The organism is Halosegnis rubeus (assembly GCF_009184545.1).
Taxonomy (GTDB): Archaea; Halobacteriota; Halobacteria; order Halobacteriales; family Haloarculaceae; genus Halosegnis; species Halosegnis rubeus.
Window position 1 is genome coordinate 1 of record NZ_QJOW01000008.1, and the last position, 53,450, is coordinate 53,450.

61 protein-coding genes (1 of these 61 running past the window's edge) are annotated in these 53,450 nt (G+C 66.1%); 27 read left to right on the top strand and 34 right to left on the bottom strand.

The annotated features are described in order from the left end of the window. A partial coding sequence (locus DMP03_RS13075) for a TFIIB-type zinc ribbon-containing protein (RefSeq protein WP_328593032.1) occupies positions 1–215 on the bottom strand: 215 nt, incomplete at its 3' end. A gap of 148 nt (positions 216–363) precedes the next feature. On the opposite strand from DMP03_RS13075, the gene gatC reads away from it, so the two are divergent. Beyond that, the gene (gatC, locus tag DMP03_RS13080) at positions 364–630 is read left to right on the top strand and encodes an Asp-tRNA(Asn)/Glu-tRNA(Gln) amidotransferase subunit GatC (protein ID WP_152120992.1); all 267 of its coding nucleotides are present in this window, start codon (positions 364–366) and stop codon (positions 628–630) included. Next, positions 627–1,892 (top strand): Asp-tRNA(Asn)/Glu-tRNA(Gln) amidotransferase subunit GatA, encoded by a 1,266-nt coding sequence (gene gatA / locus DMP03_RS13085; protein WP_152120993.1) that lies wholly within the window; start codon positions 627–629, stop codon positions 1,890–1,892. The genes gatC and gatA overlap by 4 nt, the downstream gene beginning before the upstream one ends. Before the next feature lie 13 nt (positions 1,893–1,905). On the opposite strand, the gene DMP03_RS13090 is transcribed toward gatA, so the two are convergent. From DMP03_RS13090 to DMP03_RS13125, 8 genes are all read right to left on the bottom strand, one after another. Beyond that, on the bottom strand, positions 1,906–2,133 hold the full coding sequence (locus DMP03_RS13090; protein ID WP_152120994.1) for a hypothetical protein: 228 nt from the start codon (positions 2,131–2,133) through the stop codon (positions 1,906–1,908). A gap of 39 nt (positions 2,134–2,172) precedes the next feature. Next, a complete protein-coding gene (locus tag DMP03_RS13095; protein WP_152120995.1) occupies positions 2,173–2,688 on the bottom strand; it encodes a winged helix-turn-helix domain-containing protein in 516 nt (171 codons plus the stop codon). A gap of 37 nt (positions 2,689–2,725) precedes the next feature. Further along, positions 2,726–3,568: an alpha/beta fold hydrolase gene (locus DMP03_RS13100; RefSeq protein WP_152120996.1), complete on the bottom strand. Its 843-nt coding sequence runs from the start codon at positions 3,566–3,568 to the stop codon at positions 2,726–2,728. Between the two features lie 109 nt (positions 3,569–3,677). Then, positions 3,678–4,847, bottom strand: a complete 1,170-nt coding sequence (locus DMP03_RS13105; protein WP_235908797.1) for an acyl-CoA dehydrogenase family protein — start codon at positions 4,845–4,847, stop codon at positions 3,678–3,680. A gap of 61 nt (positions 4,848–4,908) precedes the next feature. Next, positions 4,909–5,697 carry an enoyl-CoA hydratase/isomerase family protein gene (locus DMP03_RS13110; protein WP_152120997.1) on the bottom strand — a complete coding sequence of 263 codons (789 nt, stop codon included), beginning with the start codon at positions 5,695–5,697 and terminating at the stop codon, positions 4,909–4,911. Between the two features lie 152 nt (positions 5,698–5,849). Further along, a complete protein-coding gene (gene fen / locus DMP03_RS13115) occupies positions 5,850–6,833 on the bottom strand; it encodes a flap endonuclease-1 (protein ID WP_152120998.1) in 984 nt (327 codons plus the stop codon). A gap of 51 nt (positions 6,834–6,884) precedes the next feature. Continuing rightward, the gene (locus DMP03_RS13120; protein WP_152120999.1) at positions 6,885–7,754 is read right to left on the bottom strand and encodes a DUF7260 family protein; all 870 of its coding nucleotides are present in this window, start codon (positions 7,752–7,754) and stop codon (positions 6,885–6,887) included. A 39-nt stretch (positions 7,755–7,793) separates the two neighbouring features. Continuing rightward, positions 7,794–8,324, bottom strand: a complete 531-nt coding sequence (locus DMP03_RS13125; protein ID WP_152121000.1) for a GNAT family N-acetyltransferase — start codon at positions 8,322–8,324, stop codon at positions 7,794–7,796. 65 nt (positions 8,325–8,389) lie between these two features. On the opposite strand from DMP03_RS13125, the gene DMP03_RS13130 reads away from it, so the two are divergent. Both DMP03_RS13130 and DMP03_RS13135 read left to right on the top strand, forming a co-directional pair. Then, positions 8,390–8,785 carry a DUF3054 domain-containing protein gene (locus DMP03_RS13130; protein WP_152121001.1) on the top strand — a complete coding sequence of 132 codons (396 nt, stop codon included), beginning with the start codon at positions 8,390–8,392 and terminating at the stop codon, positions 8,783–8,785. A 47-nt stretch (positions 8,786–8,832) separates the two neighbouring features. After that, positions 8,833–9,822 (top strand): ornithine cyclodeaminase family protein, encoded by a 990-nt coding sequence (locus DMP03_RS13135; RefSeq protein ID WP_152121002.1) that lies wholly within the window; start codon positions 8,833–8,835, stop codon positions 9,820–9,822. Between the two features lie 398 nt (positions 9,823–10,220). On the opposite strand, the gene DMP03_RS13140 is transcribed toward DMP03_RS13135, so the two are convergent. Then, the gene (locus tag DMP03_RS13140) at positions 10,221–11,204 is read right to left on the bottom strand and encodes a presenilin family intramembrane aspartyl protease PSH (RefSeq protein WP_152121003.1); all 984 of its coding nucleotides are present in this window, start codon (positions 11,202–11,204) and stop codon (positions 10,221–10,223) included. An 81-nt stretch (positions 11,205–11,285) separates the two neighbouring features. On the opposite strand from DMP03_RS13140, the gene DMP03_RS13145 reads away from it, so the two are divergent. After that, positions 11,286–12,185, top strand: coding sequence for a DMT family transporter (locus tag DMP03_RS13145; RefSeq protein ID WP_152121004.1), 900 nt, complete (start codon positions 11,286–11,288; stop codon positions 12,183–12,185). 30 nt (positions 12,186–12,215) lie between these two features. Next, positions 12,216–12,800, top strand: a complete 585-nt coding sequence (locus tag DMP03_RS13150) for an MBL fold metallo-hydrolase (RefSeq protein ID WP_152121005.1) — start codon at positions 12,216–12,218, stop codon at positions 12,798–12,800. On the opposite strand, the gene DMP03_RS13155 is transcribed toward DMP03_RS13150, so the two are convergent. From DMP03_RS13155 to DMP03_RS13175, 5 genes are all read right to left on the bottom strand, one after another. Continuing rightward, positions 12,797–13,063 carry a DUF5827 family protein gene (locus tag DMP03_RS13155; RefSeq protein WP_152121006.1) on the bottom strand — a complete coding sequence of 89 codons (267 nt, stop codon included), beginning with the start codon at positions 13,061–13,063 and terminating at the stop codon, positions 12,797–12,799. The genes DMP03_RS13150 and DMP03_RS13155 overlap by 4 nt on opposite strands. Positions 13,064–13,254: 191 nt before the next feature. Then, a complete protein-coding gene (locus DMP03_RS13160) occupies positions 13,255–13,596 on the bottom strand; it encodes a type II toxin-antitoxin system PemK/MazF family toxin (RefSeq protein ID WP_152121007.1) in 342 nt (113 codons plus the stop codon). Then, positions 13,593–13,952, bottom strand: coding sequence for a MarR family transcriptional regulator (locus tag DMP03_RS13165; RefSeq protein ID WP_152121008.1), 360 nt, complete (start codon positions 13,950–13,952; stop codon positions 13,593–13,595). Before DMP03_RS13165 ends, DMP03_RS13160 begins: the two co-directional genes overlap by 4 nt. Positions 13,953–14,051: 99 nt before the next feature. Beyond that, positions 14,052–14,663 carry a superoxide dismutase gene (sod, locus tag DMP03_RS13170; RefSeq protein WP_152121009.1) on the bottom strand — a complete coding sequence of 204 codons (612 nt, stop codon included), beginning with the start codon at positions 14,661–14,663 and terminating at the stop codon, positions 14,052–14,054. Between the two features lie 103 nt (positions 14,664–14,766). Beyond that, positions 14,767–16,170, bottom strand: a complete 1,404-nt coding sequence (locus DMP03_RS13175) for a cryptochrome/photolyase family protein (protein WP_152121010.1) — start codon at positions 16,168–16,170, stop codon at positions 14,767–14,769. Between the two features lie 78 nt (positions 16,171–16,248). Here DMP03_RS13175 and DMP03_RS13180 point away from each other — a divergent pair, with 78 nt between their 5' ends. Then, positions 16,249–16,479, top strand: coding sequence for a BolA/IbaG family iron-sulfur metabolism protein (locus tag DMP03_RS13180; RefSeq protein WP_152121011.1), 231 nt, complete (start codon positions 16,249–16,251; stop codon positions 16,477–16,479). Here DMP03_RS13180 and glpK read toward each other — a convergent pair. Next, complete coding sequence (gene glpK, locus DMP03_RS13185; protein ID WP_152121012.1) at positions 16,476–17,960, bottom strand: glycerol kinase GlpK; 1,485 nt, start codon at positions 17,958–17,960, stop codon at positions 16,476–16,478. The genes DMP03_RS13180 and glpK overlap by 4 nt on opposite strands. Before the next feature lie 81 nt (positions 17,961–18,041). Here glpK and DMP03_RS13190 point away from each other — a divergent pair, with 81 nt between their 5' ends. Beyond that, entirely contained in the window at positions 18,042–19,226 is a 1,185-nt protein-coding gene (locus DMP03_RS13190) for an FAD-dependent oxidoreductase (RefSeq protein ID WP_152121013.1), read from the top strand. Here DMP03_RS13190 and DMP03_RS13195 read toward each other — a convergent pair. Further along, on the bottom strand, positions 19,207–19,662 hold the full coding sequence (locus DMP03_RS13195; RefSeq protein WP_152121014.1) for a universal stress protein: 456 nt from the start codon (positions 19,660–19,662) through the stop codon (positions 19,207–19,209). The genes DMP03_RS13190 and DMP03_RS13195 overlap by 20 nt on opposite strands. A gap of 104 nt (positions 19,663–19,766) precedes the next feature. On the opposite strand from DMP03_RS13195, the gene DMP03_RS13200 reads away from it, so the two are divergent. Next, positions 19,767–21,173: a class II fumarate hydratase gene (locus DMP03_RS13200; protein WP_152121015.1), complete on the top strand. Its 1,407-nt coding sequence runs from the start codon at positions 19,767–19,769 to the stop codon at positions 21,171–21,173. 45 nt (positions 21,174–21,218) lie between these two features. Beyond that, a complete protein-coding gene (gatE, locus tag DMP03_RS13205) occupies positions 21,219–23,081 on the top strand; it encodes a Glu-tRNA(Gln) amidotransferase subunit GatE (RefSeq protein ID WP_152121016.1) in 1,863 nt (620 codons plus the stop codon). On the opposite strand, the gene DMP03_RS13210 is transcribed toward gatE, so the two are convergent. Then, positions 23,078–23,815, bottom strand: coding sequence for an RNA methyltransferase (locus tag DMP03_RS13210; protein WP_152121017.1), 738 nt, complete (start codon positions 23,813–23,815; stop codon positions 23,078–23,080). The genes gatE and DMP03_RS13210 overlap by 4 nt on opposite strands. Then, on the bottom strand, positions 23,812–24,396 hold the full coding sequence (locus DMP03_RS13215) for a hypothetical protein (RefSeq protein WP_152121018.1): 585 nt from the start codon (positions 24,394–24,396) through the stop codon (positions 23,812–23,814). The genes DMP03_RS13210 and DMP03_RS13215 overlap by 4 nt, the downstream gene beginning before the upstream one ends. A gap of 193 nt (positions 24,397–24,589) precedes the next feature. On the opposite strand from DMP03_RS13215, the gene folP reads away from it, so the two are divergent. From folP to DMP03_RS13230, 3 genes are all read left to right on the top strand, one after another. Next, positions 24,590–25,717, top strand: coding sequence for a dihydropteroate synthase (gene folP / locus DMP03_RS13220; protein ID WP_152121019.1), 1,128 nt, complete (start codon positions 24,590–24,592; stop codon positions 25,715–25,717). Positions 25,718–25,844: 127 nt separating this feature from the next. Then, a complete protein-coding gene (locus DMP03_RS13225) occupies positions 25,845–26,534 on the top strand; it encodes a 6-hydroxymethylpterin diphosphokinase MptE-like protein (protein WP_152121020.1) in 690 nt (229 codons plus the stop codon). Between the two features lie 39 nt (positions 26,535–26,573). Beyond that, positions 26,574–27,824, top strand: a complete 1,251-nt coding sequence (locus tag DMP03_RS13230; protein ID WP_152121021.1) for an MFS transporter — start codon at positions 26,574–26,576, stop codon at positions 27,822–27,824. Between the two features lie 14 nt (positions 27,825–27,838). On the opposite strand, the gene DMP03_RS13235 is transcribed toward DMP03_RS13230, so the two are convergent. Then, positions 27,839–29,386, bottom strand: a complete 1,548-nt coding sequence (locus DMP03_RS13235; protein ID WP_152121022.1) for a long-chain-fatty-acid--CoA ligase — start codon at positions 29,384–29,386, stop codon at positions 27,839–27,841. 183 nt (positions 29,387–29,569) lie between these two features. Between DMP03_RS13235 and DMP03_RS13240 the strand changes: the two genes are divergently transcribed. Then, entirely contained in the window at positions 29,570–31,000 is a 1,431-nt protein-coding gene (locus tag DMP03_RS13240) for an FAD-binding oxidoreductase (protein ID WP_152121023.1), read from the top strand. Positions 31,001–31,039: 39 nt separating this feature from the next. Then, positions 31,040–31,786: an HpcH/HpaI aldolase family protein gene (locus tag DMP03_RS13245; RefSeq protein ID WP_152121024.1), complete on the top strand. Its 747-nt coding sequence runs from the start codon at positions 31,040–31,042 to the stop codon at positions 31,784–31,786. Between the two features lie 18 nt (positions 31,787–31,804). On the opposite strand, the gene DMP03_RS13250 is transcribed toward DMP03_RS13245, so the two are convergent. Then, positions 31,805–33,499 (bottom strand): thiamine pyrophosphate-binding protein, encoded by a 1,695-nt coding sequence (locus DMP03_RS13250; RefSeq protein ID WP_152121025.1) that lies wholly within the window; start codon positions 33,497–33,499, stop codon positions 31,805–31,807. A gap of 45 nt (positions 33,500–33,544) precedes the next feature. After that, positions 33,545–34,966, bottom strand: a complete 1,422-nt coding sequence (locus DMP03_RS13255) for an MATE family efflux transporter (RefSeq protein WP_152121026.1) — start codon at positions 34,964–34,966, stop codon at positions 33,545–33,547. A gap of 69 nt (positions 34,967–35,035) precedes the next feature. Here DMP03_RS13255 and msrA point away from each other — a divergent pair, with 69 nt between their 5' ends. Further along, positions 35,036–35,590 (top strand): peptide-methionine (S)-S-oxide reductase MsrA, encoded by a 555-nt coding sequence (gene msrA, locus DMP03_RS13260; protein WP_152121027.1) that lies wholly within the window; start codon positions 35,036–35,038, stop codon positions 35,588–35,590. Here msrA and DMP03_RS13265 read toward each other — a convergent pair. Both DMP03_RS13265 and DMP03_RS13270 read right to left on the bottom strand, forming a co-directional pair. After that, positions 35,587–36,582 (bottom strand): TIGR04024 family LLM class F420-dependent oxidoreductase, encoded by a 996-nt coding sequence (locus DMP03_RS13265; protein WP_152121028.1) that lies wholly within the window; start codon positions 36,580–36,582, stop codon positions 35,587–35,589. The genes msrA and DMP03_RS13265 overlap by 4 nt on opposite strands. After that, complete coding sequence (locus DMP03_RS13270; RefSeq protein WP_152121029.1) at positions 36,579–37,364, bottom strand: SDR family NAD(P)-dependent oxidoreductase; 786 nt, start codon at positions 37,362–37,364, stop codon at positions 36,579–36,581. Before DMP03_RS13270 ends, DMP03_RS13265 begins: the two co-directional genes overlap by 4 nt. Positions 37,365–37,496: 132 nt before the next feature. On the opposite strand from DMP03_RS13270, the gene DMP03_RS13275 reads away from it, so the two are divergent. Together DMP03_RS13275 and DMP03_RS13280 are read left to right on the top strand one after the other, a co-directional pair. After that, positions 37,497–38,471 (top strand): MBL fold metallo-hydrolase, encoded by a 975-nt coding sequence (locus DMP03_RS13275; RefSeq protein ID WP_152121030.1) that lies wholly within the window; start codon positions 37,497–37,499, stop codon positions 38,469–38,471. Then, positions 38,468–39,151, top strand: coding sequence for an HAD family hydrolase (locus DMP03_RS13280; RefSeq protein ID WP_152121031.1), 684 nt, complete (start codon positions 38,468–38,470; stop codon positions 39,149–39,151). The genes DMP03_RS13275 and DMP03_RS13280 overlap by 4 nt, the downstream gene beginning before the upstream one ends. Positions 39,152–39,260: 109 nt before the next feature. On the opposite strand, the gene DMP03_RS13285 is transcribed toward DMP03_RS13280, so the two are convergent. Next, entirely contained in the window at positions 39,261–39,734 is a 474-nt protein-coding gene (locus DMP03_RS13285; RefSeq protein ID WP_152121032.1) for a redoxin domain-containing protein, read from the bottom strand. A gap of 78 nt (positions 39,735–39,812) precedes the next feature. On the opposite strand from DMP03_RS13285, the gene DMP03_RS13290 reads away from it, so the two are divergent. After that, positions 39,813–40,091, top strand: a complete 279-nt coding sequence (locus tag DMP03_RS13290; RefSeq protein WP_152121033.1) for a glutathione S-transferase N-terminal domain-containing protein — start codon at positions 39,813–39,815, stop codon at positions 40,089–40,091. On the opposite strand, the gene DMP03_RS13295 is transcribed toward DMP03_RS13290, so the two are convergent. The 6 genes from DMP03_RS13295 to DMP03_RS13315 all read right to left on the bottom strand — a co-directional run bounded on the left by DMP03_RS13295 (position 40,088) and on the right by DMP03_RS13315 (position 43,412). Continuing rightward, complete coding sequence (locus DMP03_RS13295) at positions 40,088–40,489, bottom strand: cupin domain-containing protein (protein WP_152121034.1); 402 nt, start codon at positions 40,487–40,489, stop codon at positions 40,088–40,090. The genes DMP03_RS13290 and DMP03_RS13295 overlap by 4 nt on opposite strands. 33 nt (positions 40,490–40,522) lie before the next feature. After that, positions 40,523–40,810, bottom strand: a complete 288-nt coding sequence (locus DMP03_RS13300; RefSeq protein WP_152121035.1) for a hypothetical protein — start codon at positions 40,808–40,810, stop codon at positions 40,523–40,525. Between the two features lie 170 nt (positions 40,811–40,980). Next, positions 40,981–41,211 carry a hypothetical protein gene (locus DMP03_RS13305; protein WP_152121036.1) on the bottom strand — a complete coding sequence of 77 codons (231 nt, stop codon included), beginning with the start codon at positions 41,209–41,211 and terminating at the stop codon, positions 40,981–40,983. A gap of 61 nt (positions 41,212–41,272) precedes the next feature. Next, on the bottom strand, positions 41,273–41,428 hold the full coding sequence (locus DMP03_RS14425) for a hypothetical protein (RefSeq protein WP_172967162.1): 156 nt from the start codon (positions 41,426–41,428) through the stop codon (positions 41,273–41,275). Next, a complete protein-coding gene (locus tag DMP03_RS13310; RefSeq protein WP_152121037.1) occupies positions 41,425–42,189 on the bottom strand; it encodes an SIR2 family NAD-dependent protein deacylase in 765 nt (254 codons plus the stop codon). The genes DMP03_RS14425 and DMP03_RS13310 overlap by 4 nt, the downstream gene beginning before the upstream one ends. A gap of 29 nt (positions 42,190–42,218) precedes the next feature. Continuing rightward, positions 42,219–43,412 carry an MFS transporter gene (locus tag DMP03_RS13315; RefSeq protein WP_152121038.1) on the bottom strand — a complete coding sequence of 398 codons (1,194 nt, stop codon included), beginning with the start codon at positions 43,410–43,412 and terminating at the stop codon, positions 42,219–42,221. Between the two features lie 151 nt (positions 43,413–43,563). On the opposite strand from DMP03_RS13315, the gene DMP03_RS13320 reads away from it, so the two are divergent. Genes DMP03_RS13320 through DMP03_RS13340 form a run of 5 tightly spaced genes read left to right on the top strand, consistent with a single transcriptional unit; the run spans position 43,564 to position 48,808 of the window. Next, on the top strand, positions 43,564–44,637 hold the full coding sequence (locus DMP03_RS13320; RefSeq protein ID WP_152121039.1) for a phosphotransferase family protein: 1,074 nt from the start codon (positions 43,564–43,566) through the stop codon (positions 44,635–44,637). A gap of 42 nt (positions 44,638–44,679) precedes the next feature. Then, the gene (locus DMP03_RS13325; RefSeq protein WP_152121040.1) at positions 44,680–44,880 is read left to right on the top strand and encodes a hypothetical protein; all 201 of its coding nucleotides are present in this window, start codon (positions 44,680–44,682) and stop codon (positions 44,878–44,880) included. Between the two features lie 41 nt (positions 44,881–44,921). Further along, the gene (locus DMP03_RS13330; protein WP_152121041.1) at positions 44,922–46,118 is read left to right on the top strand and encodes an MFS transporter; all 1,197 of its coding nucleotides are present in this window, start codon (positions 44,922–44,924) and stop codon (positions 46,116–46,118) included. 28 nt (positions 46,119–46,146) lie between these two features. Further along, entirely contained in the window at positions 46,147–47,151 is a 1,005-nt protein-coding gene (locus DMP03_RS13335; RefSeq protein ID WP_152121042.1) for an alcohol dehydrogenase catalytic domain-containing protein, read from the top strand. A 28-nt stretch (positions 47,152–47,179) separates the two neighbouring features. Beyond that, complete coding sequence (locus DMP03_RS13340; protein WP_152121043.1) at positions 47,180–48,808, top strand: rhomboid family intramembrane serine protease; 1,629 nt, start codon at positions 47,180–47,182, stop codon at positions 48,806–48,808. Here the strand turns inward: DMP03_RS13340 and DMP03_RS13345 are convergent. Next, entirely contained in the window at positions 48,805–49,425 is a 621-nt protein-coding gene (locus DMP03_RS13345) for an METTL5 family protein (RefSeq protein WP_152121044.1), read from the bottom strand. The genes DMP03_RS13340 and DMP03_RS13345 overlap by 4 nt on opposite strands. Before the next feature lie 6 nt (positions 49,426–49,431). Continuing rightward, the gene (gene dph2 / locus DMP03_RS13350; protein WP_152121045.1) at positions 49,432–50,478 is read right to left on the bottom strand and encodes a diphthamide biosynthesis enzyme Dph2; all 1,047 of its coding nucleotides are present in this window, start codon (positions 50,476–50,478) and stop codon (positions 49,432–49,434) included. 85 nt (positions 50,479–50,563) lie between these two features. Between dph2 and DMP03_RS13355 the strand changes: the two genes are divergently transcribed. The 3 genes from DMP03_RS13355 to DMP03_RS13360 all read left to right on the top strand — a co-directional run bounded on the left by DMP03_RS13355 (position 50,564) and on the right by DMP03_RS13360 (position 52,328). After that, entirely contained in the window at positions 50,564–50,986 is a 423-nt protein-coding gene (locus tag DMP03_RS13355; protein ID WP_152121046.1) for a YlbF family regulator, read from the top strand. 337 nt (positions 50,987–51,323) lie between these two features. Further along, positions 51,324–51,449 (top strand): hypothetical protein, encoded by a 126-nt coding sequence (locus DMP03_RS14800; protein WP_268900773.1) that lies wholly within the window; start codon positions 51,324–51,326, stop codon positions 51,447–51,449. 39 nt (positions 51,450–51,488) lie between these two features. Then, on the top strand, positions 51,489–52,328 hold the full coding sequence (locus tag DMP03_RS13360; protein ID WP_152121047.1) for an MBL fold metallo-hydrolase: 840 nt from the start codon (positions 51,489–51,491) through the stop codon (positions 52,326–52,328). Positions 52,329–52,506: 178 nt separating this feature from the next. Here DMP03_RS13360 and DMP03_RS13365 read toward each other — a convergent pair whose 3' ends face one another. Next, positions 52,507–53,450 carry the 3' portion of a tyrosine-type recombinase/integrase gene (locus tag DMP03_RS13365; RefSeq protein WP_152121048.1) on the bottom strand. Its footprint extends 82 nt past the window's final position, so 944 of the gene's 1,026 nt are visible here — the last part of the coding sequence; its start codon lies off the right edge, out of view; its stop codon occupies positions 52,507–52,509.

The following is a 53,450-nucleotide window of genomic DNA, read 5'->3' on the forward strand; positions in this document are numbered from 1 at the left end:
TCGAACGCGCGCCACTCCGGCCCGCGATCTATGCTGTCTTCCTCGATGACGAGACCACAGTCCTCACAGACGGTCTCGCCGTGCTCGGTGTCGGTCGCGAGCGAACCGCCACACTCCGGGCAGGTCACCTCGTCGACGGACTCCGCGTCGGATTCCTCTTCGGTCGTTTCGTCGTCCGTGCGAGCGCGCTGGAGTCTGCGTATATTATCTGACATGATTGTGGGAAACAGCCGCGCTGGTAGAACGTGTCTACTCAACGTTTATGTTCGTGCGACAGCCACATAAGTGTCTCCCCGAACGGAGTCATTTTCCGGTTCTCTGCCGCTCCGAAACGCTTACTGCCGGTCGTCGGAACCTTCGCACATGGTCGACCACGATGCGGTCACACACGTCGCGTCGCTCGCGCGTGTGAACCTCGACGACGAGGAAGTCGAGCAGTTCGCCGCCCAGTTCGACGACATTCTCTCCTACTTCGAGACGCTGGATTCGGTCCCGGAGGTCGAGAGCGACGAGGAACTGGAGAACGTCTTCCGTCCCGACGAGGTGTGCGATGGTCTCACGCAGGAGGAGGCGCTCCAGAACGCCCCCGAGACCGAGGACGGCTACTTCGAGGGGCCGACCGTCTCATGAGCGAGACGAACGCCTTCATCACCCGTACGGACATCGAGAGCGACGACTCCGGCCCGCTCGACGGGCAAACCGTCGCGGTCAAGGACAACATCTCGACGAAAGGCGTCCGAACCACCTGTGGGTCCGCGATGCTCGAGGAGTACGTTCCGCCGTACGACGCGACCGTCGTCTCCAAGCTCAAGGACGCCGGCGCGACCATCGTCGGCAAGACGAATATGGACGAGTTCGGCATGGGCACCACGACCGAGACCTCGGCCTTCGGCGCGACCGAGAATCCCGCTGCGCCGGGGCGCGTCCCCGGTGGCTCCTCCGGTGGCTCTGCTGCGGCTGTCGCCGCCGGCGAGGCCGACCTCGCGCTCGGCTCCGACACCGGTGGCTCCGTGCGCTGTCCCGCCGCCTTCTGTGGCGTTGTCGGAATCAAGCCCACCTACGGGCTGGTCTCTCGCTACGGGCTCGTCGCCTACGCCAACTCCCTCGAACAGATCGGTCCCATCGCGCCGACCGTCGAGTCGGCCGCACAACTGCTCGAGGTGATTGCGGGCGATGATTCCCACGACGCGACAACCCGCGAGACCGACGCGACGTACGCCGACGCCGCCGACGGCGACGTGGACGGACTCACCGTCGGCGTCCCGACCGAACTTGTCGACGGAGCGGACGACGCCGTCGTCGAGCAGTTCGAGGCGACGCTCGACTCGCTGTGCGAGCAGGGTGCAGAGACCGTCGAGGTGTCGCTGCCCTCGGTCGAGACCGCCGTGCAGGCGTACTACGTCATCGCGATGAGCGAGGCGTCCTCGAATCTCGCACGCTTTGACGGCGTGCGCTACGGTCCCGACACCGAAGCCGAGGGGAACTGGAACGATTCCTTTGCTGCCGTCCGCGAGGAGGGCTTCGGCGAGGAGGTCAAGCGTCGCATCCTACTCGGAACGTACGCCCTCTCGGCGGGCTACCACGACAAGTACTACAAGAAGGCACAGGACGCTCGCGCGTGGGTCCGACAGGACTTCGCCGAGGCGTTCGAGTCGGCCGATGTCATCGCGTCGCCGACGATGCCCGTCGCGCCGTTCGAGCGCGGCGAGAGCTTAGACGACCCGCTGCAGATGTACCTCGCCGACGCGAACACCGTCCCGGCGAATCTCGCGAACCTTCCCGCCATCTCCGTGCCGGCCGGCGAGACCGAGGAGGGACCAGTCGGCCTCCAGCTCGTCGGCGAGGCGTTCGACGAGCGGACGATTATCCGGACCGCCAGCGCCGCCGAGTGACCCCCGTCCTCGATTACTCAGTCCTCACGTCGTCCGTCGATTCGGTGTCGGCCTGCTCGTGGGTGTGGTGATAAAACCGGATAATCGGGGTGGCTCCCCGGGTCGCAGGCTCGAAACAGACCCGTCGGTAGCGCTCGTTGTCCAGTAGATTCACCATCAGTCCCGACTCGTGGACGGACACGGAGTCGTACATCGTCTCACAGACCGGACACCTCGCCGGTGGCTCCTCACGCGCGGCCATACAGGAAGGAGGGGCTGCGTCCGTATTGCTTCTCTGCCCTCACTCTCCCTCGTGGAGGGTTGCCAGAATCTCGGGGTCCGTACGGAACTTCAAGACGTTGTGGATGACGCTGTTTCTGATGTTCGCAATCACGTCGCCGTGGCGCTTGTAACACTCGTGAATCCAGTAGGACTCGTCCGGCCGCGTCGGAAACATCATCACCGACTTCCACTGGTACTCCCCGTCGGAGAGGAAATAAAAGAGCGTGTTCGGCGAGTCGCGGATATACTCCATCGCCTCGCGCCACCCCTCATCGAAGTTCTCCGTGTTGAACTTGAACTCGAACAGCCCGAAGACGAAGTACTCCTCGTTGGGGATGACGGCCTCGCGGAAGACGCCCTGTTCGCGCATCCCGCGAATCGACTCCGAGACGGTGACGTGGCTCACCTCGATACCGTGTTTCTCATCGAGTATACGCGCCAAGTCGCGTGAACTCAACTGGGTGTCGCGCGACAGCTCACGCAGGATGAGCACGTCGCGCTCTTTGAACCCCCACTCCGGTGGCTCGTCGCTCATACCCACCCCTCGACGCGGGAGCGTCTATCCGTTTCGGTCACGGCTCGAGGAACCCGTCGAGTTCACTCGCGAACGTCTCCGCGCGGTCTTCCGGCACCCAGTGGAACGCCTCGTCGAGCCGAATCATCTCGCCGCCGATGTCCTCGACGAGTCGCTCTCCGTACTCCACCTGTTGCATCTGGTCGGCCTCCGCCCACAGACACAGCAGGTCGGCCGTGATATCCTCGTAGGTGATCTCCGTCGTGTGGTTCGTGTTCGTCGCGACCGCGGCCCGAGCGAGCGCGCGCTTGCCGCCCTCTCGCTCCAGCCACGGGTACTTCATACCGGCGACGAAGTCGGGGTCGGCCTCGCCGTAGGCTCCGTCGGCGAAGGCGAAATCCAGCTTTGCGTCGAGTTCCTCGTCGCCCATGCCGGCGGTCTTCGGAAGACCAATCGTCGAGACGAACTCGACGGGCCAGGAGTCATAACAGACGACGTTCGAACAGACCAACTGCTCGACGCGGTGTGGCTGGTGGGCGGCAAGCCGGAGTGCGGCCCCGCCACCGATGTCGTGGGCGACGAGGTGGAACGTTTCGATGTCGAGTGCCTCAAGCAGCCCGTCGAGCGCCTGCTCCTGTGCGCGAATCGAGCGGTCGAACCCCTCGCCGTTCTCGCTGTTGCCGTAGCCGACCATGTCAGGGACGATGACGCGGAACTCTCCTGCGAGTTCGGGGGCGACCTTCGCCCACAGGTAGCCCCACGTCGGAACGCCGTGCACGAACACGACCGGCGTCGCGTCGGCCGGGCCGTCCTCGTAGTAGGCCATCTCCACGTCGTGTCCGTCCACGTCGACCGTGGCCGACGACTGGGCGTCGGTCCACTCGGTGTGTGTCTGTGTCATACCCGGGCGTTCCGGCGGGGAGTACAAATATGCGACGCTCACCGCGACGGAAATCGAGCGATGGCGGTCGCTCGCGGCGGGTGAAAGAACGGAGAAGTCGGTGGCCGGATTAGAGGAGCCGGTCGGAGATGATGTTCTTTTGAATCTCCGAGGTGCCCTCGTAAATCTTCGTGATGCGGGCGTCGCGGTAGTAGCGCTCGACTGGGTGGTCGGTCACGTAGCCCGCGCCACCGTGGACCTGAATCGCGTCGTCTGCGACCTCGACGGCGTTCTCGGAGGCGAAGTACTTCGCCATGGACGCCAGCTTGACGGCCTCGTCGTCCTTGCCGGCGGCGACCTGACTCGCCGCGCGGTAGGTGAGCGAGCGTGCGGCCTCGACCTTCGTCGCCATGTCGGCGATCTTGTGGCTGACGGCCTGGAACTCGCTGATCTTCTGGCCGAACTGCTCGCGCTCGCCGGCGTAGTCGATGGACGCGTCGAGGGCGGCCTGCGCCGCGCCGACGGCCTGTGCCGCGACGCTCGCGCGACCGGAGGCGAAGAAGTCCATCAGCTGGTAGAAGCCCTCGTCAACTTCACCGATGATGTTCTCTTCGGGGACGCGCACGTCGTTGAGCTGGAGTTCCGCGAGGTCAGAGGCGCGGATACCGAGCTTGTTGTCGATCTTCGTCGACGAGAAGCCGTCGCGGTCGCTCTCGACGAGAATCGCGGAGATACCTCGGTGACCTTCCTCGGGGGAGGTCTTCGCCATCAGGACGCCCACGTCGGCGATGGTGCCGTTCGTGATCCACGTCTTGTTCCCGTTGATGACGTACTCGTCGCCGTCCTTCTCGGCGACCGTCTCGATGCCCGCGACGTTCGAGCCGTGTGCCGGCTCCGAAATCGCAGAGAAGGAAGCGGCCTCACCGGCCGTAATCTGTGGCAGCCACTCGTCTTTCATCCACTCGTCGCCGTACTCCAGAATCATCGACGTACCGAAGCCGGCCGAGCCAATCGCGCTGCCGATACCGGGGTCGGCTCGCCACAGCTCCTCCGTCACGATGGTCCGCGAGATGGGGTCCATCCCAGCGCCACCGTACTCCTCGGGGATTGAGGGTGCGACGAAGTCGTAGTCGGCTGCGAGCTTGCGCAGTTCCAGTGGATACTCGTGGCTTTCGTCGTGCTCCTGTGCGACCGGCTCGATCTCCTCCTCGCCGAATTCACGCACGGCACGGCGCACGGCCTCGTGTGCACCGTCGAGCAGGAATTGCTCCTGACCGCTTTCCGCCATCTGTGATGCCATACCAATGTTATAGGATTACGATGTAAAAGATGTTCCGGGCGAAGCCGAACGTTGTTAGCTCCTATCGCCCCTCGAACTCCGGTTCGCGCGACTCCATGAATGCCGTCGCCCCCTCTGCGTGGTCGTGGGTCTCGAAGACCGCCGCCTGATTCGTCGCCTCGTTGTCCTGTGCGGCCTTCAGGTCCAGGGAGAACCCCTGTACGATGGACTGCTTCGACGTTTCGAGCGCGACGGTCGGTCCCTCCGCGATGGTCTGGATGAACTCGCTCGCCTGTTCTTCGAACGACTCGTACACGTGGTTGAACAGCCCGAGGTCGCTCGCGCGCTCGGCGTCGACCAACTCCCCAGTGAAGACGAGTTCCTTCGCGACGTTCTCGCCGACGATGCGCGGGAGCAGATACGACGTGCCGGTGTCGACCGCGAGTCCGACCTGCTTGAATCCGAAGCTGATGCGCGCTCGCTCGCTCGCGACCACACAGTCACATGCGATAGCGAGATTCGCCCCGGCACCGAACGCGACGCCGTCGAGCTTCGCGACCGTCGGCTTCCGGAACTCGTACACCCGTCGAATCACGCGCGAGGTCTCGTCCTGGATGTGGCGAACCACGTCGTGAAGCTGCTGGTCGTCGTCGGACGCCGCCATAGAGCTTACGTCGCCGCCGGCACAGAAAGTCCCCTCCGCGCCGGTCAAGACGAGACACCGCACGTCGTCGCGGCCTTCGAGCTCGTCGATGGCACTGATGATTCCGTTCGATACCTCGTCGCTCAAGGCGTTGCGCCGCTCCGGGCGGTTCAGGGTCACTGTTGCGACGCCGTCCGTCACGTCCACGAGGACTGCTTTGTCACTCATACTCGCAGATGCGAGCCTGCCGTTGTAAAGTTATCCCGATGAGGAGTTTCCACTGTTAGCGCTCACCGAATCCGGCGACGCCAGTCACCTGTCCCCGGTAGGCCTGAATCCGAGCTACCTCCACTGTGCTAGCCCGGTCTGTTCGAGCCGGGCTACCCCCACTGGTCCAGTCCGGTTTGGACGAGGGACTCCTCGATGCGTTCGAAGCCACGTGCCACCTCGTCGGCCGGCACCTCCCACTCCTCGGTGACGTACGTCCGGGCCGCGTCCATGTCGGGGTGGATGTCCGTATCGAATGCGGCGTCGTCGGTCACGTCCGGGTGCAAGAACAGCTCACGAATGAGTTCGGCCCCGTCGATGTAGGCGTCACGGGCGTCGAGTGCCCCCCACAGGTCGCCGTGTTCGCGCACCAGCTTCACGGCCGTCTTCGGGCCGACGCCGTCGATACCGTCGTTGAAGTCCGTCCCCATCAGCAAGCCAACGTCGACCAACTGCTCCCACGTCAGGTCATGTTCGGCGAGCGTCGCCTCGAAGTCCATCAGCTCGGGGTTTCCCTTGGAGGTGAGCTGTCGGAGCGTGTACGGCGCACCGAGCAGGAGCGCGTCGTAGTCTTCGCTCCCGACGTAGTCGACCTGTCCCTGCCGGGCCATGTACGCCGCCTGCGCCTCCCCTTCTGCGGGAGCTTCGATAATCGGTACGTCCAGCCGCTCGAGCAGCCCGCGCGTCGTCTCGTGGATAGTGTCGGTCAGCCGTTGGGTCCGAGATTCGAGCGTGGCGATGCGCGCCGAGTCCTCGCCCGACTCCTTCGCCTCTGCCAGCTCGGCTTCGTAGCGCTCGCGTTGCTCGCGCCGCTCGTCCACCTCGTCGGTCTTCAGTTCCGTGACGCCGCCGTCGAAGACGAAGACGGGCGTGATGTCGTGCTCGAAGAACTTCGGTAACCCCTGCACGACGCCGATGAGGTTCGCCACCTCTCGTCCGTCGCTCGTCGTGTACGCACCGTCGCGCGTGAACTTCACCGTTGTCGTCAGATACCGGTACAGCCAGTTGTGCGCGTCGACGGCGACGATGCTGCCCGCGAGGTCACCGAACTCCACCTCCGAGAGCGCCGCCAGCGAGCGAATGTCCGCGTTTCCCATACCCACCGTCGGGCCGCCCGCGGCTTGAAGCTGTCAGTCTCGGTTGTCCACTCAGTTCGCGCGAGTGAGCGCGTCGGTCACCCGCGCGCGCCGGTCGCGGATGACGCCGAGGGCAGCGCTCGCGTCGGCGACCACCGGGTCGGGGACCGGGAACGACTCGTAGAGATACGATGGGACCGACGTGTTCTCGTCGGTCGCGTGTCTCGACCGGTCGGTGACGACCTGTTCGACGTGGCCTTCGACGGTGCCGAACCGCTGCCATCTGGCTTCGAGCGCCGGGTACTCGTCGTCAAGCGGCTCGACCAGTGTGGCCGACTCGGCGACCGGATCGGTGAGTCTCCGCTCGCTCTCGCGCAACGACTCCGCTTCGGCGTCCATCTCGGCGAGGAACTGCTCTCGCTGTCTGATGGCGGCGTTCGTCCGGTCGACGAGCACCGACCTGAGTCCCGGCGTGAACGCGTCGGCTTCCGCGAGTGCGCCTCCCGCGTCTGGTCCCAGTTCGGCGCGTGCGTGCTCGATCAGCGTCTCGTCGTAGTCCTCCTTGTAGTGGTCGACGGCCATCACCGTCTCGGCGAACGTCTCCCGGACGGCGGCTAGGCTGTCGTTCGACTGCTGGACCAGCGTCCGCTGTGGGTCGGCCGGCGTCGCGGGCGACGCGGCGGGCGTACTCGACTGCAGATACGACTGGAACGACTCGAAGGCCTCCAGCTCCGCGGCGACGCGTTGCCGTTCGCGTCGACACAGTACCCGTGCGGCGGCAATGTAGGAGAAGAGTCCGCCGGCTCCGACGATACACAGCGTTGCGACGAACACGAGCTGTAACAGCGCCGCGACGGTGACCGACCCGTACGGCGTCTGCACGGCACCGATATCCGCGACCTCCTGCACCCCGAATGAAACACTCGCTCCCGTTCCGACCATGATAGCTCATCACATGACCTCATCCTACAAATAGTCCCCCTATCGTTCATCCGGCGGCTCCGACCGACCGTCCAGAAACGACCGCTCCGCCCCGGAGAGGTCGCGCTCACGGTACCGAGCGAGTCCCGCCCGATATGCCGTCGCGTCGGTGTCGTGTGGCCGCTCGAGGACAAGCTCGGCGATTCCCGTCCTCTCGCCGGTGAAGCCGAAGCCGGCCTTGTAGAGTGCTTCGTACGCGAAGGGGTTGTTGACGGCAATCTTGACCCGGTCGTAGCTGTCGAGCAGCTCGTCGCTCACACGCTCACAGAGTCGTGCGCCCAGCCCCTCCCCCCGACGGTCCTGTCTAACCGTGACGTACCGGAGCCACACGGTCCGGTCGCCGGTCCGGTCCTCGTTGAATGCGACCGCCGCGACGACGGATTCGTCGAACTCACCGTCGCCCGGCTCTCCCGCTCGGAAGACGCCCTTCCCCGCGTTCGTCATGACGAACTTACCGGCGTAGCTGAACCGCTGCCAGTCGAGTCGGAGGGGCGGGCCGCCGGTCGCGTCACCAAGAGTCTCGAACTCCACGTCGGAGGGAGGATGCGAGCGTGAAAAAGCGCGACGACTAAGCCGCCCCCGCTCCGACTGTGCGTATGTTCCGTGCTGGCGTCACGACCGACCGCCGCGTCGGTCTCGTGTTGGTCGGCGACCTGCTGTGTATCGCGCTGTTCGCGACACTGGGTGCAATGCAACACCCGGAAGGCGGGAGCCTGCTCGCTCGTATTCCCGAGGTCGCAGCCCCGTTCGTCGTCGGCTGGCTCCTGGTGGGCGTCGCCGTCGGGACGTTCCGAGCCGACGCCATCGCGGACGCGCGCACCGCCGTCGTCCGGGCCGCGGCTGGCTGGCTCGGTGCCGACCTGTTCGCGCAGGCGGTCCGGACGCTGTCGGTCGTTCCCGGCGGCGCTGACCCGGCGTTCTTCGTCGTGGCGCTGCTGTTCGGCGGGACTCTCCTCGGCGGCTGGCGCGCGCTCGCGAGCTACGTCGTCTGATCGGCCGGTGCCACCAGAGCCAAGAGCATCCCCCGTGAACGACGGGTATGTCAACGCTGTTTCTCACGAGCGACGAGACAAGAGGGCTCGCGACGATGGACGACTACGTCGCGGTCGTGCGCGACGGCTACCGCGAGGTCGGCGGCGGCAGTCCGGCCGAACCGCGACAGAAGCTCCCGAACGAGGAGCCGCCCGGATTTCTGACCAGCTATCTCGCCATCTTAGAGGAGACGGGCGCGATGGGCGGATACACCTACGCGGCCGGCTTCGGCGGCGGCGACGCCCACTTCATGCTCCCGCTGTTCGACGCCGAGAGCGGTGACCCGCTCGCGCTCATCGACGGTGCGGCGATGAACCCCTACAAGACGGGGGCAGTTGGCGGGGTCGCAGCCGACGCGCTCGCCCGTGAGGATGCCGACACAGTCGCGATCATCGGCTCCGGCCCGCAGGCGAAGGGGCAGCTCCGCGCGCTCGACGTGGTCCGCGACATCCAGACGGTGAACGTCTACTCGCGCACGCCCGAAAACCGCGAGGGCTTCGCCGCGATCATGAACGACGAACTCGACGCCTCTGTCGGTGCGGTCGCCTCCTCCGACGCCGCCGTCGAAGGGTCGGACATCGTCGTTACGGCTACCGCTGCGCCGAAGCCGGTGTTCGACGGCGACCTCCTCGAACCGGGGATGCACGTCACCGCCATGGGCCAGTACGACCCCGCCGTACGCGAGGTGGATACCCAGATCGTCGCGAACGCAAAGTACGTCCCGGACCTGCGGTCCCGTGCGTTCTCCGATTCCGGCGAGTTCCTACAGGCTCGCGAGGAGGGCGCTATCGACGACGACCACATCCACGCGGACCTCGGCGAGATCCTCGCCAACCACGCCGCCGGCCGCGAGGACGACGAGGAGATTACGCTGTTCGATTCCGGCGGGACGGGCATCGAGACGGTCGCTGCTGGCTACATGCTCTACGAGCGCGCCAGCGAGCAGGGTCTCGGCCAGGAACTCGAGTTCGCGCCGGCGAGCGAGGCACTCCGGTAACGCATCCGGGGGTGTGGCGTTGAACCTGGAGTCCGGCCGATGAGTGGCGGCTCCGGGTCGTCCGGCACACGAGCCAACGGTTAACACGGTTCGCCGGTCACACACCTGACGGTGTCGCTCGCCGACCTGCTGTACACCCGAACTGTCGAGTTCGCGTTCGCAGACGGGTCGACGGTCCCGCTCCCGGTGGCGCAGTTCGTCGGCCACCGGACCGACGGCAACCTTGAAATCGAGCGAGAGGGACGGACGCATCCGGGATGCACCCGCGCGACGGGGCTGTTCGACACCGAGACGCTGCCGGAGTTGCGTCGGGAAGACGAGGCGGTCGTAGACCTGTTGAATGCTCCGCCGGCGTGGTGTCCTGACGAGAGCGACAGCAGAGTCGGTGCGCTCGACGTTTACAAGTACGGAGCCACGCCCAGCGCTTCGACGAGCGGGATGCCCGCAGCGAGCGCGCCGAGGAGGTATCCCCCGATCGCCCCGCCGTTGAGCAGCGGGAGACCGGCGTGTGCACGGCCGGCTGCGACCATTCGCATCAACACGAGGAGTCCGGCGAGCATCCCGACCGCCGCCGTCACCGCCGGAAGCGGTGCGTCCAGCCCCGGCACGAGCGTCGGCAGGTCACTGAAGTGGGCCGCACTCGCGATGAGCACGGTCGGCATCACCGCGTCGCCGAGCCCGATGAAGAAGGCGTCGCGCTCGTCGTCCCGTTCCCCGTCTGCTGTCTCTGCCCCTCGCTCGGCCTCTTCGCGCTCCTCGTCCTCGTTTCCGGTCGCGTCCATCGCGTCGATGAAGGAGTACGACAGCGACAGCGGCATGACGAGAATCACGGGGAGTCGGAGATTCATCACGCCGTCAGCGAGGTCGAGCATGTGCTCGGTGCCGTAGACGGAGATGGCGTCGTACACCGCGAGAATGGTGAGCAGGACGACCGCCGGGAGGACGCCGAAGGAGATACCGAACAGCCCGGCCGCGCCCCCGCCCATCACCACGCCCGCGGCGTCGATGACGTACCACTCGGGGTAGAGCAACATCGCGGCGACGAGCGCGACCGCCGCGACGAGCGCGAGCACCGGAATCCCGGCGACCGTCACCGGCGGGAAGAGAACCGAGAAGACGTAATAACAGATGTACGTTGCGCTGAGGGCGATAACGCCGCGCACGAGGAGGTCGGCGTCGTAGCGGAAGGCCAGCAACATCAGCCCGGTCGCGACGAGGATGCCGGCGACGTAGATGATGCTGTTGAGCGGATTGTCGGTCTGGCCGTCGGGAACCGCCTGATACCCCGCTGCGTCGAAGGGAGCCACGAGCGCGAGCGCGAGCACCTGCACGAGCACGAACAGGCTGACGATACCCCCGACCGCGACGGCGGTCCGATTCATACCTTCACCTCGGGTACCATCGTGAAGGCGATTTCGACACGCGTATCGCAAGCTACTCCCCCGCCAACGCGAACCGACGGTATGGTCGACCGCCACACCGGCTTATTTCTCCTGCTCGCTGTCGTCTGGGGGTCGGCTTTTCCCGTCACGCGCATCGGGCTCGAGTATCTCTCGCCGACGCTGTTCGCCAGTCTGCGCTTTTATTTTGCAACCGTGGTGATGGTCCCGCTCGCGCTCGGACTCGGCCGTGACCTCCGACCCCGGACGGGTGCCGACGCGTGCTACGTCGTCGCCGGCGGACTCCTGACGGTCGGTCTCCACCACGCCCTGCTGTTTGCCGGCCAGCAGTACGTCACCAGTGCGGTCGCGTCGGTCCTGCTCGGGCTGATTCCCGTCGTCACGCCGGCGCTCCAGCGCGCGGTCGGCACCGACGAGGCGATTCACGCACTCGACGTGGTCGGCGTGCTCGTCGGCTTCGCCGGCGTCACCGTCATCGCTGACCCCGACCTCACGACGTTCACCGAGAGCGTACGGGGGGCGGCACTCGTCTTCGGGTCGGCGGTCGCCTTCGCCGCCGGCGCGGTGTTCACGGACCGCGCGTCGCCCACTCTCGACGCCGTCGGCGCACAGCCGTGGATGTATCTCATCGGCGCGGTGTCGCTCCACCTCGCGACCGTCCTCCTTCCGAGGAGTGGGATTGCAAGTGCGACGGTCGAACCACGGGCGGTCCTCGCCGTCGGCTACATGGCCGTCGTCGCGGGCGTCGGAGGGTTCACGCTCTACTTCGTGCTCCTTCGCGAACTCGGGCCGTTCTCGATGGGGCTGCTCGAATACGTCATCCCGCCCTTTGCCGCGCTCACCGGCTACCTGCTGTTGGACGAATCGCTCTCCGAGACGACGCTGGTCGGCTTCGCGCTCGTGGTCGTCGGCTTCCTCGTCGTGAAGCGGCGACAGGTCGCCGGCAGGCTCGCCTTTCCGTAGGTTTTCCTGCGGCTGTCATCTCTGTCCGGTATGCACGACATCACGAATCTCGCCGCGGACGAACAGGTGTTCACGAGCAACGTCTTCCTCGTCGACGGAAAGCGAACAGTCCTCGTCGACCCCGGCGACGAGTTCGACGTGGTCTCGAAAATCGAGGCGCGAACCGGTGGGATCGACGCCGTCGTCCTCACGCACACCCACCACGACCACGTCGGTAACACCGAGGCCGTCACGGAGAGGTTCGACGTTGACGTGTGGGGATTCGACCCCGACCACGAGCTCGTCGACCACGAAATCGAAGACGACACCACGGTCGCGCTCGGCGACCGCGAGTACCGGGCGCTCCACACTCCTGGACACAAGAACGACCACCTCTGTTTCCTGCGCGAAGACGGCGGGGACCTCATCGCCGGCGACCTCGTCTTCGCCAACGGCGGCTTCGGCCGAACCGACCTCGATGAGGGTGACCACCCGCGGCTCATCGAGAGTATCGAGCGCGTGCTCGATGCGACGGACGACTCGCTGCGGGCGTTCTACGCCGGCCACGGCCCGGTCGTCGACCGCGAGCCGCGCCAACACATCCAGCTTGCCCTCCGCAGCGCGCGGATGAGCTAGTCGCGCAGGCCGTAGAAGCCGGGACTTTCCTCGTCGTTCGGTTCGGCAAAACAGAACCGCGCTTCGTTGTCGAGCATCCACGGAATCGCCCAGTCGAGGAACACGCTTTCGGTCGCGGCGTCGAGTTCGCGGTCCACGTCGACCCCCTGCAGCAGGCGTGCGATTTCGTAGACGGTGTACATCGTGTCGGTCTCGAGCACCTCCTCGGGTTCGCGGAACTCGAACTCGCGTACGTCATCGAACGTCGACTTCGGTCGTGGCATACCCGCGGTTGTGAGCGACGGGGTACAAGCGTGTCGTTGCCAACTCTTCGGGGTGGAACCGAGAGTCGGCCGCTCGATTACTGTTCCACTAACTAGAACACGCCAATCGTCGGGTCCAACCGAGAGATGTAGGCCTTGTAGCTAAACGATGTTCCCCAATTTCGTGTACCTACTTCCCGATACGGGCCGAGCTACGCAGAGATGTAGGCGACCACTTGTCTCACCACGTCCTCAGTGCGGTCGGCCACGAGCGATGTCAGGTAGTGATCAACATCCACGGCACTGTTGAGCGTCACAAGCGACCACGGCAGGACGTGACTCTGTTCTCCGAGCGGCTCGCCCTCGTAGTCGTCGTCGCTGAGCGCGAGTGCGGATTCGTGATAGCTCTTCGTGGAAATCAGGGCCGTGATGAGTTGCACACCGTGGCTCTGGAACTTAGGAGTTCCAATCACGAGCACTGGGCGACCTTTCTCAGAGAGCGGGTCCGTCGCCCAGATGATATCACCACGCTCCAGTTCATCGAACGGAGTCACTGTACCTCGTCCATCTCCTCCGTTCGGAGGGCTTCAAGCGACTCTTCGCCGTACTCGCTGTCGGCCGCTTCGTGCTGCCGGTGGAGCTGGTAGGCTGACCGAAGTCGTTCCGTATCGTCCGTAATTGCCCAGTACGGTCGCTTGTGTCGCACAAGCCCCCGTTCCTTCAGCCGTGAGAGAATCGCATTAACGGCGTCCGCCTCTATCCCGAGGCGCTCGGCAACCGTCGCGGCCTTCCACGCTCGGTCGTCATTTCGATCGAGAAACAACACGATTCGTTCGGTGGCGTTCCGTTCGGTGAATTCATCTGCGTCGCCGTCTTCGAACTCGTCGATATCGATGGTCCCGCTCGACATACGTGGTTGTTGGGCCTGTTGGAAATTAGCTGTTTGGTGTGTTTGTCACAGTCCGAGCCGTCGGCTACGCGGCGATGAAAAAATGGAGAAGCGGACTGCTTACTCGACGCGCGAGACGACGTTCTCGTACTGCTGTGCGACGTTGTCCCAGTCGACGACGTCGAAGAAGCCCTCGATGAAGTCGCCGCGGGCCGGACCGTAGTCGTAGTAGTACGAGTGTTCCCACACGTCCAGCGCCAGAATCGGGTGTGAACCCCAGAGCGCGCCCTGGTCGTGCTTGTCGACGACGACGTTGCGAAGCTGCTGTGCAACGGGGTCGTAGACGAGCAGCGCCCAGCCACCGGCTGCGCCTGCGGCGGCCTCGAACTCGCCCTTCCAGCCCTCGTAGGAGCCGAAGTCCTCCTCGATGCGGGCCAGCAGGTCACCCTCCGGTTCGCCACCGCCGTTGGGGTCCATGTTCTCCCAGAACAGCGTGTGGAGATAGTGGCCCGAACCGTTGTGGGTGACGTTGCGGATGGCGGAGCTGGACGAGCCGAACTCGCCGGCCTCGCGGTTCTCCGCGAGGGTCTCCTCGGCGCTTTCGAGACCGTTTACGTATCCCTGATGGTGGGTGTCGTGGTGCCACGTGAGCACCTGCTCAGAGATGGACGGTTCCAGCGCGTCGTAGTCGTACGGGAGCGGGTCAAGCTCCGGGTTGGAAAATTCGCTCATTGTTGTAACCTCCACTCAACGAAATGCCCGCCGTGGCAAAAAGGATTGAGGAGCTACCCTCGGATTCCCGGTAGTGTGTTTAAGTAACTACGATTACACGTTCTCACTCGTCGGGGTCCTCGCCGCGGGCGCGTTTGAACATCGCGAGCGCCTGTTCGCGGCGCTCGCTGTGGTCGACTATCGGCGCGGGATACTCGGGGGCGACCGACTCGCGTTCCCCCTCCGAGAGTTCGTGCCACGAGTGGATGGTGTCGGCGTCGACCCCAGCGAGTTCGGGCACGTACTCGCGGATGTACTCGGCGTCCGGGTCGTGACGCTCACCCTGTGACATGGGGTTGAAGATGCGGAAGTACGGCTGTGCGTCCGTACCCGTCGAGGCAGCCCACTGCCAGCCGCCGTTGTCGTTTGCGGTGTTGTGGTCCACGAGATGTTCGCGGAAGTGCTCGTAGCCGTGTCGCCAGTCGGCCATCAGGTCCTTCGTGAGGAAGGAGGCGACGATCATCCGGACGCGGTTGTGCATCCACGCCTCCTCGCGGAGCTGGCGCATCCCGGCGTCGACAATTGGGTAGCCGGTCTCGCCCTCGCGCCACGCCGCGATTTCGCCGTCGTCGTCGCGCCACTCGATGCCCTCCTCGTACTCGTTGTAGTTCTCCGTGACGACGTGGGGGTGGAAGTAGAGGACGTGGTGGTAGAACTCCCGCCACGCGAGTTCGCCCTGATACTCCTCGACGGCCTCGGCGGCCGCCTCGCTCGGCGCACTCGCTGCAGCCTCCTCGGTCGCGGCGTATATTGTGCGTGGGCCGACGGTGCCCCAGCGCGTGTGGGCAGAGAGCTTCGAGGTGCGGTCGGCGGCCGGGTCGTCCCGCAGGTCCTCGTACTCGTAGATGGGACCGTCGACGAAGCTGTCGAGTCGCTGCTGTGCCGCCGTCATCCCGCCGGGTTCGATATCGGCTTCCGGCTCGTCGAAGCCCAACTCCGAGAGTGTCGGCAGTTCGTCGCCGGTCACGTCCGCGATGGCGTCGGGTGCGTCGTACGGGTCGGCCTTCTCCCGGTCGCGCCACTTCTTCCAGAAGTAGGTGTACACGGAGTAGGGGTCGCCGTCGTTGGTGCGAATCGAGCCGGGTTCGTGGTGGAGGGCGTCCTCGTGGTCTTCGAGGGCAACGCCGTCGGCATCGAGCGCCTCGGCGACGGCCGAATCGCGGTCGCGCGCCAGCCCGGAGTAGCCGGCGTTACAGTGGACCGTGTCGACGCCGTGTTCGACCGCGAGGTCCGGTAAGATCGCGGTCGGGTCGCCCCGAGCGACGTAGAGATCACCGCCCCGGTCGCGATACCACTCCCGGAGCTCGGCGAGCGAATCGAGCATGAACGCGACGCGCGGAGGGGAGCCATGTTGGAGGACCCGGTCGTCGAAGACGAACACCGGAAGGGCCTCGCCGTCCGCTCCCGCCGCGGCGAGACCGTCGTTGTCGGTGGCCCGGAGGTCGTCGCGATGCCAGTGGATGTCCATACCGACACGACGGGCGGCTCCCGTGTATAGCTATCCCGTCAGCGTCGGGCTTTTGCCCGGCCGTCGCCACCCTCCGGTATGGACCCTGCCGACGTCGAACGACTCATCGAGGAGAACATCCCCGAGGCAGAAGCGACCGTCTCTCGTGCGCGCGGCAAGCACGACGACGACCACCTCGAAGCCGAGGTGACGGCCCCGGCGTTCGCCGACCTCTCCCTGCTCGACCAACACCAGCGCGTGTACGACGCGCTCGACGAACACATGACGACGGATATCCACGCGCTCGAGCTGACGACGCGTGCACCCTAGTTCTCCTCCCGCGCCCAGTCGCGCGCCCGGTCGACGGCCTCGTTCCAGCGCGCGTACCGACCGTCCATGTCGACGGTCTCGTCCGGCCGGAAGACGCGCTCGGTCCGGTGTTGTTCCCGCAGCGCGTCGAGATCTTCCCAGTAGCCGACGGCGAGACCGGCGGCGTAGGCTGCACCGAGGGCTGTCGTCTCATCGACCGCCGGGCGCGCGATGGTGCAGTCGGCGATCGTCGCTTGGAGTTCACACAGCAGGTCGTTCTGGACCGCGCCGCCGTCGACGCGCAGGCGGTCGATGTTCTCGCCGGTGTCAGCTGCCATCGCCGCCAACACGTCGTGGGTCTGGAAGCCGATTGATTCGAGCGTCGCGCGGGCGATGTGCTCGCGGCCGGTCCCGCGGGTGAGTCCGAGAATCGTCCCCCGGGCACGCCCATCCCAGTGGGGTGCCCCCAGCCCCGAGAACGCGGGAACGACGTAGACGCCGTCTGTGGAGTCGACCGACCGGGCGAGCGTCTCCATCTCCGCCGGATTCTCGACCAACGATACGTCCTCCAGCCACTCGATTGCCGCACCAGTCGTGAAGATGGACCCTTCGAGCGCGTAGCGCGGCTCCTCGCCGGCCCGCTGGAACGCGACGGTCGTGAGCAGACCGTGGTCGCTTTCCACCGGCTCCGGCCCGGTGTTGACGAGCAGGAACGAGCCGGTTCCGTAGGTGTTCTTCGCCGACCCGGCCTCGAAGCAGGTCTGGCCGAACAGCGCGGCCTGCTGGTCCCCGAGCACGCCCGCGACCGGTATCTCTGCCCCGAGGAACCCGTCTTCGCTCGCCGCCCCGTACGATTCGGGGTCCGAGGAGGGGACGACCGTCGGCAACACCTCGCGGGGCACGTCGAACTCCGCGAGCAGGTCGCCGTCCCACCGGAGGTCGTGGATGTCGAACAGCATCGTCCGGGAGGCGTTCGTCACGTCGGTGACGTGTTCGCCCGTCAGTTTCGAGACGAGCCAGCTATCGACGGTGCCAAAGCGGAGTTCGCCTGCCTCGGCGCGCTCGCGTGCCCCTTCGACCTCGTTGAGGAGCCACTCCAGTTTGCTCGCGGAGAAGTAGGCGTCCGGCTCCAGACCGGTGCGGTCGCGGATCCACTCCGGCTCCAACTGCTCGATGCGCTCGGTCGTCCGACGGTCCTGCCAGACGATGGCGTCGTGAATCGGTTCACCCGTCGCACCGTCCCACAGCACCGTCGTCTCGCGCTGGTTCGTGACGCCGATGGCCACGAGGTCGGTGGCCGCGAGTCCGGCGTCGGCGAGCGCGTCGGTCACGACTGTCTTCGTGTTCTCCCAGAGGACGGTCGGGTCGTGTTCGACCCACCCCGGCTTCGGATACTGCTGCTCGTGGGTCTCGTAGGCCTGCCCGACGACCGCACCGCCGTGACTGACGAGGAGACACCGCGTCCCCGTCGTCCCTTGGTCGATGGCCGCGACGTATTGCATACCTCCACGGTCGGCGGGGTGTCTAATGTAGTCTGCTTTCGACACACACATCCTAAGTGGGACTGCCGCCGACACCCGCGTATGCACGAGACGGGAGTCGTCGTAATCGGTGGCGGCGTGACGGGGGTTGGGGTGGCGCGCGACCTCGCGCGCAGGGGCGTGGACGTGACGCTGCTCGAACGCGGCGAACTGGCTACCGGGGCCAGCGGCGCGATGCACGGCCTGCTCCACTCCGGCGCGCGCTACGCGGTCAAAGATGCCCAATCCGCGCGCAGTTGCATCACTGAGAACCGCGTGTTGCGCGACATCGCAGCCGACTGCATCGAGGACACCGGCGGGCTGTTCGTCTCGCTCCCGTCGGACCCCGACGACTACCTTGACCGACTCGAATCCGCCTGCGACGAGGTGGGAATCGAGACGGAGCGACTCACCGGCACAGAGGCGCGCGAACGCGAACCCGGACTCGCCCCAGAGACGGAGGCTGCACTCGCCGTTCCCGACGGGGGTATCGACCCGATGGCGCTCGTCGCGGCGACGGCCGCCGACGCCGAATCCCACGGCGCGGCGATTCACCAACAGACTCCCGTGGCTGACCTGCTCGTCGAGGACGGAACCGTCGTCGGTGTCGAGACGACCGACGAGACGATTCGCGCCGACCACGTCGTCAACGCAGCGGGCGCGTGGGCCGACCGCGTGGCGGCCCTCGCCGGCGTCGACATCGAGATGCGCGCCTCCCGCGGGGCGATGAGCGTGACGACCGGCCGCCACGCCGACACGGTCGTGAACCGCTGTCGGCCCAAGTCGTCGGGCGATATCGTCGTTCCCTCCGGCGGTCACTCCATCCTCGGGACGACCGACGTGACCGTCGAGGACCCCGACGAGTTCCCCGAGGAGGAGTGGGAGGTCGAACTCCTGTTCGAAGAGTTGACGCCCGTGGTGCCGGCACTCGCCGAGGCGGAACTATCACACACTTACTGGGGCGTGCGCCCGTTGTACGAGCCGGAGGCGACGGGCGACTCGGTCGGGTTCTCTCGTGACTACTCCGTGCTCGACCACGCCGACCGCGACGACGTGGCAGGGTTGACGAGCGCCGTCGGGGGAAAGCTCACCACGTACCGGGCGATGGCCGAGTCAGTGAGCGACGCGGTGTGTGACAGACTCGGCGTCGAAATCAATAGCGACACGGCAGAGGCACCGCTTCCGGACGCGTCAGCGGCGATGGATAAATACGGTCTCGCGGGACTGGTTACTCGGACTCGCGCTTGATGAACGTCACCGGACACGGCGCGTCGAGCAGAATCTCCTGTGCGGTGGAGCCGAACACGGCCTTTCCGGTCGGGGAGCGGCGGCGACCGCCGACGGCGAGCATGTCGGCGTCGGTCTCCTCGGCGAACCCGATGACGCCCTCGGCGCGGTCGCCGATGGTTCCCATGTGCTCCACGTCGATGTCTTGCTCCTCGAAGCGGTCGCGAAGTTCTCGAACGACGAGGTTGCGCCCGGCGACGGTGTCGGGGGTCACGTCGGTGCCGTCGTCGAACTCCAGCCGTTCGAGCGCGTCGTCGTAGTCGTCCTCGGTGAAGACGTGCCCGAGGACGACTGTCGCGTCCGCGGGACCAGCGACGTCCTCCGCGAGGGTCGCCATTCGCTCCACTTGATCGTCAGATTTCCCGCCGACGGCGAGCAGTACAGTTTCGAGTGCCATACGCGAAGGCAGGTGTGCATCCGTGTTAAGCGTCATCCCTCCGACCCCCGACGCGCTTGCCCGGTTCCGATGGCTTTTCTTCCCGACCGCGCGACCCCCGGAGTATGAGCGACGACTACAGGACTGAATCGGACAGCCTCGGAGAGATGCAGGTGCCGGCGGACGCCTACTGGGGCGCACAGACACAACGCGCCGTCGAGAACTTCCCCATCTCGGGCATCACGTTCTCGCGGCGGTTCATCCGCGCGCTCGGCATCGTCAAGAAGGCGGCCGCGCTGGCGAACAGCGACCTCGGACTCGTCGAAGACGAGAAGGCCGAGGCCATCGTCGAGGCGGCCGACGAGGTCATCGCCGGCGACCACGACGAGGAGTTCCCGGTCGACGTGTTCCAGACCGGCTCCGGCACCTCCTCGAATATGAACGCGAACGAGGTCATCGCGAACCGCGCCGCCGAGATCCTCGGTGAGGGTATCGGCGACCGCGTCGTCCACCCGAACGACCACGTCAACTACGGCCAGTCGAGCAACGACGTGATTCCGACGGCGATGCACGTCGCCGCCCTCGAGGCCGCCGACAAGGACGTGCTTCCCGCACTGGAGACGCTCGCGGCCGAACTCGGCGTGAAGGAGGCCGACTTCGACGGCATCGTGAAGACGGGCCGAACCCACCTGCAGGACGCCACGCCGGTCCGCCTCGGACAGGAGTTCGGTGGCTACCGAACCCAGATCGAGAAGGGTATCGCACGCGTGGAATCGACTCGCGACCACCTCGCCGAACTCGCGCTCGGCGGAACCGCGGTCGGGACAGGTCTCAACACCCACCCCGAGTTCCCGGAGCGCGCGGCCGAGTACATCGCCGACGAGACGGACCTCCCGTTCCGCGAGGCCGACAACCACTTCGAGGCGCAGGCGGCACACGACGCGATGGCGGAAGCCCACAGCGCCCTCTCGGTCGTCGCCGGCTCGATGAACAAGATCGCGAACGACCTCCGCCTGCTCGCGTCGGGGCCGCGCAACGGCTTCGGCGAGCTCGACCAGCCGGAAAACCAGCCCGGCTCCTCCATCATGCCGGGCAAAATCAACCCCGTCGTCGCCGAGGCGGTCAATCAGGTGCACAAGCAGGTGGTCGGCAACGACGCCGCCGTCTCCGCCGGCGCGGCAGAGGGGCAGGTCGACCTGAACCTCTACAAGCCGGTGCTCGCGCACAACTATCTCGAGTCCGCGAGCATGATTGCGAACGCCGCCGAGGTGTTCGGCGAGCGGTTCGTCGCGAAGCTCGAAGCCGATGAGGAGCACATGCAAGCGCGCGTCGAGCAGTCGATGGCCCTCGCGACCGCGCTGAACCCGGCCATCGGCTACGACAAGGCCTCGAAGGTCGCAAAGCAGGCGCTCGCGGAGGACAAGACCATCCGAGAGGTCGTCATCGAGGAGGGGTATCTCACCGAGGCGGAAGCCGACGAAGTCCTCGACCCAGAGGCGATGACTCACCGCGTCATCCTCGGCCAGGACTGACGCCGACTGGATGGTTTTTTGCCGGCGGCTCCCGGACCCCCGGTAATGAGTACACAGGAGTACGACTACGACGACCTCGGACTCGTCGCCGGGCTGGAGATTCACCAGCAGCTCGACACCGAGACAAAGCTGTTCTGTAACTGTCCGACCCACCGTCGCGAGCCGGAGGAGTCGACTCGGTCGTTCTCGCGGTATCTCCACCCGACTGCCTCCGAACTGGGCGAAATCGACGACGCCGCGCTCGAAGAGTCGCGGGTCGACCGGGAGTTCACCTATCTCGGCTACGATTCGACGTGCCTGGTCGAGGAGGACGACGAACCGCCCCGGCGACTCGACGAGGAGGCACTGGAGACGACGCTCGAAATCGCGAATCTGCTCGACGCGACGGCCGTCGATGGGCTTCACGTCATGCGGAAGATCGTCGTCGACGGGTCGAACACGTCGGGGTTCCAGCGGTCCGCGCTCGTCGCAACGGAAGGCGAAATCCAGACCGAGGAAGGACCCGTCGGCATCGAGGACCTGATGCTGGAAGAAGAGTCCGCGGCCCGTATCGAAGAGACCGAGGAGGGCGTTACGTTCGGACTGGACCGGCTCGGCATCCCGCTCGTCGAAATCGGGACGAAGCCGGACATTCGCTCGCCAGAGCAGGCCCGCGGCGCGGCCGGGCGCATCGGGATGTTGCTCCGGTCGACGGGGAAGGTGAAACGCGGTCTCGGAACGATTCGACAGGACGTGAACGTCTCCATCGCGGAGGGGGCCCGCGTCGAACTGAAGGGCGTCCAGTCACTCGACGACATCGAGACTATCGTGCGCGAAGAGGTCGGCCGGCAGGTCGCACTCCTCGACATCGCCGAGGAACTCGCCGAACGCGACGCGTCCGTCGCCGACCCGCAGGAGGTGACCGACGTATTCACCGACACCGACTCCGGGGTCATCGCCGGCGCGGAGTCCGTACAGGCCGTCCGACTGGACGGCTTCGACGGACTCGTCGGGCGGGAAATCCAGCCGGACCGCCGACTCGGGACCGAACTGTCGGACCACGCCAAGCGCCACGGCGCGGGCGGCATCTTCCACACCGACGAGCTACCGGCCTACGGGGTCACAGCCGAGGAGGTCAAGATCCTCCGCGAGGCGGTCGACGCCGACGCCGAGGACGCGGTCGCGCTCGTGGCCGCCGACGCCGACGTTGCAGCACATGCCATCGACGCCGCGGCAGACCGCGCTCGCGACGCGCTCGATGGTGTACCGGAGGAGACGCGCGACGCGCTACAGGACGGGACCTCCCGATACCTGCGACCACTCCCGGGTGCGGCACGGATGTACCCCGAAACCGACGTGCCGGAGATTCACCCCGAACCGAGCGATGTGGAGCCGCCAGAACTGCTGACCGAGCGCGTCGAGCGCTACCAGTCGGAGGACGGACTCGGCGAGGCGCTCGCACAACAGGTCGCGTTCGGCCAGTTCATGCCGCTGTACGAGCGAGCGGTCCGCGAGGGCGTCGACCCGACGTTCGCCGCGACGACGCTCGAATCCACACTCACCGAACTCCGCCGTGATGACGTGTCGGTCGAGGTACTCGACGACGCCCACCTGCTCGCCGTGATGCGGCTTGTCGAGGATGGCGACCTCGCACAGGAGGGTGTAAACGAGGTCCTGACGACGTTGGCGAACGACCCCGACCTCACGGCCGAGGAAGCAGTCGAGGAGGCTGGCCTGTCGGGCGTCAGCGAGGAGGAGGTGCGCGAGGCGGTCGCGGAGGTCGTCGAGCGCAACGCAGAACAGGTCGAAGAGGAAGGAATGGCGGCCTTCTCCGGGCTGATGGGCGAGGCGATGGGCGCACTCCGCGGGAAGGCCGACGGTGAGGTCGTCTCGGCGGCCCTGCGCGAGGAGATTCAGAAGCGAAGCTAATCCTCGTCGGCCGATTGCTTGCCGGGCGGTACCGCGTACTCGCCGGCGCGCCGGAGGATACCGCGGAGGGTGCGCGCCTCGCGCGGGGTCGGATGTGCGCGACCGACGACGCGACGGAACAGCCGCCGCGCCTTGTCGCGTTTTCCTTCGGGGTGATTGATAGCGTCCAGGAGCGCCCCGAACTGCTCGTTTAGCCCTTCCACGTCGGACTCGTCCGCGCGCTCGATGGCGTCCGGATGTTGGTACGACTCGACGATTAGCTCCCGGAGCTCGTAGAGGACCACTGTCGCGGCCTGCCCGAGGTTCAGGACGGGGTACTCCTCACTCGCCGGAATCGATACCACCTCGTCCATCGCAGCGAGTTCGTCGTTCAACAGGCCGACACGCTCGCGCCCGAACACGACGCAGGTGTCCGTCTCGACGTCGCGCAGCGACTCGCGGAGTTCGGCCGGCGTCCGGTACGGATACCGGACGTGGCTCCGGGCGTCCTCGTTGGTGACGGCCGTCGTTCCGACGGTGTGGAACCGCTCGGTGAGGCCATCGAGCGTCGTCTCGGTGGCGTTTGGCAACACGTCCTCGCGGGCGTGGCCGGCGAAGCCGTAGGCGTCGCCCTCGGGGTCGAGTTCGGGCGGGTCGACCAGATACAGGTCCGAAAGCCCGAAGTTCTTCATCGCGCGGGCGATGGTCCCGACGTTCCCGGGCGTCTCCGCGCCGACGACCGCGACCGCAATCATACGTCCAAATCACCGAGCCCGGGGTCGTCGATGTCGAGATCGTCGTCGTCGTCCTCGTCGAAATCGAGGTCCGAGAGGTCAACGTCCAGCGCGTCGAGTTCCTCGTCGTCCATGCGCGCGAGTTCCTCCTCCAGCGTCGGCATATCTCCCTGCTGTGGTTTGGGCACCTCCTCTGGCTCGGTGTTGACGTACTCCATGCCGCCGTAGTCTTCGGGCGCGCGGTTGCCGTCGTCGAACCACTCGTAAAAACCGTCCTCGAAATCGGTCGGGCGGTCGGCGAGGTCGCGACCACCCTCCTCGCGGAACCAGTAGAGGAAATCGGGTTCGTGGTCGGCACACAACAGCAGCTCGTGGAGCGGTTCGCCGTAGATGACGCGTGCGACGTTACACTGTTGGACGTTCGCGCGGCCGTATTTGAGCCAGCAGGCGTCACACGGCTGGCCCGCGGCGACGGACAGCCGGATGATTCGCGTCCGCGTCTCGTTGTCCATGTCACGCAGCGGGCGCATCTCGCCGTCCTCGTCGAACACGGCGTCCTCGTCGAACCGCCAGCCCCGCAGCGCGATAGAGACCTTTCCCATACTTCGAGGTCGGGACGCGAAGCCAAAAGCAGCGCGAAGCTTCATAAACCAAGCCGGGACCACCCCCGCCGTGACATAGCCGTTGCCCCGGCGGTCACGGTGACCGCGTGGAACAGCCGGCGGGGCGCGTCGCGGGTTCCACCTGTTTGCCCGCCTTCCCGGGCTTTATCGCCCGCCGGCCCTACCGTCCGGTATGCGAACAGTGGACGCCGCAGGGTTGGCCATCGGCGACGACCAGCCGACCCGCATCATGGGGGTGCTCAACGTCTCGAAGGAGTCGCCGTACGACCCGAGCGTGTTCGACGAGCCGGACGAGGCCGCCGAGTACGTCGACGAACGGCTCATCGACGAGGGGGCCGACATCGTCGACGTGGGACTCGAATCCGCGAACAAGAAGTTCGAGGTGCTCGACGTCGAGGGCGAACTCGAACGGCTCGACACCGCTGTCGAGACGATGCACTCCGTCTCCGGTGATGCCGTTTTCTCCATCGAGACGCGCTATCACGAGGTCGCGGAGGCCGCCCTCGATGCCGGTTTCGACATGGTCAACGACATCTGTGGCTTCGCCGACCCCGAGATGCCCGCCGTGTGTCGCGACTACGACGTGGCCGTCGCGAAGATGGCCTCGCCGCCGGACCTCGAACGCCCCGGCGCAATCGAGGATGTGGACGACATCTACGACGGGCTCGCACAGAACGGCCTGACGGACAAGACCATCGTCGACCCGGCCTTCGGCGGCTGGTCCGAGGCGAAGACGGTCGAAGACGACCGCGAGACGTTCGACCGGCTCCGAGAGTTCCGCGGCTACGGGCTCCCGATTCTCGTCTCCATCAACCGGAAGAACTTCCTCCGCTCTCTCGCCGGCCGCGACACCGACGAAGCGCTACCCGTCTCGCTGGCGGCGACGGCGATGGCTATCGAACGTGGCGCACACGTCGTCCGGACTCACGACGTGGCCGAGACGGTCGACGCCGCCCGCATCGGTGACCGGTTCACACCGGACCGCGTCCGTGACACCGCCGCAGGCGTTGAGGAACTCGACGTGCAAACTGCCGGCGACGCGAGCCGACACCTCGACCGTCTCGGTGCCGACGCCGACCCCGAGACGACCGTGACGCGCGTCTTGGAGTTCACTGACCTCAGCGGGATGGAGCAAGACGCGCTCGCGTCGCTCGCGACGACCGTTCCCGGCGTCGAAATCGCGAGCGGCGAGGACGGTACGCTCGTCTTCGGGACTGTCGCCGCACTCCGGGCGGTGAGCCGTGAGAGCGACGGCGAGTTGAGCGCTCGCTTCGGTGCTGCACTCGGGGGATTCGAGTGACTCTCACCAGCAAATCGCCAAGAGAAAGCTTATACCGAACCCGAGAGTATCGCCGGATGGAAGCCCATGGGTCACGCTGGGTAGGGGTACCTTGTGACCACTGGGCCAGCGGTCCGTTCTTTGCGTGATGCGCTACGACACGTGGCGACCGGTATACGAGTCGATACTCGAGGGCTTCGGCTACGACGCCACCGGTGACGAGCGTGCCCGCGACGAGCTCGCGTTGTTGTGCGAGCCGTTCGACCACCGGAAGCTCGCTCACGTCCGAGATGCGACCGTCGCAATCTGTGGTGGTGCCGACTCGCTCGCCGACGAACTCGCCGTCGCACGACGCGCCGACGTGGTCGTCGCCGCCAGCGTCGCCGCCGACACGCTCCGTGAGGCGCGCGTCGATGTCGACCTCATGGTGACCGACTTAGACAAGAACCCCGACACAGCGCGCCACCTCACACGCGAGGGAGTGCCGGTCGCGGCCCACGCCCACGGCGACAACGTCGACCTCGTCAAGCGCGAGGTGCCGGGGTACGACGACGAATTCGTGCTCCCGACGGTCCAGTGTGCACCGACCGGTCCGACGGAGAACTTCGGCGGCTTCACCGACGGCGACCGCGCGGCGTTCATCGCCGACGCGTTCGGCGCGGCCGAACTCCGGTTTGCGGGCTGGGACTTCGACGACCCGACCGTAACCGACGCGAAACGCCACAAGCTCGAGTGGGCTGCGCGACTGCTCTACTGGCTCGAACAGCGGCGCGGCGAGCGGTTCGGCGTGCTCGACGGCCGCCGTGAGTCGCTGACGCTCCCGCCGGGGTCGTCGTGACTCCGGCAGACTTGTTAAGCCCTTGTTCGACGCCCGAGTATGAACGATAGCCACGACCACTCCGTCCGGGCTATCGCACTCGCGGTGACGGCCGGCGTCTTCCTCGGTGGCGTCGCTACCGGCGTCGCCTTCCCGACGCTCCCGCTGTTGGATCAGTATCTCGGTATCTCAGCCGCGCTGTTGGGATTCATCCTCTCGGCGAACCGCATCGCCCGGCTGGTCGCGAACACCCCGGCCGGCAACGTCATCGACCGCGTCGGCCCGCGCCGTCCGATGATTGTCGGTCTGTTCGTGCAGGGACTCGCGCCGTTCGGCTACGTGCTCGGTCTCAACGTCCCGCGCGTCGACCTGTTCGTCCTGCCGGCGGTCGGCGTCGTCTCCTTTCCCGCGCTCGTCTTCATCGGCGCACGGGTTTTCTGGGGGCTCGGCAGTGCGTTCGTCTTCATCGGCGCGTTCGCCATTATCACTGGCGTGACCAACCAGTCGAACCGCGGTCGCTGGACGGGGTATATGCGTGCCGGTCAGTCAATGGGATTCCCGACCGGACTCGTGGTCGGAGGCATCGTCGCCGACGTGTTCGATATCACGACCGCGTTCCTCGCAGCCGGAACCCTCGCGCTCGCTGCCGGCGTGCTCGGATGGTACGTTCTGCCGGACGTACAGCCCAACCGTACTGACGGGCGCACGCCGCGGCTCCGTGACCTCCCCGAGACGGTGCGTTCGCTGCCGGGCGTCCTCCCGATTGGGCTTGCGAACGCCGGCGTCAGACTCCTCTTCGGTGGTGTCCTGCTCACGACCGCGGTTCAGTACGCCGACTACCTCGGTCTCACCATCGGCACGCTGACCGCGGCCGGGGTCTCGGGACTCGTCACCGGACTCGGGGTCGTCGCGAGCGCGGGGGCGACGGTCGTTTCGGGACGCGTCTCCGATACCGTCGACTCGCGCGCGGTCGTGACGCTCCCCGGGTTTGCCCTGCTCGCTGCCGGCTACGCCCTGCTCGCGCTCTCTGGAAACCTTCCTGGCGTCACGGTCGGTATCGTCCTCGTCGGTGCCGGCACGGGCGCGGTCGGGCCGGCGCTGCTTGCGACGCTCGGTGATATTGCACCCGGTGACGAACTTGGCCGACTGGCCGGCGTCTACAACGTCTTCGGCGACATTGGACTCTCTGTCGGGCCGCTGGCTGCACTCCCGATTGCCGAGGCCGTCGGCTTCACGCCGACGTATCTTGCCTGTGCCGGCGTCGCCGTCGCGTGTCTCCTGCTCATGAACGCGACGCTGCTGAAGTCGTGAAAAGAGGTAGCGTCCTACTCGCCGCGGAGCTCGAACTTCTGGACCTTCCCGGTGGAGGTACGGGGTAGTTCGTCGACGAACTCGACCTCACGCGGGTGTTTGTACGGAGCGAGGTTGTCGAGACAGTACTGCTGAATCTCGTCTTCGGTCACCTCGGCGTCCGGCTTCAGGACGATGAACGCCTTCACCGTCTCGTTGCGGCGCTCGTCCGGGATGCCGACGATGGCGGCGTCGGCCACGTCTGGGTGCTCGAAGAGCAGTTCCTCGACCTCGCGCGGATAGACGTTGTACCCGCCCGTGACGATCATATGCTTCTCGCGGTCGACGACGTAGAAGAAGCCGTCCTCGTCCTGGTAGCCAAGGTCGCCGGTGTGGAACCAGCGTCTGCCGTCGATTTCAGTGAACGCCTCCTCGTTGGCCTCCGGAAGCTCGTAGTACCCCTGCATCACGTTCGGACCGTTGATGACGAGTTCCCCGACCACGTCGTCGAGTTCCGTCTCGTCGTCGACGGGACCCTCCTCGACGGGCGGGAGTTCGTTGAAGTCGTGGTCGACGATCATCGACTCGATGCCGGGAAGCGTCTTCCCGATGGAGCCTGGTCGTCGGTCGTCCGGGCGGTTGGCGTGCGTGACGGGCGAGGTCTCCGTCAGTCCGTACCCCTCGAACAGTTCCACGTCGTACATCGACTCGAACTGTTCCATCACCTCGATCGGCAGGGAGTCGCCGCCGGAGTTGGCGAACTCGACCGACGAGAGGTCGTAGTCTTCTGCGCCGGGCGTGTTGACCACGTCGTTGAACATCGCCGGCACGCCGTGGACGTGGGTGATTCCCTGGCCCTCAATGAGTTCGAGCGCTGCCTCGGCGTCCCACTCCGGCATCGGCCAGTAGGACCCGCCCTCGAACAGCGTCGAAATCATCGTGATCGTCATCCCGTAGATGTGGAACAACGGGAGCACGCCGAGGAACTTATCAGAAACGTCGATTCCGTCGTGAATCTTCGCGGAGGCGCGCGCGTCAAAGGCGAGGTTGTGGTGGGTGAGGAGAACGCCCTTCGGCTGGCCGGTCGTTCCGGACGTGTAGGGTTGAACCGCCACGTCGTCGTCCGCGCGGTCCTGGACGGGGAGCATCTCGTCGGCGAGGAACTCGTCGAACTCCGTCGCGCCCTCCGCGGGACCGCCGACGGAGACGACCGTTTCCACCTCGGTGTCGTCCTGCACTTTCTTCACTTCGGGAACGAGGTCGGCCAGCGTGATGACCGCCTTCGCGCCCGAATCGGAGAGCAGGTGGCTGATCTCTCGCGAGCGATACTGCGGATTCATCGGCACGACGATGCCGCCGGCACGGAGCGTCCCGACGAACGACGTGACGTACTGCGGCACGTTCGGCAGGTACAGCCCGACGCGGTCGCCCGGCTCGACGCCGGCGTCTGCAAGCGCCTGTGCGAACTGGCCCGTCTGCCCCCAGAACTGCTCGTACGTGAACTCGTGGCCGTCGTAGCCGAGCGCGGTCGCGTCCGGGTGCTCTCCCACGGTCTCCTCGATGTCCGTGACTAAGTTACTCATACGTCTGCTACTCCGAACGGGACACCGAAAAGCTTGCCATACGGGTGAACGATGGTAACGAAATCTCACCCAACGATACGACTGTTAGCCGATTACCGCTCGACAGTTACCGACAGACACGCGCAATCCACCGCCTCGTTCGACCGTGCGTAGATTTATCACGGTCGACCCGTCCCATCGGGTATGCGCCACGACTGTACGTTTCTCACCGACGCGCTCTCCGACGAGCAGGTCGCTTTCACCGACGCGACGCGTGAGTCACACGCTTCCGACTGGGGGTCTCGCGAGAGCAGCCACGCCACCGTCCCCGACGCGGTTGCCTTCCCCGAGTCGACGACCGACGTGGCGGCCGTGCTCGCGGGTGCTCACGAGCGCGAGATTCCCGTCACGCCCTACGCGGCCGGCACCTCGATGGAAGGAAACGCCGTCCCCTCCTTCGCTGGCATCAGTCTCGATCTCACACGGATGGACGAGATTCACGAGGTGCGTCCGGCCGACTTCCAGGTCGACGTCGGTCCGGGCGTACTCGGCTCTGCGGTCGAGGAGCGGGTCGCCGAGTCGGGTCTCTTCTTTCCGCCGCTCCCGTCTTCGGGCGACCTCTCGACCATCGGCGGGATGATAGCCAACGACGCCTCCGGGATGCAGACCGTCAAGTACGGCGAGGTGGGCGACTGGGTGCTCGAACTGGAGGCGGTCACGGCTGAGGGAGAGATATTCACCGCCGGCTCACGGGCCAAGAAGACGAGCGCCGGCTACAACCTCGCCGACCTGCTCGTCGGCTCGGAGGGGACGCTCGCGGTGGTGACCCGCGCCACGCTCGAACTCGCCGGCCGGCCGGAACAGATTCGCGGCGGCCGCGCGGTCTTCCCCTCGCTCGACGCGGCGACCGACGCCGTCGCCGACGCCGTCCAGTCGGGCGTCGACGTGGCGAAGATCGAACTCGTCGACGAGACGGCCGGTGCGATGGCGAACGCGTATCAGGGGCTCGACTTGCCCGACTCCGCGATGTTGTTCGTCGAGTTCCACGCCAATCACGGTATCGAAGAGGAGATCGCCTTCTGCCGGTCGCTGTTCGAGAGCCACAGCGTCGAGCGGTTCGACATCGCCAGCGACGAGGAGATGGACACGCTGTGGGAGGCCCGCGAGGAGTTGGCCTTCGCGGTCAGCAGCTACGACCCCGATCTCTCGCCCGTTCACCCGGGTGATATCACGGTCCCCATCTCGAAGTTGGGTGAGATCATCCGCTATGCGAAACAGCGTGGTGGCGAGGAGGACCTGCTCGTCCCGTGTTTTGGACACGCCGGCGACGGCAACGTCCACTACTCCGTGCTCGCAGACACGAGCGACCCGGAAATGCGCGCCGCTGCCGAGGAAGTGTACTCAGATATCGTGAACCGCGCCATCGAGATGGGTGGGACGGCCACCGGCGAACACGGGGTCGGGCTCGGCAAACGGGAGTATCTCGAACGCGAACACGGTGCGGTCGCCGTAGAGCTGATGCGGCAAGTGAAACGGGCCTTCGACCCGGCGGACATCCTCAATCCGGGCAAGATCTTCCCCGAAACGAGCGAGGAGGGCGGCCGCGTCGCGTTCGACCTCGCGACGGACGACTGAGAGCCAGCACTTTTATTCGTCCCCTGTGGCGCACCTGCTATGTTCTCCACCGAGACGTTCACCGTCGGCGCGTGGGTCTCACTGGCCGACCCAGTCGTCGCCGAGATGGTCGCACCCGACGCCGAGTTCGTCATGCTCGATACCGAACACGCGCCCAACAGCACGGCCACCATCGCGAACCAGATTCGGGCGATCGAGGCCGCAGACGGGGACGCAGTCCCACTCGCGCGCGCACTCGACAACGACACCGGCGCGATTAAACGACTGCTCGACGTGGGGGCACGAGGGGTGATGGTGCCGATGGTCGAGTCCGCAACTGAGACGCGGGAGGCGGTCGAAGCGGCTCGTTACCCGCCCGAAGGGAGCCGCGGTGTCGCCGGCATGCGCGCTTCCGCCTACGGTCGCGACCTCGGCGAGTACGTCGCGACCGCCAACGACGAGATAACCCTCGTCGTCCAGATCGAGACGCAGACCGGACTCGACAACGTAGACGAGATCGCGGCGGTCGACGGCGTCGATGCGCTGTTCGTCGGCCCGGCGGACCTCTCGGCGAATCTCGGCGTCTTCGGGCAGTTCGAGAGCGACGTGTTCCGGGGTGCAGTCGAGACTATCCTTGCCGCCGGCGGGGAAACAGCGACCCCGGTCGGCACGCTCGCGACGAGTCCGGAGGGCGTCGACCGCTACTGTGCGTGGGGGTTCGACTACCTCATCGCGGGGACGGACGCAGGTCACATCCAGCGTGGCGTGAGCAATCTGGGCGAGCGTGCGCGAGAACAGGTCGAGTAACGAACGGAAGACCGACCGTCAGTCGTGGACGAGGGTGTCGATCACGTCGACCCCCGGCGTCGAGAACGCCTCGTTCAGCGTCGGACCGAGTTCGTCGATGGTCTCGACGAGGTGTCCGCGTGCGCCGTGGCTCTCGGCGTTCATCGGGATGTCGACGTGCGGGTCGAAGTCCATGCCAACGTAGTCGTGGTCGTCGTCGTCCCCGCCGAACATGCTGTTGGTGTTGTCCTTGAGGATGCGGTAGTTCCGATTGTCGACGACGAGGACGGTCAAGTCGAGTCCGTGGCGAACGGCGGTGTAGATGCTCTGTGGATAGTAGAGATACGACCCGTCGCCGATGTGGCCGAGCACGTCACGCGGTTCGTCCTGTAGGGACTCTGCCGCTGCGGCTCCGATAGCTGCCGGCAGTCCGTAGCCGAGTCCGCCGCCCTTGTTCGAGAAGTAGCTCTCCGGTTCGAGCGGGTAGTGGGTGAGCAGCGCGTACTTGGCGGTGATTCCTTCGTCCACGATTCGCGGGTCGACGTCGGCCTCGATGATGGCTTCCACGACCTCGCGTTTGGAGGCGCGCGGATCAGACTCGGGAGCGTCCCCCTCACCCATCGCGTCCATCGAGGCGGCCATCGACTTCTTCATCGCGGCGACGTGTGAGAGCCGCGCTTCGAGCGTCTCGGCGTCCAACTTGTCGTCGACGCGGGTCGCAATCGCGCCCATGATACGGCCCGGATCGCCGATGACGGCCACGTCTGCCGGCTCGTTCTTGCCGAGCTGCCACGCGTCGTCCGAGAGGTGAATCGTGGTCGCGTCCTCGGGGACGAGCGGCTCCTCGTGGCGCAACAGGGTCGTGTTCGTCGAACAGCCCGCGAAGACGATGGTGTCCGTGTTCTGTAACATCACGGCAAGATTCTCGCGGGGTGGCATGTACGAGAGCCACTGCTCGTGGCTGGTCGGGAACGCCACCTCGGAGCCGAGCATCTCGCCGTGGACGCGCGCCCCGGTCGCCTCCGCGAGTTCGACCGCCGCGTCGATGGCGTCGGTCCCGGCTCGCGCCACGTGGTCGCCGACGACGAGCAGAGGGTTGTCGGCCTCGACGAGCGCGGTCGCCGCCTCGCGAATCTGTCGCGGGTCGCCGCCGCCGGCGTCGGGAATCGGTCCCAACGGCTCCGGCCGGTCGTCCGTCTCGGCCATCATCACGTCGACCGGCAAACCGAGGAAGACCGGTCCCGTCGGTGGCGTGAGGGCCGTCCGGAAGGCGCGGCGAACCATCATCGCCAGCGAGTCGACGGACGTGACCTCGGCGGCGTACTTGCAGAACTGGTCGGTGAGCGCTTCGAGGTCGCCGGTCAGAATTGGCTCCTCGTGGCGGAAGTCGAGTTCGTGGTTGCCCGCCGTGAGGACGAGGGGTGCGCCCGTCATCGACGCGCCGTAGAGATTTCCGAGACCGTGGGCGAGACCGGGCGTGATGTGGAGGTTCGCGACGCCCGCCGGACGGATGTCGGGGTCGTAGTCGGCGTGATAGCGACGGGTCTGTGCGAAGCCGGCGGCCGCGCCGACGGCCACGTCCTCGTGGAGTCCGAGCATGTACTCAATGTCAGAGTCGGGCAGCGCCTCCATCAGCGGCAGTTCGGTCGTGCCCGGGTTGCCAAACAGGTAAGGCACGTCGTACGCTTCCAGCGCGTCGACGAACAGGTCCGCACCGGTGTAGCTGTCGGTCATGCGATGACGTGTCAGGCCCACCGGCAAATAGCTGCCGGCAGGTGGTCACTCGTCGGCGGATGGTCGGTAGGCGCGGCTGACCTCCAGCCACCGACCGGACCGTACGCGCCGGAGATTGATGAGCGCCGGTACCGTGGTCTCGGCGACGAGCGCGAGCAACAGCAGACTGGCACCGACGGCGAGTCGCGTCCCCAGGAACGCGACCGGGAGGGCGACGAGATACAGCCCGATGAGCGTCGCGGCGAAGGGGACGCGTGTGTCGCCTGCACCCCGGAGCGTGCCGGTGATGGAGCCGTCAACGCCGAGCGGGACGGAACTCACGGCCGCGGCGGCGACGAACGGCACCGTCCGCGCGACGGCCGTCGGTTCGACGAAGACGGCAGCAATCGGCCGCGCTGCGAGGAGGACTACGCCTCCCGCGAGTAGATAGACGAGCAGCGAGAGCGTCGTCACCTCGCGGCTGTAGGCCGTCGCGAGCGTCTCTTTGCCCGCGCCGAGGGCCTGTCCGACGAGCGTCGAGACGGCGATCGAAAAGCCCCACGTGAAGCTGTTGAGCAGCTGTCGAATCTGGCGGGCGACGCCGAGGGCAGCCAACACGACCGGGCCGAACGTCGCCGCGATAGCGAGCAGCGGGAAGACGACGAGTCCCTGTGCGGTGCGGCGCGCGACGAGCGGGACGGAAACGGACAGGAGCTGTTGCGGGAGGGTTCGGCCGATGGCGACACGGCTCAAGATGGGGAGGGGACTCGCACCCCGGCCGGCGTACGACCGACCGGTGAGTCCCCACACGAAGATACAGGTCACGAGCAGCGTCGCGACCGTCGTCCCGAGACCCGCGCCGTACACCCCGAGGTCGGCGGCGAAGACGAAGGTCGCGCTCAACGCGATGTTGAGGACCGCACCGGTCGCGCGAATCGCCATCGGCGTCGTCGTGTTACCGACGGCCGCGTAGGTCCGTGAAGCGACGAGATTGACGGCCTCGAAGAGCAGGCCCGGCGCGAGGATGGCGAGATACGTCGCACCGTAGGTGGTCGCGTCCGCGCCCCCGTCGATGAGCCCGACCAGAGAGACGCTGGCACGATTGTACAGGAGCGCGATGGGGACGGCGAGGACGACCGCGGCGAGTAAGCTCAACTGGACGACGGCAGTCGCGCGGTTGCGCTCGTCGCCTCCGTAGTTCTGTGAGACGAGCGTGAGGGTCCCTCCTGCGAGCCCGATGAAGACGAACTTCCCGACCGTCCAGAAGCCGTTGGCGACGGTGATGCCGGCGACGGCGTCGGTGCCGACGGCGATACCGACGACGGCCAGATCGACCGTCCGCTTCGACATGATGGCAAAGCCGGTGACGATACGCGGCCACGAGAGGTCGAACACGTCGCGCAGCCGCCCTTCGTCGATGACGCCGGCGCGATCGAGGAGTCCGGCGACGGAAGCCCAGATCGCCGCGAGGAGTGTCACGCCGGCGATTCGTCCGGGGGCCAGTTAGCCGTTTGCAGTCGGCGTGAGGTTCAAACGGTCACAGACCCTCCGTCCTGTATGAGCCAACTCCAGACGGCGACGTTCGGCGGCGGCTGTTTCTGGTGTACCGACGCCGCGTTCGACGAACTCGCGGGGGTCGAGCAGACGACCGCGGGGTATGCCGGTGGCCACGTCGAGAATCCGAGCTACGAGGCGGTGTGTGAGGGAACGACGGGCCACGCCGAGGTGACCCGCATCACCTATGACCCCGAGGAGATCACCTACGACGAGCTGCTGCGCGTCTTCTTCACCATCCACAATCCGACGACGCTGAACCGGCAGGGACCGGATATCGGCGAGCAGTACCGCTCTGGAATCTTCTACGAGCGCGACGAACAGCGCGAGGTCGCGGCCGCGTTCATCGAGGGGCTCGAATCCGAGAACGTCTACGAGGACGACATCGTTACCGAACTGGAACCCCTCGAGACCTTCTACGAGGCCGAGGCGTACCACCAGAACTACTACGAGAAGAATCCGGGTGACGCCTACTGTCAGTTCAACGCCGACCCGAAAATCGAGAAGGTCCGCGAGCAGTTTGCGGAGAAGGTCGCCGCGAAGCCGGCCGACGACTAGGGGGCGAGCGCTTCCGTCGTCGCTTCGATTTCCTCGAGCGTCGCCTCCCGCGGGAAAGAGACCGAGACGGCATCGACCGCGTCGATACGCTCCCACGCGTTCAGCTGTTCGCGGGCCTCCTCCGGGGTTCCGGCCACGGCCAGCGAGTCGAGCAGGTCGTCGCTGATTTCGGCGACCGCCTCGCCGTGGTTTCCGTCCTGCCACGCGTCGTAGACGGCGTGGGCCGTCTCCTCGTGGCCCTGCCGCGCCAGCGAGTCGCGGTAGAAGGTCCCCATCGACCCCAGATAGAAGGCCGTGTGTTGCCTGACGATATCGCGAGCGCGTTCGCGGTCCTCCAGTGCCGCGCAGGTGAGCGACATCGTCGTCCGGGGGACCTCGTCTTTCTCGGCCATCTCAGCGCCGCGCTCGAGGTCGGAGTGGCGCTGTTGGACGCCGTCGCGCGTGAACATGAGCGCGTGCCAGCCGTCAGCGAAGCGTCCGGCCAGTTCGACCGCCTTCGGTCCCATCCCGGCCACGTCGACCGCGGGTGCTGGGTCGGGAGCCGCACACCGAAGCCGGAACCCCGAGAGGTCGAAGTTCTCGCCGTCGTACTCGACCGTCTCGCCGGAGAGCACCTGCGTGACGATGTCGACCGTCTCCCGCGTCCGCTTCAGGGGATTGCCGTAGTCGACGCCGTGCCAGTTCTCGACGACGATTGGCCCGGACGGGCCGAGACCGAGCCGGAACCTGCCGTCGGAGACCTCCTGTAGCGTGGCCGCGGTCTGGCCGAGCAGCGCGGGCGACCGCGAGTACACCGGCGCAATCGAGGTGCCGATACCGATGTCGTCGGTCTCGCGGGCGATGCTCGTGAGGACGGTGACGGCGTCACGGCCCCACGTCTCGGGGAGCCACGCGCGCTCGTAGCCGAGTTCTTCGCCCGTCTTCGCCATGTCGACGAGCGACTCGACGCTCGGCTGGGCGGCGACGGGCAAGAACAGCTCGCGGCTGGTCATACGTCGCGGCCTTCGCCGATGTCCGGGACGCCCTTCGTGACGATGGTCTCGCCGACGATGTACGAAGAGGCGTCGCTGCCGAGGAACTGGACGATGTCGGCCATCTCCTCGGGCACACCGATCTGGCGGTCGACGCTGTCGCGGTCGACACTGTCGGCGGCGATACCCATCTGGGATTCGACCCCGGGCGTGGCGACGAGGCCGGGCGCGATGCAGTTGACCCGGATGTCGTGGGGCGCGTACTCGACGGAGAGCGTCGTGGTGAAGTTGACGACGGCGGCCTTCGCCGCGCCGTAGTGGCTCATGTACGGGGAGCCGCGCGTCCCGGCGATGGACGCGAAGTTGATTATTTTCCCGCCGTCGCCCTGCTCTTGCATCCGTTCGCCGGCGGCCTGCGCACAGTGGAAGGTTCCGTGGAGATTGATGTCGACGATGGTCTTCCAGCCGTTCTCGGAGATGTCGTCGAAGCTCTCCATGAACGACGCGCCGGCGTTGTTGACGAGCGTGTCGATGCGGCCGAACTCCTCGACGGTCGCATCCATGAGCGCCTCGACGGCGTCGCGGTCGCGCACGTCACACTCGACGGCGATTGCTTCGCCGGGCACGCCCGAGTCGTTGATCTCCTGAGCCACCGCGTTCACCTTTTGCTGTGAGCGCGAAGAGACGACGACTTTCGCGCCGTCTGCCGCCAGCGTCTCTGCCGTCGTCTTCCCGATACCTTGACTCGACCCCGTAATCACTATCACGTCGCCGTCGACGCTGAATCGTTCGTTTCGTGTCATGTTTACAGTCGTAAGCTCGTTTGGCGACAGCGGCCCCAGCGTAAATAAACACACCGACGAGCGTAGCCGTTGTTCGAGATTTTCGCTCGCGAGGAGCCGAACGTTTATTCGCCCGGACGGTACGGTTCGAGTATGCACGACCAACGAACGCAGTCGGTCCACCGGGTGGAGTTCCCGGTCGACTGGCCGCCGGGCCACGTCGCCTGTCACCTGCTCGGGGGAGAAGAGCCAGTTCTCGTCGACGCCGGGATTCCGGCAGCCCCAGAACAAGAGACGCCTGCAGACGAACGGTTCGAGTCCACGCTGGAGCGCGCGGAATACGGTCTTGGCGACATCGAACACCTCGTGTTGACCCATCCACACGTCGACCACATCGGCCAGGTGGGAGCTGTGCTCGACGCCGGCGACCCGACCGTCTACGCGCCAGCCTCCGTCCGGGAACGGTTCACACGAGCCGCGACCGCGCTCGGCGAGCGCGTCCGCGAGAACGCGGCCACCGCAGGTATCACGGGCGACGCCCTCGACAACGAGGTCGAGTCGGCTGTCGAGTCGCTCGAACGGAATCGGCGACTCCTTCCGCCCGACGCGGTCGACGAGTGGCTCACCCCGGGAGAGATCTCTTTCGGACCGATCTCCGGGACGGCAGTCCACACGCCTGGTCACCAGGCCGACCACCTCGCATACCTGCTCGGATACGACGGCGAGACGCTCCTGTTTTCGGGCGATACCGTGATGGAACCGTTCCGTGCGGTCGTCATCCACGACGGGATGGACGACGGCTACACCGAAGCGTTCGAGGCCGCGTTCACCGCCCTAGACCGGCTCGAACCCCACGACCCCGACCGCGTTTTCTCCGGACACGGGAAACCCCACGAGCAGTTCGGTGAGATTCTCGACCGTGACCGCAGCCGGCTCCACAAGCGACTGGACGCCATCGAAGGGCTCGTGGATGACGGCTTCGAGACCATGCCCGCGGTCGCGGCGGAACTCGCCCGCGGGCGGAAACCTCGGTACATGTACGCCGAGACGATGAGCGGGCTTGCCCATCTCGACCAGACCGGGCGCGTCGAGAGCGAACTCGTGGACGGCGTCCGGAGGTACGCATGACTCGCTACGAGGCCGTCTTCTTCGACCTCGGCGGCGTGGTCGCACACCTCCCGAGCATCCGCGAGGGGTACGCGCTGTTCATCGATCGTCTCGGGGGCGAATACGACCTACCCGAGAACGCGCTCGACCGCTGGAAGTCCGCCCTCGGGAGCTACTTCAAACAGCGGGACGGAAACGAGTACAAGACCGCCCACGAGGGGTACCGCGTCGCCACCGAGCACCTGTTCGACGGGTCACCGCCCCCCGAGCAGGAGTGGCGCGAGATCTTCGAGGCGGCGACGAACGAGACGGCCCGGACCGAGGACGGTGTTATCGAGGCCATCGAGACGCTCGACGAGATGGGCGTGTATCTCGGCATCATCAGCGACATCGACACCGACGCGGCCCACGACCTGCTCGAACGCAACGGCATTGACGACTGCTTCGACGCTGTCACGACGAGCGAGGCGGTCGGGTACACCAAGCCCGACTCTCGGATGTACGAGACCGCCCTCGATTCGTGGGGTGGTGATCCCGGCGACGGCGTGATGGTCGGCGACCGCTACAACCACGACGTCGCGGGTGCGGTTGACGCCGGTCTCGACGCCATCGCGTACGGTCCCGAGGCGACCGGCCCGAAGGCGACCTACGAAATCGACCACTTCGACGAACTACCGCCCATCATCCGTGGAGACGCGTAGCTTCTTATTTCAATACGAGCCACCGGCTCTGTGCGCCAGTGAATCGCCCGGAGCGCGACAGGAGAATGCGTGACACACCGCTCCGGGGCGCGTCGGTGTCACCTGTTCGCTACGCCAGTCCAGCGACCGCGTCCTCGATTTCCTCACGCGGGACCGGCGAGATCCAGTCGTCGGCCAGCCACCGGAACTGGATATCGCCCGTCTCATCCACGACGAACACCGAGCGGCGCGCCGTCCGAGTTCCCGCCATCCCCTCGCGCTCGACGAGCAGGTCGTACGCGTCGGCGACTGTCCCCTCGACGTCGGCGACGGCGTCGAACGGCACGTCGATGTCGCGCAGGAACGCGTTCACCGCGTAGGGACCGTCACGCACGACCGGGACGACGGGAACGTCGAACTCGTCCCAGCCGGTGCGGGCGTACTGTTTCCACCAGTTCTCGTTGATCGCGTTGAACGCGAAGCCAGCGAACACGAGGACTCCCCCGTCGTCCAGCAGGTCGTGCGCTTTGCGTTCACGGAACGTCTCGCCGTCGCAGTACAGAGCGGTGAACTCCGGCCTCGTGTCGCCGACAGCAGGTGGCATAGCGACGGGTCGCTCGCTCGCAACAAAAGGGTTCGCCGCGCCCGTGGGATTATGTGCCGCGGCGTCCAACGACCAGATATGAGCGACTGCGTTCTCTACCGGCTCGAAGGCTGCCCGTTCTGTGAACTCGTCGTCGACGAACTGGACGAACTCGGTCTCGACTACGACTCCGTCTGGACTGAGGGACTCCACTCCAAGCGCAACGAGGTACAAACCGTCTCGGGTCAACGCGCCGTGCCCGTCCTCATTGACCCCGAGCACGGCGTCACGATGGCCGAGTCGGCGAACATCGTTGAGTATCTTCATACGACCTACGGCGACGCAGACTCCCCGGAGGAAGTCGACGTGTCGCTCTAATCGAGCGAGTGCGGGTCTAATCCGGGGTCGTCGACGTACGGCGCACCGATAGCGAGTACGACACCCTGCTCGTCGCCGACGCATCGGTGACCGTGGCCCATCTCGGGACCCGCGACCCAGAACGTTCCGGGACCGGCCTCAACGTACTCTTCTTCGCCTGACTCGCCCAGCTTCAGCGAGAACTCACCTTCGAGCACGTAGAACAACTCCTCCTGCTCGCTGTGGGCGTGATAGCCGATTTCCTCGCCCGGCTCGAAGTACCAGAGCTTCACCCCGATCTGCTCGGTCCCGAGCGCGGCGTCGATAGCCCGGATATTCAGGTCCGGGGGCATCTCTGTCGACTCCGAGAGGTCCTGCAGCGGTACGTCGTCGGTATCGACCACTTCGTAGTGTGGCATACAGTGGTGCGCGCTTGCCGTCGGCAAAAATCCTCACCCGAAATCGAGACATCGCCCGCCCGCGGGAACGGTTCCGAGCGTGGTCCACTCTCCGTCGTACCGGCCCACCTCGGCGGGGCCCGACTGTCCGAATCCGTCAGCACAGTCCAACGCCACGGCGTAGAGTCCATCGCTCGCGACCGCACAACCGACGATGAATCCGGCATCGAGAGGTGTATCGACGCGGTCAGCGCCGGCGTCGTCGTATATGAACACAGCACCGGCTCCCGCCTCTGGTCCCCAGCCGGCTGCCGAGGTGAACAGTCCGCCCTCGTGGCTCACGACCGTCCGATGGTAGTTGTACCAGTCGTCACGGAAGTCAGTGTCGGGTCGGAGCCACGACCGCCTGGCGTCGGTCGTCCGATACAGCCCGTTTCCGGTCGCGGCGACGAACGCTCCTGCCCCGACGGCGAGCAGCTCGTGAACGTCGTCGTGGAGTCCCTCGGAGCGATCTACCCACTCGTTCCGCCGTCGGCAGAGACGAGTACACCACCGACCTCGACACCGGCGGCAACTCGTCTCGTCGGGTCAACGGCCAACGACCGGACCAGCGAGCCGTCGGACCGCGGTGACCGGTCGGCCCACCGGTCCGTGTCTCCACACCCACGAAACTGCTCGGCCGCGTGCCACTCACCGGTCGCCTCTCTGACGAAGACCTGTGCCGGAGACGTTCCGGCGAACACCCTGTCCCCGTCACCGGTGACCGCGCCGACGCTCTTGCCGATCGACTGCCGACGCTACAGTTCACCGTCGGCGGACCGAAACAGCCGCATCGGTAGCTGCATACCACCCGTCGCCACGCCAGAGGTCGTTGATTCGTCCATCGAGCAGACGCGCGGGCGACTCGAACGGCTCGCGCGGGACCCGATACAGCCCGTCGTGCGTGCCGAAGAGCATCATCTACCCGCCTCCGTGGTCGCAGCACGAAGCGCCGGTAGCACGTCGGTCACGTCCGCGTGGAAGACGAACTCCGCCCGCTCGTCGGCCTGTGTCTCCTCCAGATTTACGACCACGAGGGTGCTTCCGGTGTCTGCCGCGAGGTCGGGGAGCGACGCCGCCGGTTCCACACTCAGCGACGACCCCGCGACGAGGAAGTAGTCGCTCTCGCGGGCGAGCGTTCGAGCGCGGTTCAGCGGGCCGAATGGCATCTGCTCGCCGAACAACACCACGTCCGGTTTGAGAGTGCCGTCGCAGGTCGGACACGCCGGGGCACCGTTGACGTCGCCCTCACGAACCGCTTCGTAGTACGGCTCGGCGTCGAACCGCGTCTCGCAGTCACGACACGCGACCCGGCTCCCGGTGCCGTGAATCGTGACGGGGTCGTCGCTGCCGGCGGCGTGATGGAGGCCGTCGACGTTCTGGGTGATGGTGCAGTCGAGATAGCCGTCGGCTTCGAGCGAAGCCAGTGCGTCGTGTGCGGTGTTCGGGTCGTGGCCGTCGTACACCTCTGTGACCATCGCGGCGCGGTCCTTCCAGAAGCCGTCGGGGTCGCGCTCGAACCGGCGGATGTGGAAGTCCATCGGGTCGTACCGGTCCCAGATACCGCCGTCGCTGCGGAAGTCGGGGATACCCGAGGCAGTCGAGAGGCCAGCGCCGGTGAACGCGACGGCCTTGTCGGCCGCCCGGAGCCGGGCCGCGGCCTCGCTGACGCGATTGTGCATATCCGGGGTTGTGACCGCGGTGGCATAACCTATGTGTCGGCAGTGACCCGCCGCGTGGCAAGCCAGAGGAGCGCGATTGTGAGTAAACAGACCGCAGCCACGGCTCCGAAGACGGGCTGCGGTCCACGACGGTCCGCGAACGCGCCCGCAGCCACCAACAGCGGGAGTCTGGCGAGCGCGTAGGTCATAGACGCGGCCGAGAGCGTCGTCGCTCGGCCGGCATCGGTCACGCGGTCGTTGAGGAATCCAGCGGTCACGCTCCGGAGCAGCGTCTCTGCACCCTTGTACGCGAGGAAGGCCGGAATCGCGAGCAGCGGGAACAGCGTCACGAGACCGACGCCGAGAATCACCAGCGGCGCGGTGATAAAGACCGTTCGCCGCGAGCCGACCCGTGCGTCGACGGCGCCCGTGTAGTAGCCCGCGACGGCCGACACGAAGGTAAACCCGGCGTACAGTGGCCCGAGAAACGAGACCGGCAACCCGACGATGTCCCGCACGGTCGGCTGGACGTAGCTGTTGACCGTGTTCGTGTACGCGAAAAACACCGCGGCGACGCCGACGACGGTTTGCGTTCCGGGAGCGGTGAGTTGTTCTCGAACGACGCGCGCGGTGGCGCGTATCGAGACAGTGGCGTCACGGCCGTCGTTGAACGCGGCCGTCTTCGGAAACGAGAGCAGTATCGGAACTCCGAGGGCGTGGAGTCCGGCCGAGACGGCAAACGGAAGCGCCGGCTGGACGGTGTACAGTGCCCCGCCGGCTAGGGTTGCGAGCACCGTCACCCCGAGATTCACCGCCCGTCCGCGGCCCCGGACCGCGGTGAATCGCCCCTCGTCGTCGAGTCGGTCGCGAAGCGTCTCGTAGAGCCACGCGTCACCCGTCCCCGAGCGGAACACCCGCGCGAGTGCCCACAGACCATAGAGGAGAACGAAGGCCGGAAACGACTCCGCGACAACGAACCCGGCGATGGAGAGTGTCATCGCGGTCGTGGAGACGAACAGGCTGGCCCGACGACCGAGTCGGTCACCGAGATAGCCGCTCGGCACCTCCCCGACGACGGTGAGTATCGCACTCTCCGTCGAGAGGAGCGCAATCTCGGTGTACGAGAGGTCCCGCGCGAGCAGAAAGATGGTGAACACGGGGGCGAAGAACCCGAAGGAGAGCGTCGCCTGATACGCGTAGTACGTCGCGACCACGCGCGAGGGGAGCCGAGACCGGAGCGACATTGTCGACCCATCAGTCGGCTCCTTGTAATCGGTTTCCTGACGCGAGGTTTTGTACGTCGAATGGTATGTTCTCTCAGCGTGCGTTCGGGTAACCCGTACATTTTCCTCCTTGCGGTCGGAAGCCACGGCTAACAATGTTAGGTGTTCACCCGTGAGCGAAGAAACGTACTTCGAGCGAATCGTCGACGTGGAGAAGCTCGCCGCGTTCCTTGAAGCCGAGCTCAGTCCCGTCGACGAGTACGAGGTCCACCACCACCAGGAGGGCCACTCCAACGAGACCCTGTTCGTGACGTGGGGCGACGACCGGCTCGTCATCCGACGACCGCCGCCGGGCGAGACGGCCGACACGGCCCACGACGTGCTCCGCGAGTATCGCGTAATCGACGCGTTACAGGACACCGACGTTCGGGTGCCGAAGACCTACGTCGCCTCCGAGAACCACGACGTGCTGGGGTCGGACTTCTACGTGATGGGCCGCGTCGAGGGTGACGTGCTCCGTGATGGTGAACCGGAGCGGTTCCAGAACCCCGAGGCGCGCCAACAGATCGGCTACGAGTTGGTGACGAACCTCGCGCGCATCCACCAGGTCGACTACGACGCCGTCGGTCTCGAACACGGGGACTTCGGCTACCCGCCGGGGTTCACCGAGCGACAGGTGGACCGCTGGTCCGAACAGCTGATGTGGGCCTTCGACGTGACCGCCGACGAGCGCGAGGTGCCCGAACTGTACGACGTGATGTCGTGGCTGAAGGACAACGTTCCAGAGGACCCGCCGGCAACCCTCGTCCACGGCGACTACAAGCTGGACAACGTGATGTACGGTCCCGGAGCCGACCCCGAAGTCGTCGCCGTCATGGACTGGGAGATGTCCACGCTCGGTGACCCGCTCACCGACCTCGGCTGGATGCTCTCGTACTGGTGGGACCCCAAAGACCCAGACCCGCCGCGCGGTGACGACACCGCGAACGACTTCATGGCGACCGACGACTACCCGACGCGTCGCGACCTCGTCGACCGATACGAGGAGCTGACGGGCTTTTCGTACGACAACGACCGCTTCTACCGGGCACTCGCAGTCTACAAGCTCGCCGGGCTCGGCGAGATGTTCTTCCGTCGGTATCTTGAGGGCAACAGCGACGACGACATGTACCCGCAGATGCGCGAGGGAGTACCGAATCTCGCCGACCGCGCGCTCCGTATCATCGAGGGCGACGAGCCGCTGTAGCTACAGCCCGACGCTTTTTTCTCCCCGGCGTGGCGTACACGCATGGGCTCTGATGGACTCATCGACATCGACCAGTCCTGCTGGCGGCTGCTCGCGAAGTACAACCTCACGCTCGCGACGCTGTTTGGCGTCACCACCCTCGCCGCGCGAGTGACCGACGCGGGGACACTGCTGGTCGCGGAAAACGGCATCCTCGCGCTCGTCTTCGGCGCGCTCCAGACGTACGCGTGGCTCTCTGCCTGAGCCGCGTCGCTTTTGCTCCTCGTCGCGTTCTCGGGGAGTAGATGGCCGACGACCACGCGACCAGTTCACCGGGCGTCGAGCCGCTGGTCTTCGTCGGCGGGCTCTGGCTGACGGCCAAGCTGGCACGTTACAGCTTCCCTGCGCTGTTCCCGACGCTGGAGGTGTCGCTGTCGGTGTCGAACGGCGAGTTGGGCGTCGCCTACACCGCGATGTTGCTCGTGTACGCGCTGGTCCAGTTTCCGAGCGGGGCCCTCGCCGACGCGCTCGACGACGTACGCGTCATCGCTACCGGAGCCGCGACAGCTGCGGCCGGCGCTGTCGTCCTCCTCTTGCCGACCTCGTACGCGCTGCTCGTCGCCGGGATGTTGCTCGTCGGACTCGGCACGGGCGTCCACAAGACCGTCGCAGTCGGGCTACTCGCGCGGCTGTATCCGAGCCGAACCGGACGCGCGCTCGGCGTCTTCGACACCCTCGGCACGATCGGTGGTGTCGTCGCACCTCCGGCCGTCGTCTTCGCGCTCTCGTCGGCCGGCTGGCAGGCCCACTTCGCCGTCGTCGGTGGCGTCATCGCGCTGTTGACGGTCGGACTGCTCGCCCGGGTCCCGCGTGCGAACGCCGGTGTCCAAGCGAGCGTGTCGGACCTGCGTGACCGACTCGCCGTCCGGCCGTATCTCGGCCCGTTTCGCGACCGCGGCTTCCTGCTGTTCGTCGCCGTGACGCTCTGTTTCTCCTTCGCGTACAACGGCGTCGTGGCATTCCTCCCGACGTACCTCGTGGAGCGGGGGCTGTCGGAGCCGACGGCCGCACTCCTCTACAGCGGACTGTTCGCGGTCAGCGTCGTGCAGGTGGTGACTGGCGGTCTCTCCGACCGACTCGGCCGACTCCCGCTCGTTGTCGGTGTGCTCACGCTCGCGACGGGGGCGCTCGTCGGACTGGTCACTGCCGGAGGGACGCTGCTTCCGTTGGGGGTCGCGACGCTACTCCTCGGAGTCGGGAGCCACGGATTCCGACCGGTGCGCGCGGCGTATCTCTCGGCGGCGATTCCAGACGAGATCGCCGGCGGCGGTCTCGGACTCGTCCGGACCCTGCTGATGGGTGTCGGTGCGGTCGCTCCAGCGACGGTCGGCATCGTGGCCGACGCGACCAGCTTCCGGGTCGCGTTCTCGGTGCTCGCCGGAACGATGGCGTTGGCAGCGGGCTTCGCACTTCTAACGGCCCTATACCGTCGGGGGGAGTAGTTTTGTGGCCCGGCCGTGAGACGCGAGTATGCACGCCGCTGCGTTCACCGACCTCGTCGGTCCCGACGGTGTCGACCTCATCGAACAGCCCGACCCGACGCCCGGCGACGGGGAGGCGCTCGTCGACGTGAAGGCCTGCTCGCTCAATCGCCACGACCTCTGGATCCTCGATGGCGACTCCGCGATGATTCGCGGCGAGAGCCTCCCGTTCGTCTCCGGACTGGACCCGGCCGGTGTCGTCCGTGCGGCTCCCGCCGATTCCGATATTGAGACCGGCGACCGCGTCCTCCTGTGTCCCAACCAGACCTGCGGCACCTGCGACCGCTGTCGCGAAGGGCCGGAGAACACCTGCGAGGCGTTCTCGCTGTATCACGGCGGTTTCGCGGAGCAAGCCGTCGCCCCCGCTCACCGCCTGATCCCGTTGCGGGAATCGCTGTCGTTTGCGGCCGCGAGCGCGCTCCCGACGGCGTATCTCACGGCGTGGCACATGCTCGGGAAGGCCGACGTGACGGCCGGCGACCGCGTCTTCGTCCCCGGTGCGACCGGCGGGGTCGGGCTCGCGGGCATTCAACTGGGGAACGTGCTCGGTGCGACTACCGTCGGTACGACCACCTCCGAGTCGAAGGCCGACCGCCTCGCGCAGTTCGCGGACGAAGTCGTCGTCGGGAGCGACGAGGAGATTCTCGTCGACGGTGCCGGCGAATCGAGCGCCGACGCCGCCCTCAATCACCTCTCCGGCCCGTTCACTGACATCTGCGGCCGCGTCCTCCGAACCGGCGGGACGCAGGTCGTCTGTGGCCGCACCGCCGGGGCGACGCTCGACCAGCATGCCGCGCCCTTTTTCCTCGCTCAGCAGGCGATTCTCGGCAGTACGATGGGCACTCAGCCGGAACTCGAACGGCTCGTCTCGCTGGCCGCCGAGGGCCGGTTCGAGCCGCTGGTGGATGCGACGTACCCGCTTGCCGAGACAGGTGCCGCCTTCGCTGACATGAAGACGCGGGACGCGTTCGGCAAGCTCGTGGTCACGCCATAGCTATACGCCTCCGCCCGCATCCCTCGATATGGACCCGCTCGCCAGCGTCTCGCGCATTCTCCTCGTCGGGACGGTGCTCTTGTCTGTGGGTATCCTCCTCAGACTCGCCCGCCCCGAAGGGGAGTGGGGACGAACGCTCCGCTCGCGGCTCGTCCTCGGCGTCCCCTGGGGGACGCTCCTGACGATACTCCTCGTCCTCGCCGTCTATCTGTTCGTACAGGGCGGACTCGGTAACTGGTATCGACCCGTCGTCATCCCGTTCCGCTCGTGGTCGTACTTTTATCCGCTCGGCGTTCTCACGTCCGGGCTGGCCCACTCTGGGCCGGGTCACCTGCTCGGGAATCTGTTCGGTACCGTCATCTTCGGCGCGCTCGCGGAGTACGCGTGGAGCCACTTCCCCACCGAACGCGGGTCGTCGTCGTTCGGCTCGTGGCGCTCCAATCCGTTCGTCCGCATTCTCGCTGTCCCTCTTGTGGCCGTCCTGCTGGCCGTCGCGACGGGCATGTTCGCGCTCGGTCCGGTCATCGGCTTCTCGGGCGTCGTCTTCGCCTTTGCCGGGTTCGCGCTCGTTCGCTACCCCGTCGTCACGCTCGTGCTCGTCGTCGCGGGCGACTTGGTGAACTTAGGCTATAGCGCGCTCCGTTCTCCCGTCTTCACCGCCAGCGGCTCGACCCGGTACGTCACGCCCAGCTGGTCGGATATCGCCGTCCAGGGTCACGCGCTCGGCATCTTCATCGGTATCGTGCTCGCCATCCTTCTGTTCCGTCGACGCGGCGAACTTCCGTCGCCGGGGCGCATCTGGCTCGGCACGCTCGGCTACGCGGCCGCACAGGGGCTGTGGGCGCTGTATCTCTTTCAGGGCGGGGACACGTACGTCCTCTTTCGAGCGGTCGGTGTCGCCGCGGTGTTCGCCCTCGCCGCGCTCGTCACGCTCGCAGCGAAGAGTTCGACCCGACCACTGCTCCCACAAACGGACCTGACCAGACGACAGGTCGCCGTGGTGACACTCGTCGGCGTGCTCGCGCTCGTTGCAGCTATCGCTGTCCCGTACAATCTGCTCGTCGTCAACGAGACAGCGACGCCAGCGGAGAGTGTCGAGATACGCGATTACACCGTCTTCTACGGCGAAGACGTGCCCAACCAGTACGTCGGCGCGTACGACCTCCCAATCTACAACGCCTCCGGGGTGACGACGAGCGGCGTCATCGTCGCCAGCCCGGATAGACAGGTGTGGCAGACGGTGATACCGGCCGGACGGCTCGCGGACGGGGATGCACGGACGGTCCGGGTCGGCGGCGTCGGCTGGCGCGACACCGTCGTCGCACAGCGCGTCCAGTGGAACGTCGTCGGCAACCGGTCGGTCTACACAGTCCGGCTGGACCACGGCGTCGAGTCGACGCTCGCGTACACCTCGGACCCGTCGCGGGCAACACCCACTATCGACGGGCGGAACGTCACCGTCGTCTCGACGCGCAGCGGCTTCCGACTCTCCGTGACCAGACGTGGGACGGAGCTCGGCCGCACGTCGATACCGGTCTCGAACGAGACGACGGCCGTCGGCGGACTCTCCGTCGAGAACGACGAGGGAACGCTCGTCGCGGTCAGTGGCGAGACGCGTGTCCCGATTGCCCGGCGCGCGAGCACCCGCGGGAACTAGTCCCAGCGAATCCGAAACAGTTCGGTGTCGAGCGTTCGCGTCTCCTCGTCGTGGTGGTCGTACTGGCTCGGTGCGTCGAACTCGGCGGCGAAGGCGTGTGTCACCTCGCCACCCTCGTCGGCGGCGAACGACTCGACGAAGTCACGGCTCCCGGCGTTGTGAATCGAGTAGGAGACGACCGCGAGCTCACGCGCCGCGGCGAGGAACGCGCGGTCGGCGTGTTCGTTCCCGTCGCGCGCGCCGAAGGGCGGATTCATTACGACCGTCGCGTCCGAACACGACAGCGGTGGTCGCGTCGCGTCTGCCCGGAGCCACGCGATATCGCCCTGCGCGCCGACCTGTGTCTCGTTTTCGCTCGCGGTCGAGAGGGCCGCAGCGTCGAGTTCAACGCCGACCGATAGCCGCGCGCCGGCGAGCGCACTCGCGAGCGTCAACATCCCGGTGCCACAGCCCAAATCGACGACGGTCGCTCCCGCGATGTCGTCTCGAAGCGCGGCGACGTGGACGAGATGTGCAGCGAGGTCCGGCGGCGTGCGGTACTGTTCGAGGTCGATGCGGGGGTCGTCGAACCCCGCGACGACGCCGAGCTGCTGTGCGAGTTGACGGCGTTCGGTCACGTTACCTCACCACGTCCCGTGGAAGGTGTCGAAGGAAAGCTCGTCGAGCGGTTTCTCGCCGATGGCGATCTCGTACTCTCCGGGAGTCAACATGGGCTGTTTGAACTGCGGGCCGTCGTCGGTCGTAATGCGTGGACAGCCGGTGTTGACGTAGGCGTCGAAGCCGAACTGGGTGAGCCGGTCGGGCGTGACCTCGTCCATCGTCAGCATGTATGCGTTCTCGTTGTTCTCGACGATTTCGTTGGCCACGTCCCAGCGGCCCTGCCCGATCTTCGTACAGAAGACGACGCCCCACGTCTCAGAGTCCATCGCGCGATGGACCGCACCGTAGCGCTGCTTGAGGAACTTCTCGGTGTCGGCGATGGTGACGACGTTGTTGACGGGGTCGGCGATGACGACGTTCTTCTCCGGGTGTTCCATCGCCAGTCCGAGCGGGTGGAACTTCCCGCCCCCGACGTACAACACCTGGTCGGCGTCGATGTCGGCAGAGGCGTAGTTACAGCCGAGCACCTGCCCCTCGTTGGTGAGGCGGTCGTCTCCGCGTCGGGTGTGGACGGTGTAGCCGCGCGCCTCCAACCACTCGCGCATCTCCTCGAACTTGTTCATGTGCTGGGCGGTCGTGACCAGCCCCACGTCTGGATTCTTCTCGGGGTCTGCGAGCTCATCGAGGGAGTCTTCCATGATGGGCGCGACCTCGACGTTCGAGAACAGGGGCACGTAGATGATCTTGTCCGACTCCTTCATCGGGGAGTGACCGAAGTGGACGAACACATCCGTCCGGCGCATCATGTAGGTGTCCAGGTCACAGGCACCGTAACAGGGCTTGCCCGAAATCATGACGGTCACCTCCTCTGGAAGGAGGGCGCGGAGGTCGTCGGCGACGTGCGGGGCGCGTCGCTTCAGCCCCTCGGGAAACTGGAGACCGATCTTCTGTGCGTTGCGTTCCTCGGCGGCTTCGACGATGCGGTCGAGTTCGTAGTCCCACGTCCGCTCGTGTTTGAGGGCCATCCCCGTGTTGCGGAGGTCACCCTCAGTGCGCGGCTCTTGGCTCATTACACGGTGTATCGACCCGAGGCGTAAAACGAGCGCGCTTTCCCCTATTCGGCAAACCTAAACCGCCGCGGTCCGAGGTTAATGTATGAGCACCGAACCCACGGATGCGGACGCAGAGGCGAACGCGGATTCGGGGATGGCGACGGCGGCTCGGGTCACCGAGCTCGCGAGCGACCTCGGTTCGACCATCGAAGAACTCGACTCCTACCAGCGGTTCACAGAGGCGAAACGCGCCGTCGAGAACGACGAGGAGGCCCAACAACGCATTCAGGAGTTCGAGCAGCTTCGCGAGGAGTTCATGATGGCCCGGCAGTCCGGCGACGCCTCCAACGAGGACCTCCGTGAGCTACAGGCCGCACAGGAGGAACTCAACGAGATGCCGGTGATGGCCGAGTATCTCGAGGCACAAGAGCAGATGGAGACAGAACTGCAGGAACTCAACAAGATGATCTCCGCTCCCCTGTCGGTCGACTTCGGCGAGAAGGCCGGCGGCTGCTGTCAGGACTAACTGTACTCCTCCCACTCTTACGTTCTACAACGGTGTTACGTCCCGGTAGCGGCCGGTTCGTCCATGGGCCAGTCCTGGCAAGCGACCACGTACTAGCGGATCTGACGATGACGCAGGGCCGGACACAGTCGATCGCAGTCGGCACGTCGGTAATCGTCGGTCTCGGCTGGGGGTCCCGCTGGTAGCCAACGCGGCCGGCGCGGTCGTAGACGGGCGGATGGCGCTGACGCTGACGAACTCTCCCCCCTCACGTCCTCACAGAATTGCGAGACCCACGCTCCTCTCGGCACTGGGCGTAGACTCGTTCACCCTCGGTCGCCCGGGGACACTCATCTAAGTGTTCCTGTCCGTCTACTCGCCGACCGAAATCTCACTCGGCGTCGGTTCGGGCGTGGTGGGTCTCGGTGTACTCGTCGGTATCGCGTACTCGTTCGCCGGGAGCTACCGCGGACAGTCGCGGTGAAGCGCGGCGATTTTTCCCTCGTGACTGCGAACGACGGCCATGGCACACGAGTTCCCCGGCTCCGATTGGGGCGATTGGCTTCCGCGGGCAGTCGCCGACGCGACCCCCGACGGCGTCGACCTGTGGTATCTGGGCTGTAACGGCTTCATACTGAAAGCGAGCGACGGGACCACCCTCTTCATTGACCCGTACTGCGGGGACGGCGACCCGCCACGGACGCGACGGATGGTTCCGGTCCCGTTCGACCCGAACGACGTAACCGAGTGTGACGGCGTGCTCGCGACGCACGAACACTCCGACCACGTCCACGGCCCGACACAGCGCCCGATACTCGGAAACACGGACGCCAGCTACTACGGTCCGGACGACTCCGTTGCCGTGACGGAGTCGGAAGGATGGGCCGACGACGAAGGAATCGACGTCGACCAGTTCGAGACCGTGACCGAAGGGGACATCTTCGATATCGGCGCGTTCACCGTCCACGTCGAACCCGCTCGGGACCCGGATGCAACCCATCCGGTCTCGTACGTCATCGACCACGAGTCGGGGGCGTTCTTCCACGGCGGCGACGCTCGCTCCAGCGAGGCGTTCGAAGCTATCGGCGACGAGTACGAAATCGACCTCGCGGCGCTCGCCTTCGGCTCCTCGGGTTACCTGCCCGACCCCGAGGGTGGGGTGATGTACAAGCAGTGGTACGCCGACGAGAACGAGATCACCGAGGCGGCTGCACAGCTTTCGCCCGACCGGCTGCTCCCGACCCACTGGGACATCTGGAAGAACCTGACCGCCGACCCGACCGCGCTCCGCCCGCACATCCGGTCGTTCGAACGTCCCCGAGCGCTCGAACTGGCCGAGATCGGCGACCGCGTCGAGCTATAACGGCCGTAGCCGCCTGTATACTCCTGATTTTTCCCCAGTTGTTGCTTCTCAGACACCGGCTCGGTTAATCCCACCACTCGAAATTGATATCGTAGCATATGATTTATGAGTCTGTCGAGCGACAGCCCCTCCGCGATAAGAGTGACAACTAGTTTGCAAAACCAACGAGACTCGGAGGTCACAACAGCGAGTAGATGTGCTCGTCGTACGTCTCACGGACCCGGTCGCCCCAGTTGTGGGTGTAGGTGTCGATGATGTCGTCGGCCACGTCGCCGCGGAGATATTTCACGATCCCCCGGTCGCCGGTGCGGTCTCGCAGGTGCGTCGTGAAGAAGTGGCGGAAGTAGTGGGGGGTGACGTTCTCTTCTGCACCGCCGCCGGTCCGGTACCAACCCCGCTGTGTGGCGTGAGACTGGACGGATTGACCCACCATCCCGATGGTGAGCCGGCGGCCCCACTCGCTCGTCGAGCAGAACAGCGGTTCTCCGGCGGCCTGCGTCTCCGGGCGAACCGCGAGCCAGCGTTTGAGCACGCGCTTCAGCTCTGGGTCGACGGGGATGACGGTCGCACGCCGGCGCTTGTTCGACTCTGTTCGTTCCTCGCCGTTGACGACGACGCCGCGAGACGGCTCCGGAGAGACGTACAGCGAGTCCGGCCGGCCGTCGAGTGCGCCTCGATGGCCGGTGTCGAACGCGTTCTGTACCTCGCCGTCGTCGAGATAGATGTCCTGTACGTCCAGATTGCAGAGTTCGCCGACACGCATTCCGGTTTTCAGTAGCGTCACGACGACCCCCCGGTCGAGTGGATGTTCGATATCGGCCACGAACTCCCGCATCTCCGGGAGCATGATTTCACGGCGTGCGGGGTCCGTGTCGATGGATTCGTCCATCTCCTCCAAGACGAGCGTCATCGGGTTCTGTTCGAAGACGCCGACCTGAGTCATGTAGGCGTAGAATCGGTGGAGATACGACGCGTACGAGGCGACGGTCGAGGGAGCACGTCCTCCCCGAAGGGTATGGACCCACGCCATACAGCTCCGCTGTGTCGCCTCTGCCAGTGTTGCCCCCCGCTCCGTCTCGATGAAGCTCTCGAACTCCCTGAGAACCCGTTCATACGCCTCTC

What these genes read in the sequence shown, in the direction of transcription:
- gatC (WP_152120992.1), top strand. Translation starts at nt 364, where the DNA reads ATGGTCGACCACGATGCGGTCACACACGTCGCGTCGCTCGCGCGTGTG.
- gatA (WP_152120993.1), top strand. Translation starts at nt 627, where the DNA reads ATGAGCGAGACGAACGCCTTCATCACCCGTACGGACATCGAGAGCGAC.
- DMP03_RS13090 (WP_152120994.1), bottom strand. Translation starts at nt 2,133, where the DNA reads ATGGCCGCGCGTGAGGAGCCACCGGCGAGGTGTCCGGTCTGTGAGACG.
- DMP03_RS13095 (WP_152120995.1), bottom strand. Translation starts at nt 2,688, where the DNA reads ATGAGCGACGAGCCACCGGAGTGGGGGTTCAAAGAGCGCGACGTGCTC.
- DMP03_RS13100 (WP_152120996.1), bottom strand. Translation starts at nt 3,568, where the DNA reads ATGACACAGACACACACCGAGTGGACCGACGCCCAGTCGTCGGCCACG.
- DMP03_RS13105 (WP_235908797.1), bottom strand. Translation starts at nt 4,847, where the DNA reads ATGGCATCACAGATGGCGGAAAGCGGTCAGGAGCAATTCCTGCTCGAC.
- DMP03_RS13110 (WP_152120997.1), bottom strand. Translation starts at nt 5,697, where the DNA reads ATGAGTGACAAAGCAGTCCTCGTGGACGTGACGGACGGCGTCGCAACA.
- fen (WP_152120998.1), bottom strand. Translation starts at nt 6,833, where the DNA reads ATGGGAAACGCGGACATTCGCTCGCTGGCGGCGCTCTCGGAGGTGGAG.
- DMP03_RS13120 (WP_152120999.1), bottom strand. Translation starts at nt 7,754, where the DNA reads ATGGTCGGAACGGGAGCGAGTGTTTCATTCGGGGTGCAGGAGGTCGCG.
- DMP03_RS13130 (WP_152121001.1), top strand. Translation starts at nt 8,390, where the DNA reads ATGTTCCGTGCTGGCGTCACGACCGACCGCCGCGTCGGTCTCGTGTTG.
- DMP03_RS13135 (WP_152121002.1), top strand. Translation starts at nt 8,833, where the DNA reads ATGTCAACGCTGTTTCTCACGAGCGACGAGACAAGAGGGCTCGCGACG.
- DMP03_RS13140 (WP_152121003.1), bottom strand. Translation starts at nt 11,204, where the DNA reads ATGAATCGGACCGCCGTCGCGGTCGGGGGTATCGTCAGCCTGTTCGTG.
- DMP03_RS13145 (WP_152121004.1), top strand. Translation starts at nt 11,286, where the DNA reads ATGGTCGACCGCCACACCGGCTTATTTCTCCTGCTCGCTGTCGTCTGG.
- DMP03_RS13150 (WP_152121005.1), top strand. Translation starts at nt 12,216, where the DNA reads ATGCACGACATCACGAATCTCGCCGCGGACGAACAGGTGTTCACGAGC.
- DMP03_RS13155 (WP_152121006.1), bottom strand. Translation starts at nt 13,063, where the DNA reads ATGCCACGACCGAAGTCGACGTTCGATGACGTACGCGAGTTCGAGTTC.
- DMP03_RS13165 (WP_152121008.1), bottom strand. Translation starts at nt 13,952, where the DNA reads ATGTCGAGCGGGACCATCGATATCGACGAGTTCGAAGACGGCGACGCA.
- sod (WP_152121009.1), bottom strand. Translation starts at nt 14,663, where the DNA reads ATGAGCGAATTTTCCAACCCGGAGCTTGACCCGCTCCCGTACGACTAC.
- DMP03_RS13175 (WP_152121010.1), bottom strand. Translation starts at nt 16,170, where the DNA reads ATGGACATCCACTGGCATCGCGACGACCTCCGGGCCACCGACAACGAC.
- DMP03_RS13180 (WP_152121011.1), top strand. Translation starts at nt 16,249, where the DNA reads ATGGACCCTGCCGACGTCGAACGACTCATCGAGGAGAACATCCCCGAG.
- glpK (WP_152121012.1), bottom strand. Translation starts at nt 17,960, where the DNA reads ATGCAATACGTCGCGGCCATCGACCAAGGGACGACGGGGACGCGGTGT.
- DMP03_RS13190 (WP_152121013.1), top strand. Translation starts at nt 18,042, where the DNA reads ATGCACGAGACGGGAGTCGTCGTAATCGGTGGCGGCGTGACGGGGGTT.
- DMP03_RS13195 (WP_152121014.1), bottom strand. Translation starts at nt 19,662, where the DNA reads ATGGCACTCGAAACTGTACTGCTCGCCGTCGGCGGGAAATCTGACGAT.
- DMP03_RS13200 (WP_152121015.1), top strand. Translation starts at nt 19,767, where the DNA reads ATGAGCGACGACTACAGGACTGAATCGGACAGCCTCGGAGAGATGCAG.
- gatE (WP_152121016.1), top strand. Translation starts at nt 21,219, where the DNA reads ATGAGTACACAGGAGTACGACTACGACGACCTCGGACTCGTCGCCGGG.
- DMP03_RS13210 (WP_152121017.1), bottom strand. Translation starts at nt 23,815, where the DNA reads ATGATTGCGGTCGCGGTCGTCGGCGCGGAGACGCCCGGGAACGTCGGG.
- DMP03_RS13215 (WP_152121018.1), bottom strand. Translation starts at nt 24,396, where the DNA reads ATGGGAAAGGTCTCTATCGCGCTGCGGGGCTGGCGGTTCGACGAGGAC.
- folP (WP_152121019.1), top strand. Translation starts at nt 24,590, where the DNA reads ATGCGAACAGTGGACGCCGCAGGGTTGGCCATCGGCGACGACCAGCCG.
- DMP03_RS13225 (WP_152121020.1), top strand. Translation starts at nt 25,845, where the DNA reads ATGCGCTACGACACGTGGCGACCGGTATACGAGTCGATACTCGAGGGC.
- DMP03_RS13230 (WP_152121021.1), top strand. Translation starts at nt 26,574, where the DNA reads ATGAACGATAGCCACGACCACTCCGTCCGGGCTATCGCACTCGCGGTG.
- DMP03_RS13235 (WP_152121022.1), bottom strand. Translation starts at nt 29,386, where the DNA reads ATGAGTAACTTAGTCACGGACATCGAGGAGACCGTGGGAGAGCACCCG.
- DMP03_RS13240 (WP_152121023.1), top strand. Translation starts at nt 29,570, where the DNA reads ATGCGCCACGACTGTACGTTTCTCACCGACGCGCTCTCCGACGAGCAG.
- DMP03_RS13245 (WP_152121024.1), top strand. Translation starts at nt 31,040, where the DNA reads ATGTTCTCCACCGAGACGTTCACCGTCGGCGCGTGGGTCTCACTGGCC.
- DMP03_RS13250 (WP_152121025.1), bottom strand. Translation starts at nt 33,499, where the DNA reads ATGACCGACAGCTACACCGGTGCGGACCTGTTCGTCGACGCGCTGGAA.
- msrA (WP_152121027.1), top strand. Translation starts at nt 35,036, where the DNA reads ATGAGCCAACTCCAGACGGCGACGTTCGGCGGCGGCTGTTTCTGGTGT.
- DMP03_RS13265 (WP_152121028.1), bottom strand. Translation starts at nt 36,582, where the DNA reads ATGACCAGCCGCGAGCTGTTCTTGCCCGTCGCCGCCCAGCCGAGCGTC.
- DMP03_RS13270 (WP_152121029.1), bottom strand. Translation starts at nt 37,364, where the DNA reads ATGACACGAAACGAACGATTCAGCGTCGACGGCGACGTGATAGTGATT.
- DMP03_RS13275 (WP_152121030.1), top strand. Translation starts at nt 37,497, where the DNA reads ATGCACGACCAACGAACGCAGTCGGTCCACCGGGTGGAGTTCCCGGTC.
- DMP03_RS13280 (WP_152121031.1), top strand. Translation starts at nt 38,468, where the DNA reads ATGACTCGCTACGAGGCCGTCTTCTTCGACCTCGGCGGCGTGGTCGCA.
- DMP03_RS13285 (WP_152121032.1), bottom strand. Translation starts at nt 39,734, where the DNA reads ATGCCACCTGCTGTCGGCGACACGAGGCCGGAGTTCACCGCTCTGTAC.
- DMP03_RS13290 (WP_152121033.1), top strand. Translation starts at nt 39,813, where the DNA reads ATGAGCGACTGCGTTCTCTACCGGCTCGAAGGCTGCCCGTTCTGTGAA.
- DMP03_RS13295 (WP_152121034.1), bottom strand. Translation starts at nt 40,489, where the DNA reads ATGCCACACTACGAAGTGGTCGATACCGACGACGTACCGCTGCAGGAC.
- DMP03_RS14425 (WP_172967162.1), bottom strand. Translation starts at nt 41,428, where the DNA reads ATGATGCTCTTCGGCACGCACGACGGGCTGTATCGGGTCCCGCGCGAG.
- DMP03_RS13310 (WP_152121037.1), bottom strand. Translation starts at nt 42,189, where the DNA reads ATGCACAATCGCGTCAGCGAGGCCGCGGCCCGGCTCCGGGCGGCCGAC.
- DMP03_RS13315 (WP_152121038.1), bottom strand. Translation starts at nt 43,412, where the DNA reads ATGTCGCTCCGGTCTCGGCTCCCCTCGCGCGTGGTCGCGACGTACTAC.
- DMP03_RS13325 (WP_152121040.1), top strand. Translation starts at nt 44,680, where the DNA reads ATGGGCTCTGATGGACTCATCGACATCGACCAGTCCTGCTGGCGGCTG.
- DMP03_RS13330 (WP_152121041.1), top strand. Translation starts at nt 44,922, where the DNA reads ATGGCCGACGACCACGCGACCAGTTCACCGGGCGTCGAGCCGCTGGTC.
- DMP03_RS13335 (WP_152121042.1), top strand. Translation starts at nt 46,147, where the DNA reads ATGCACGCCGCTGCGTTCACCGACCTCGTCGGTCCCGACGGTGTCGAC.
- DMP03_RS13340 (WP_152121043.1), top strand. Translation starts at nt 47,180, where the DNA reads ATGGACCCGCTCGCCAGCGTCTCGCGCATTCTCCTCGTCGGGACGGTG.
- dph2 (WP_152121045.1), bottom strand. Translation starts at nt 50,478, where the DNA reads ATGAGCCAAGAGCCGCGCACTGAGGGTGACCTCCGCAACACGGGGATG.
- DMP03_RS13355 (WP_152121046.1), top strand. Translation starts at nt 50,564, where the DNA reads ATGAGCACCGAACCCACGGATGCGGACGCAGAGGCGAACGCGGATTCG.
- DMP03_RS13360 (WP_152121047.1), top strand. Translation starts at nt 51,489, where the DNA reads ATGGCACACGAGTTCCCCGGCTCCGATTGGGGCGATTGGCTTCCGCGG.